The organism is Halomonas heilongjiangensis (assembly GCF_002879645.1).
Lineage (GTDB): Bacteria > Pseudomonadota > Gammaproteobacteria > Pseudomonadales > Halomonadaceae > Halomonas > Halomonas heilongjiangensis.
On the sequence record NZ_PNRE01000035.1, the window covers coordinates 4,755 to 51,581 of the forward strand.

Sequence of the window (46,827 nt, forward strand, 5' to 3'; positions counted from 1 at the left end):
ATTCGCCTCATCAGATCGATAAACTTGTCTCGAAATCCGTTTTTCTCGTGACGATCGGTCAAATCCGACAGGCTGCTAGCCGGGAGAAGCGCCATGCGTCAGACCGGAATTCCCCATCCACGCCTGCCGTTGCCGGCCCCCGGCCGGGAGGACGACCCGGCCCGCTTCCTGGCCTGGCTCGCCGAGGCGATCCCCATGGTCGAGCACCTGGGCATCCGCTCGATGCGGCGCGAGGAGGAGCAGTTGATCTGGGCGCTCGACCTGACACCCAGCCTCAACGACAAGGGCACCGGCTTCGGTGGAGCCCTGGCCGCCCAGACCGCGCTCCTCGGCTGGTGCTGGGCCACGCTCTGGCTGCGTCGCCACAGCATGGCCCGCGACGTGGTGGTGGCCGAGGCCAGCCAGCGCTTCCTGGCCCCGGTCACCGGCGACTATCGACTGGTGTGCCTGCCCGAGAGTGACGACGGGCCAGTGGCATTGGCCGAGCAGATCGCCGACCGGGGCAGGGGGCGTATCGCCCTTGTCCAGCAGCTCTGGTGCGGCCACACCCTGTGCCTCGAGGCCCGCGGCAACTATGTGGTGCTGCCCGCGGGCTGAGGGCTCGTTACGGAAAAAGCGGCTTGCAATCGCGCACTTAAGACGTTAGCATATGCGCCGTTCTAGAGGAGATGACGGCGGGCCAGGATAGGGGCCAACCAGTATTTCGACTCGAGAATGACAATGCGGAGGGGTGTCCGAGTGGTCGAAGGAGCACGCCTGGAAAGTGTGTAAGTCGAAAGGCTTCGAGGGTTCGAATCCCTCCCCCTCCGCCACAGAATATAGATAAGCCGCTGACTTCAGCGGCTTTTTCTTTGCCTGGAAGTTATTGGCTTACGCCGCAGTTGCTGGAGGGCACATATCCAGGAATTTTCGGTGGCAAGGGTCATCAGCCATCGATTTTCATGCGGTTTTTTCGCTGCCGAGCTGAATCTCGACTTGGTGCTCCCGGCCATCATCGCATAGCGTAATGATCGGACCGGGCTGGCTGCTCCCGTCGAGGAGAGTGGCCGATGGGTGATGCCCGGCATCTGCGGTCTGTCGGATCGTGATGCAGTAGGTGGTGGAGTGAAAGCGGTAACGCAGCCTGATAGGCGGCCAGGCCGCGGGCAGGCAGGGCGTTATCGTCAGGGTGTTGCCTGCCTGGTGCAGGCCGAGCAGCGACTCGCTGATGAGGCGATACATCCATCCCGCCGCGCCGGTATACCAGCTCCAGCCGCCGCGCCCCACGTGGGGCGGCATGGCATAGATGTCGGCAGCCATCACGTAGGGTTCCAGCCGGTATCTGGCCATGCCGGTTGGAGATTGCGAATGATGGATGGGATTGAGCATATCCATCAGCAGCCAGGCACGCTCGCGCTGGCCGAGGCGGGCATAGGCCATCGCCGCCCATATCGCTGCATGGGTGTACTGCCCGCCGTTCTCCCGCACGCCTGGTACATAGCCGCGAATATAGCCGGGGGTTGGGGTGGCCTTGTCGAAGGGCGGGGAGAGCAATTGGATCAGCTGCTGCTCGGGGTGCACCAGGTGGGTGAAGACGGCCTCCATCGCCTGCTCTACGCGATAGGCGTCGCCGGCGCCCGAGAGCACCGCCCAGCTCTGCGAGATCGAGTCGATGCGGCATTCGCTGCCCGTGGCCGTGCCCAGCGGGGTGCCATCATCGAAGTACGCGCGGCGATACCAGCCGCCGTCCCAGCCGTGCTGGTCCAGGCTGTCGCGCAGTGTGCCCAGGGTGATCCGGCAGTTCTCGACCGTGTCGAGATCCCCGTGGCGCTGCGCCAGCTGACCGAACTCCTCGAGGACCTGGCACAGGAAGAATCCCAGCCAGACGCTTTCGCCACGGCCCTTGATGCCGACCAGGTTCATGCCGTCGTTCCAGTCCCCCGAGCCCATCAGCGGCAGGCCGTGTTCACCGAACCGCAGGCCGTGGCGCAGCGCCAGCAGGGCATGCTGGTAGAGGCTGGCCTCGCCGGGGGCCAGGCTAGGCAGGTCGTAGTAGGCCTCATCGTCATCGCCGACGGCGCGCCCCTCGAGGAATGGGGCCGGTGCGTCGAGGATGTCGATGTCATCGGTGAATCGCACATAGCGACATAGCGCCAGCGGTAGCCACAAGTAGTCGTCGGAACAGCGTGTCCGCACGCCGCGGCCCTGTGGTGGGTGCCACCAGTGCTGCACGTCCCCTTCGCGGAACTGGCGACTGGCACACAGCAGCAACTGGTCGCGCAGGCGCTCTGGCATGGCATGCGCCAGTGCCATGCTGTCCTGCAACTGATCGCGAAAGCCGAAGGCGCCGCCGGATTGATAGTAGCCACTGCGCGCCCACAGTCGACAGGCCAGGGTCTGGTAGAGCAACCAGCCGTTGGTCATCACATCCAGCGCCGGGTCGGGGGTCTCGATCTGCAGCGCGCCGAGGGTATGCCGCCAGTGCGCCTGTACGTCGGCGAGTGCCTGGTTGGCCGTCCCCACGACGCGATAGTGCTGGATCAGTGCATTGGCATGCTCGCGATCACTGCCCACCCCGAGCCTGAATATCACCTGCCGGCTTTCGTCTGGCGCCAGGGAGAGCTTGACCTGCAGCGCGGCGCACGGGTCGAGGCCGGCTCCGACCGTGCCGGAGAGATGGGTGCGCTGCAGGGCGGCAGGCTGCTGCAGGCTACCGTTACGACCGATAAATTCCTGGCGGTCACCACTCAGCGTGCGCGTGGGATCGTCGACATCGAAGAAGGCCACCTGCTCGCTCAATTCGTGATGAAACACGTTGCGTGCCAGCAAGGCGCCACTCGCCGCGGCGACCTCGGTGCTCACATGCATGGCTGTCTTGGCAGGCAGGTCGCCGAGGACCCATTCGACATAGCCGGTCACCGACAGGTGGCGCACCCGCGCCGACAGGTTGCGCACCTTGAGCACTGAAAACTTGATGTTGGCGTCAAGCGCAACGTAGACCCACAGTTGCGTGCTGATACCGTCCTGCTCGGACTCGAACACGCTGTAGCCAAAGCCGTGGCGGACGAGGTAGTGGGCGTCGCTGTGCATCGGGAGAGGCGTGGGAGACCAGACATGGCCGCTCTCTTCGTCGCGCAGATAGAGTGCTTCGCCACTGGGGTCGCTGACCGGGTCGTTGTGCCAGGTCGTCAGGCGGTTTTCGTGTGCATTGACTCGCCAGGTGTAGCTGCCACCGCTCTCCGATATCACGCAGCCGAAGTCGGGGTTGGCGATCACGTTGACCCAGGGCGCGGGGGTGTGCTGGTCGGGTCCGAGCTGAATCACATACTCCTGGCCGTTGGCACTGAATCCCCCCAGCGGGTTGTTCAGGATCAGTCCCTCAGGGGCGACCGGGATGGCGCTGGGCGCGGGCGGGCGGGTGTCCGTCACGCTCAACAGCGGTGGCCTGGCATCCTGGCGCTGGCGCTGGTCGAGCTGCTCTTCCAGGCTGCCGTGGCTGTCGAGGATGATGGCGCGGGCCACCGCCTGAAACAGCAGGCGATCTTCGCCTGCGATCTGCTCCAGTGGGCGCACGAAGATACCGCCGGGGCGGTCGAGATGGCTGGCGCCGCTACCCGAGGCAATCAGTCCCAGGATCTGTTCCTGCAGCTGTTGGCGGTAGACCGCGTACTCTTCGTTCCAGATCACCAGGTCGACGGCGAGACCCTGCAGGCGCCAGTGAGCATGCGCTTGTATGAGTTGGCGCACCAGCGCGAGGCTGCTGCTGCTGCCGACCCGCAGCAGCACGATGGGCAGATCGCCGGAGATGGCATAGCTCCACAACGCTGATTGACCGCGGCGGTTGGCGGCGATGATCGCGGGTTCGGCGCGCAGTGCGGGGTGCGCATAGACGACGGCACTGGCCAGTCGCGCATGTAGCTGGGCGTCGGCTTCGCTGGCATCGAGCTGCTCGAGGACCACCTGGCGATGGGTCCAGGTGAGCTCGAAGACGCGGTCGGCCAGATGGCGATCCTGATACTTGGCGATCAGGCACTCGGCGTCGGCACGCGAGCCCGCTATCCCCGTCACCAGGTCCAGCGTCACGGCGTGGTGAGGTTCGACGCTGAAGCATCGGCGGATGGCGGCGATCGGATCGAGCACCGCGCCGGCATGGCCGGACAGTTCGCCGGGCTGGTCCATGGCCAGGGGGGCTGCGGTGTCCCGGCAGCGCCCGATGAAACCGAGCCGATCCGTTTCGTATGAGGCCGCGGGGCTTGGCGCGTCACGCACGATCAGCAGTTGGAACATCCATGCCGAGAGGTCTTCCGGGGCTCGCGAGCGACGGTGGCAGAGGATCGCGCTGTGGGGGGCGATGATCTCGGTCTGCACGAACAGATTGCTGAAGGCGGGATGCAGTGCATCTGCGGCGGCGGGGGCGATGACCACCTCCGCATAGCTGGTGACCTCGAGTTCGCGACGCTGCGAGGTGTGGTTGGTCAGGCGTAGCCGGCGCAGTTCGATGTCATCCTCGGGCGAAACGGCGATCTCGGTATAGGTCTCCATCTCGCCGCTGCCCACGCTGTCACGGCGCCGGTACTCGGCGCGCCCCTCGGCAAAGATCGCCTGATAGTGACTGCTGGCGGAGCACGTTGGCTGATGGGCGTTTGACCAGACATGGCCGCTTTCGAGGTCACGCAGAAAGCAGAAGATGCCATGGTGATCGCGCGTCGGGTCCTCACGCCAGCGCGTCACGGCGAGGTCGCGCCAGCGGCTGTAGCCACCGCCGGCATTGGTGACCATGACGTGATAGCGCCCGTTCGACAGCAGCTGCACCGCCGGGGTCGCGGTATCGGCGCTGTCGAAGACACGTATCGGCGGGTCGCTGCGGTTGGTTGCGGTATGCACTTCCGCCAATCGCGCAATGTGCGTGAACATGGCGCTGGCGCGGGGGATACGCTCCTGCAGCAGCAGCAGCACGGCCTGTACGTGGCGATCGGCGCTGAAACGGCGCTGCATCGGCTGCTCCAGCAGCAGGTAGGCCAGGGCCAGCAGGCTCATCCCCTGATGGTGTGCCATGAACGAGCGCACCAGCGTCCTGTGCGAGCCACGGCGCTGGCGCGAGGGGCTGTAGTCGACCGCCTCGAACAGCCCGAATTTTCCCATGACCCCCTCTCGTGCCAGGCGCTGCAGGTTGTGGCAGGCCGCGACCGGCGCCACCATCAGCGCCATCACCGAGGCGTAGGGGGCGACGACCAGGTCCTCTGCCAGGCCGCGCTTCAGCCCCAGGCCGGGGGCGCCGAAGGCGCGATACTGATAGTTGAGCTTGGCATCGACGGTGTTGTAGGCAGACTCGGAATTCCCCCAGGGCACGCCGCGTTGCTTGCCATAGTCGATCTGGCGGGCCACGGCCGCGCGACAGGTCTGGTCGAGCAGCGTATTGGGGTAGGTCGGCATCACCAGCATCGGCATCAGATATTCGAACATCGAGCCGCTCCATGACAGCAGTACCGGCTCGCCCCCGGCGCGGGTCAGCAGTCGGCCGAGGCTGAACCAGCTCTCCTTGGGTAACTGTCCAAGGGCAATCCCCATGAAGCTGCTCAGCCGTGATTCCGAGGCGAGTAGATCGTAATAGCCGCTATCGAGTCGCTCCTCGGTGACGTTATAGCCGATGGCGAGCAGGTGCTTGGTACGGTCGAACAGGAAGCCATACTCGACCTGGGCGAACTCAAAGCAGTTGGCGGCGAGCCGCTCGAGAGTCGCGATACGCTGCTGGGCTCGCCCCTTGGCGTGGTGGATCGCGTCGCGCAGCGGGGTCGCCCGGGCGTCACCGATGGCGTGCTGCGGTGGCGCTGGCGTGACACTGCCGAGCAGGCTGTCGAGCGTGGCGAGATCGCGAAGCGTAGGCACGGTAAGCGTCTCGAGTGCCCTGCCGAGCGGGGAGTCGACAAGCCGTGCCCATTGCGCCAGCCAGGGAGCCAGGTCGTCGAGTTCATCGAGCATGGCATGGGTCTGCTGATGCAGGCTGAGAGCCCACTGGTGGGCGTTCTCTTCCAGCAACGGCGCCTGAGGCGAGGCGCTGGCCTCAGGCTGCGCCGCCGTGGCGAATGGGCGCATCGCTTGGGCCAGCACGGCGCTGGCTTCGCTGAGTCGGGTCAGCGCCTGATGCCAGGTCACAAGGCTGTCCTGCGGGGTCGGGCAGGTGGTATCCAGCACCTGCCGGTAGGCATCCAGCGGCACTTGTATGGTGCCGTCGCCACACTCCTCGATGAGCGCCAGGGTATCGCGCAGCCCTTGCCAGCAGCGCGGTGGCAGAATCGGCGCATCCGCCACCTCGAGTAGACCTCGGCGCAGGGTCAGCAGGCATCCTGACAGGTTGCCGCTATCGACGCTCGAGACATAGTGCGGTGGCAGGGGTTGCAGGCTCTGGGTGTCGTACCAGTTGTAGAAATGACCGCGGTAACGGGGCAGGATTTGCAGCGTCCCCAGGCTCTGTTCGCTGCGCGTCATCAGGCCCGCTGCACTGAGGTAGCCGAAATCATGGGCCGCCAGGTTGGCCAGCAACGCCATCCCGATATTGGTCGGCGAGGTACGATGGGCCAGGGAGATCTCGCGGAACGCCTGGAGGTTGTCGGGTGGCAGCCAATGGTCCTCGGCGTTGTGCGTCTGTTCGAAGAACGCCCAGGTGCGTCTGGCCAGACGTTGCAGAAACCGGGTTTGCACGGCATCCAGCTGTGATGGACGCGGCAGCTGCGGACGGCTCAGCCACCAGGCCAGACCCGGGGCAACCCCCCACAGTACCAGCCATGGGGCCGCTGCGAGCAGCGACATTGGCTGGGTGATGGCCAGCACCAGGGCCATGCTGCCGGCCAGTGATGGGGCGAGCCACATCTGCCTGAGCATGCCACGCAGGCCCTCGTCGCCGTCGCGTGGGGCGACCGCCCGGCAAGCGCTCGAAGGTACCCACTCGAGCAGACGACGGTGGCTGACATGCCGTCGCCACAGGGTTCGCAGGATGGCGTCCAGATGGATGTAGGCCTCGAACGGCAGGCAGGCAAGCTGGAAGCCGACCTGGCCAGTGCGTCCGATCAGGTCCCGTGACGTGCACGCCAGGTGCTGCCCAAGCGGGCGCTCGTCGGGTTTGCTCGAAAGCTCGCGTATGAGGTCGCCGATCACCGGTATCAGCAGCAGCGCGGCGGCACCGAGGGTCCAGACCCAGGCGGTCGCTGGCTGGGTCCATCCCACCAGCAGCAGTGCCGTCAGGGCGATGGGAAAGAGGCTGCGCCGCAGGTTGTCCAGCAGCTTCCAGCGTGACAGCAGCGACAGGGCGTTGCCGGTCTGGCGGCCCGGCTCGGTGTCACCCATGGGGGGATGCCGGCCCAGCCAGCCGGTGAGTTGCCAATCGCCGCGTATCCAACGCTGGCGGCGCTTGATGTCGTCGAGGTAGTGGCTGGGGTGATCCTCATATAGAGAGATATCGCTGACCAACCCGGAGCGCGCATGGCAGCCCTCCAGCAGGTCATGGCTGAGGATGAGGTTCTCGGGAAAACGCGTGCCGATCGCCCGCTCGAAGGCATCGACATCGTAGATGCCCTTGCCGATATACGAGCCCTCGTCGAACAGGTCCTGATAGAGGTCGGAGATGGCCCGAGTGTAAGGATCGATGCCCGCCTCACCGCCGAACAGCCGCGCATAGCGTGACCGGTTGGCGCCTTCCAGGCTGGCCGCGACGCAGGGCTGAAGAATGCCGTGGCCATCGACGACCATGCCGGTCAGAGGGTCATGACGGGGACGGTTGAGCGGATGGGCCATGGCGCTGACCAGTTGGCGGGCGGTATCGCGCGGAAGCTGGGTATCGCTGTCCAGGGTGATCACGTAGGCGACCTCCGACAGCGGCGAGATATCACCGACAATCAGCGAAAAGCGCTGTCGGCCGTGGGTCTCCGGCCTGCCGCGCAGCAGGGCGTTGAGGTCTGCGAGCTTGCCGCGCTTGCGCTCGTGGCCCATCCAGCAGCGTTCCTGGGCGTTCCAGCAGCGCGGGCGGTGAAAGAGATAGAACGGTGTCGCGTCACCGCCGAGGGTGCGCCAGTGATCTGCATAGGTGGCGTTCAACCGCGTGATACCGTCCTGTACCAGCGCCAGCAGGGCATCGTCACCGGGAAGCGTGGCCTGTTGGGCATCGCTGAAGTCGGTCAGCAGGGCACTATGTAGACGAGCATCCTGGTTGGCCAGGAAGCGCACCTCGAGTGATTCCAGCAGGGATTCGATGCCGGCGGCGTCTGTCAGCAGGGTCGGCGTGACGACCAGCGTGCGACACTGCGCGGGGATGCCGTTCTTGACCTCCATGCGCGGTAGCGTGCGCGGTGTCACCATCAGTGCCGTCAGCCGGTTGACCAGCGATACCGCGGTCTGACTGCTGACCAACAGTGACAGCGCCGCGACGCTCAACATCCAACCCAGTGGCGCCTGGTCGGTGAGTCGCGACCAGGCGGCAAACAGCAGTGCGGCGCTGATCAGCAGCGTGAAGCCAGCGATTCCGCCAAGATAGAGGGGCAGGGCTCGCCGCCGCAGGCTGATGCCCAGGCGGTGGAGCGGTGAGCGGCGCACACTGGCCTGGCGGGCCAGGTCGGCCAGGCCGGCGCCGATCAGGTAGTAGCCGACGTGTCGCGTGCGCTCGGGGTCGGCGCTCGCTTGGGGGGGCGAGGCGGCGAGCCCGACGGCGAGGCCCGCCACCTCGCTTTCGCCAAGCGGCGACCGGCTGGCAAGCGTTTCCACCACATGCCGATAGCGGTCACGGGTGGCAAAGTCCATGCGTGGATAGATACCGCTGGGGTCCTCCTGCAAGGCCTGCTCAACAGCGCTTTGCGACTCCACGAAGTCCTGCCAGTCGATGGCACCGATGATCCGGAGGCTGCCGATGCTGTTGCTCACCGATACCTGGTCGGACGCCTGCTGCTGATTGGCGATCAAGATATGCTGCTCGATACTGGCGCCCGAGTCAGTCAGTCGCTGCTCGACCCATGAGAGCGGCAGAGAGAGGGCCGGACCGCGCCCCTGCAAGCGTCGCGACAGCACGGCAACGAACTCGCTGCTCATCATCGGCTTCGAGCGGGCCATGTCGGCGACTTGCAGGATCAGATTCTTGGGGTCGCGCTCGGCGGTCGCGACCATGCGCTCTGCCCAGGCCTCGGCCAGTTGGCGTTCGCTGAGTACTGCGTCGAGACGGTCGGCAACCTGGCGCAGGTTCTCGATCAGCGCCAGGCGTAGCATGATGGGGATTGCCCACAGCTCGCCCAGCGTCAAGGTGGTGTTGCGCTGATAGGCGGCCACGAATCGGCTCAGGTTGTCGAAGGCCAGATGACCGTCACCGTGGGCGATGGCTTCCATGGCAATGTCGTAGACGCGCGGTCGTCCCGCGGAGGGGCCGGTCAACAGCCTCGGGAGTGCCTTGCTGTAGCCAGGTGGCAGGTGCCGCTTGGCGGTCAGCATTTGCTCCTCGAGCAGGTGGAAGTTGTCCAGCAACCCCTCGCCTGCAGGAGCAATGCGCTGCTGCTCGGCCACTGCCGTGGTCAACCGGTTGCAGCTCCCGACCAGGGCGTGCTCGTTGTTGCGCAGGCGGGGAAGCAGCAGGTCGGGCGCGTATCCTGTGGCGAGCTGATGGCTGTTGGCAAGCCACTTGCCATGCGCCTCCATCTGGGCGGCGCTGAACAATTCCGCACGTGGGGGGAAGGCAGTCTCGCCGTTGGACGCTGCCTGACGTCTGGCGTTTCGCCATTGTCCAAGGCGATAGCTGCGCCTGCGGTAGGCGGTGAGGATGGTCAAGGTGAGCGCCTAGCGTAAGTTCAGGATTGACAGCACTACCAGCACGATCACCACCGCCCCGATGATCCATAAGATATTCTTCATGGGGGCTCCAGTCTTCATCAGTGGCGGATATCCAGGTCGATGTCGGTAAGTCTGATCGATATTGGATACTAGGTTGTCAGTCGCTTGGCGTCGGTACGCTAGCGGACATAGCAGGCGCTGGGTCAGCAAAGGGTCGAACCCGCTGTCGCGGCCACACACGGTACGTCATGGTCGCGCGTCGCCGATTGGGCAAGGTCGCCGATTGGGGTAAGCTGTCCGGCATGCCGAAGGAGAGGCATACCATTCACCGACGGGAGACTCCCCATGCCGTTTCGTTCCCTGCTGGCCGCCGCCGTGCTGGCCCTGCCGCTGGCCGCCGTGGCCGACACCCCCAACATCGTGCCGGGGCAGTGGCAGTTCACCAGTACCACCTCGGTGAAGGGCGACATGCCGATTCCCGACCAGACCGAGACCCACCAGGAGTGCATCGTCCAGGGGGATCTGGACGACGCCGAGTTCCACCTCATCGAGGAGGAGGAGGGCTGCGAACTGCTCGAGCACAACGTCTCCGCCGATGGCGTCGACTACCGCATGGTGTGCCGTGCCGAGGGTGGCGAGGCCAACATCGACGGGCAGATGTCGTTCCTCGGCGAGCGGGTCGAGGGCGGCGTGGATATCCTGACCGAGTCGCCCATGGGCGAGCTGGAGATGCACACCGCCATCGATGGGGAACGTATCGGCGATTGCTGATCCCCGGTCCGCGATCTACGGCGACGAAGGCCACCATTCGGTGGCCTTCGTCGTTTGCGTCGCTGGTGGGGGGCGGCTCAGTGGCCGGCGGGACCATCGCCCATCTCGGCCTCCAGGCGGCGCTTCACCTCGCCGGGCGAGCCGGTGTGGCGCGCCATCAGGTCGTAGGCCACCGGCACCACGAACAGGGTGAAGAAGGTGGCGGCGGCCACCCCGGCGATGATCACGGTGCCGATCACCATGCGCGCCTCGGAACCGGCGCCGCCGGAGACGATCAGCGGGACGGCGCCGGCCATGGTGGTCACCGCGGTCATCAGGATCGGCCGCAGGCGCGTCACCGAGGCGTCGACCAGGGCGTCGTGGAAGGCCAGCCCCTGGTCGCGCAACTGGTTGGCGAACTCGACGATCAGGATGCCGTTCTTGGTCGCCAGGCCGATCAGCATCACCAGCCCCACCTGGCTGTAGATGTTGAGAGACTGGCCGGTGACCAGCAGGCCGAGCAGGGCGCCGCTCATGGCCAGCGGCACGGTGAGCATGATCACGAAGGGGTGGACGAAGCTCTCGAACTGGGCGGCCATCACCAGGAACACCACCAGGGCGCCGAGCACCAGCAGGAAGGTGGTGGCACCGCTGGCCTCGCGGTAGTCCCGCGACGGGCCGGCCACGTTGGTCTGGGCCTCGGGCGGGAGGATCTCGGCGGCGGTCTGCTCCAGGTACTCAAGCGCCTCGCCCAGCGGGTAGCCACCGGCCAGGTTGGCCTCCAGGGTGATGGCGCGGATGCGGTTGAAGCGGTTCAGCGTGCCGGGGCCGGCGAAGTCGGTGAGCCGGACCAGGCTGGCCAGGGGGATCAGCTCGCCCGAGCGCGCCGAGCGCACCTGGATGTTGTCCAGCGCGCGGGGGCTGTTCTGGCTGGCGCGGTCGCCCTCGACGATGACGTCGTACTCCTCGCCGTTGTCGACGTAGCGGGTCACGTTGCGCCCGCCGAGCAGCACCTCCAGGGTGCGGCCGATCTCGGTGACGGTGACCCCCAGGTCCGCCGCACGTGGGTAGTCGATGTCGACCCGCAGCTGTGGCTGGGTCTCGCGGTAGTCGCTGTCGAGGCCGATCAGCCGCGGGTTGTGCTCGCGGATATGCGCGAACATCCGGTCGCGCCACTCGGCGAGCTCCTCGAAGGTGCCGCCGCCGAGCACGAACTGCACCGGCTTCTGGGTGCGCTGGCCGAAGCCCGAGCGCATCACCGGGAAGGCCTGCACCCCGGGCAGGTCGGCGAGCCGATCGCGCACATCGGCCATGATCTCCCAGGCGCTGCGTCGGCTACCCCAGTCGGTCAGGCCCATGATCACGAAGCCGCCGTTGAAGGTCTCGATGTTGCCGAAGCCCCGCGGCGTGCGCACCACCACGCGCTCGGCGTCACCGGACTCGATCAGCGGCATCAGCCGCGTCTCGATCTCGTCCATGTAGTCCATCATGTAGTCGAAGGTGGCGCCCTCCGGCCCGCTGACCAGGATGAAGAAGTTGCCGCGGTCCTCCTGGGGCGTGTACTCGTTGGGTAGCTGGTCGGCCATCCAGGCGGTGGCGGCGATCAGCGCCACGAACGCCGCGAGCACCGCGAGGCGCGCCTTGAGCACGAACTCCAGCAGCGTGCGGTAGAGGCGCTGGGAGAGCACGAGCAGCCACTGCACGGCGCGGGCGGCGGCGCTGTCGTAGATCGCCGGCTTGAGGATCTTGGAGGCCATCATCGGCGTCAGCGTCAGCGCCAGCAGGCTGGAGATGGCCACGGCGGCCGCCATGGTCAGCGCGAACTCCGAGAACAGCCGGCCCACATTGCCCTGCAGGAAGCTCAGCGGCACGAACACCGCGATCAGCACCAGGGTGGTGGCGACCACCGCGAAGGCGATCTGGCGGGTACCGCGAAAGGCGGCGACCAGCGGCGTCTCGCCGTAGTCGTGCATCCGCCGGTTGATGTTTTCCAGCACCACGATGGCGTCGTCGACGATCAGGCCGATGGCCAGTACCAGCGCCAGCAGGGTGAGCAGGTTGATCGAGAATCCCATGGCCGCCAGGGCGGTGAAGGAACCGATCACCGCGATGGGCACCGTCACCGCCGGCACCAGGGTGGTGCGCACGTTGCCGAGGAACATGAAGATCACCACCACCACCAGGCCCATGGCGATGAACAGGGTGATGACCACCTGCTGGATGGCCCCGGCGACGAACACCGAGGCATCGAAGTTCAGGCTCAGCTCCATGTCCTCGGGCAGCGAACCCTGCAGGCGCGCCATCTCGGCCTGCACCCCTTCGGAGAGCTCCAGCACGTTGGCGGTGGACTGCATCATCATGCCCAGGCCCACCATGGGCACGCCGTTGGCGCGGAACAACGAACGGTCGTCCACCGAGCCGACCTCGACGCGTGCCACGTCGCCCAGGCGGATCAGATAGCCGTCGCTGCCCCGGCCCAGTGCCAGGCCCCGGAAGTCCTCGGGTTCGGCGAAGCCGCGGGGCAGGCGCACGATGAACTGGCGCTCCCGGGACTCGATGGAGCCGGCGGGCAGTTCCACGTTCTCGGCACGCAGGGCGCTCTCCACGTCGCTCACGGTGAGGTTGCGTGCCGCCAGTGCATTGCGGTCGAGCCACACGCGCATGGCGTAGTCGCTGCCGCCGCCCACCCGTACCCGGGCCACGCCGGGCTGCACCGAGAGGCGGTCGACCAGGTAGCGGTTGGCGTAGTCGGTGAGCTCGGGAATGCTGTAGCCCTCGCCGGAAAGGCTCAGCCACACCACGATCTCCTCGCTGGAGTCGGCCTTCTGCACCTCCGGCGGATCGGCGTCGTCGGGCAGGTTGCGCTGGGCGCCGGCGATACGGTCGCGGACGTCGTTGGCCGCGGCGTCGATGTCCATGTCGAGTCGGAATTCGATGTCGATCCGCGAGCGACCGTCCTCGCTCGACGACGTGACCACCTCGATGCCCTCGATGCCGGCGATGCGGTCCTCCAGCACCTGGGTGATGCGCGACTCCACCACGGAGGCGGCGGCCCCGGGGTAGCGGGTGTCGATGCTGACCACCGGCGGATCGATCGATGGGTACTCCTGCAGCGCCAGGCGCTGCAGCGAGAGCAGGCCGAAGGCGACGATCAGCAGCGCCAGCACCGTGGCCAGTACCGGGCGTTGTACCGAGATGTCGGAGAGGCGCATCAGGCGTCTCCCTCGTCGCGTTGCGCCTCGAGGATCTCGCGGATCGAGGCCTCGTCGCTGGCGATGCCCAGCAGGCGCACGCGGTCACCCTCGCGGGCCCGCTGCACGCCGTGGGACACCACCAGCTCATCGGGCGCGAGCCCCTCGAGGATCTCGGCCTGGCCGAGGCGTCGCTCGCCGACCCGCACCTCGCGGCGCTCGAGGCGATACTCGTCGGTCTCGTCGATCACCAGCACGTACTGGCGGTCGCCACTGGGGATCAGCACCGATTCCGGCACCACCACCGCCTCGCGGGGGCTGCGGCGGAGCACCACCACCATCAGCATGCCGGGGCGCAGGCGCAGCTCGGGGTTCTGCAACTCGGCACGCACCGCGACGCTGCGACTGACCGGGTCGATCCGCGAGCCGACGCTGGCCACCTCGCCCTCGAAGGTCTCGTCGGGGAAGGCCACGCTGCGGGCGGTCAGGCCGAGGCCCGGTTCGAGCAGCGCCAGGTAGACCTCCGGCACGCTGAAGTCGAGCTTCATCACGTCGAGCTTGTCCAGGGTCACCAGCTCGGTGCCCGGGGTGACCAGGGCGCCGATGCTGACGTTGCGAAAGCCCACCATGCCATCGAAGGGGGCGCGCAGCCGGTAGTTGGTCAGCCGCGCCTCGAGCGCCTGGATCTCGGCCTGCACCTGGCGCAGCCGCGCCTGGGCGTCCTCCACGTCGGCCCGCGGCGCCATGTTGCGGTTCTGCAGCTGGGTCAGGCGCTCGACGGCGCTGCGGCGCTCGTCACGCAGCGCCTGGGTGACCCGCAGCTGGGCCTGCTCCTCGCCATCCTCCAGCCGCACCAGCAGCTGGCCGGCCTCGACCACCTCGCCGTCGCGGAAATTCACCTCGGCGACGATCTCGGTGACGGTGGCCGACAGCGTCACGCTCTCGTCGGCGCGCAGGGTGCCCAGCGCCTCCAGGGGGTCGGACCAGGGCTCGAGGAGGGCCCGGGCGCCGATCACCGCGGTGCGCTCCTGGGCGGCCAGTGGCAGGCTCAGGGCCAGGCAGAGCAGGAGTGTCAGGGCCGGTAACCGCCGGGCCGGCGGAGAGGGGAGGGGGCGCGATGTCAGGGTCATGGGGGCTCTTGGTGGGATGCGGGAAAACGATGGTGCGAGACGATTTGTGCTAGGCGACGCTGCTTAGAACCAAGGGGCTGGCCGCCCATCCCTGGGGGGCAGCCTTGGGGGTCTGACTTGGGTGCATGAGAGTAGCCTAGCCATCCGGGCCGTACACAGTGTGACAACAATGCACAAGTTGCCGGCGGCCCCCACCGGCCAATGTACAAGAGTTGTACATGGATGGGCAATCACCGCCGCCAGGGGCCCTCGGCGACCCATCGGCGGGGCGACGCAAGATACTCCTAGGGCGCTGCAAGATACTCCAAGCGTAACTGGACTGTAACGGCGATGCTCAGTCACGTGAGCCGGGGCCAGAGGCGCCGGTTCCCGACAACAGCAGGCTTGAAACACCAACAAAGTGGAGAAGCAACCATGAGCAAGCTGATGCAGGGTATCGAGCGCTTCTGGCGCGAGGAAGAGGGCACCGAGGTCGTGGAATGGGCCCTGGTGGGTGGACTGATCGTGGCTGTTGGGGCAGCGATTTTTGTAGCAATTGGAGATCTTGCTGCACAGTACCTTCAAGATATCCAAGATGCACTTGAAGAAGGTGGTAAAACACCCTCTGCATAATCATTTTTTTGCACCGTATGCGCTGATATGGATGTTGGCGCAATTTTAACAAATGATTATTTATAGGGTGTGTTATGGAGAATTTTCTGCTGATTTTTCCGTGCATATTTCTGATCTTGGGCGCCACAGTTTCGGATCTACGGGAGCATCGTATTCCAAATCTCCTCGTTATGGCCGGGGCCGCCATGGGAATCCTGCTGCAGGCTGTGTTGGCAGGTTTCGGCGGTGTCCTGGCCGCCATCACGGGCCTGCTGGTGGGTATGGCAGTTCTCCTTCCGGGCTATCTGCTTGGTTTTACCGGAGCCGGTGATGCCAAGCTGATGGCCGCGGTGGGCACCTTTCTTGGCCCATGGGGCGTCTTCCAGGCGGCGCTCGCCAGTATCGTTATCGGTGGAGTGATCGCCCTGGGCTTCGCTTTCAGTGCGCTGATTTCCCGCCAGTCGATCTCGCCATGGCACCGCTATGGCCTGATGTTCAAGACGCTGGCCGTGACCGGTAGGCCGATTTATATCGCGCCGGAGGAAGGGGAGGTGATGGGAAGGAAATTCCCCTTCGCCGTTTCCATTGCCCTGGGCACCACCGCCTGGATCGCCTGGCAGTGGCCGCTGGCCTAGGCAAGGTTTCGCACCGTTATTTCATCGGAGGAGCAGCAGTGATGGCAGACGATCTCTTTCCCCAGGTGGCAGGTGAGCCTTCGCACGACGCCGCCAGAAACGCCGACGAGGCCATGGTCCTGCCGGCGCGCCCCGGCTGCGTGGCGGAGACCGGGCTCTCGGTGCTCTACCTGGGCGACCTGCTGGTCAAGCAGCTCTTCGAGCAGGGCGTGCTCGACCTGCACCAGCTGAGCCGCGGCACGGCGCTGGCCGGCAGCGTGGTGGAAGAGATCTGTCGCTTCCTGCGCGACGAAGGGCGGGTGGAGGTGCGCGGCCAGGGCAGCGGCGGGGTGCTGCGTTTCGGGCTGACCGACCGCGGCCGCGCCTCGGCGCTGGAGGCCCTCAACCGCGACGGCTACAGCGGAGAGGCACCGGTCACCCTGGAGGCCTACAGCGCCCGTGTGCGCAGCCAGGCGCTGAGCGACGTGGCCATTCGCCGCGACACGGTGATGGCCGCCTTCGCCGATACGGTGATCGCCCCCGCGCTGCTCGACCAGCTGGGGCCGGGGCTGCACTCCGGCCGCGCCATGTTCATCCACGGCGAGGCGGGCACCGGCAAGAGCTATATCGCGCGGCGCCTGGTGCGGCTGCTGGAGGGCGAGGTGCTCATCCCCCACGCCATCCTGGTGGGGGGCAAGGCGGTGCGCTGCTTCGACCCCGCCGTGCACCAGGCGCTGGATGACCCCGGGGCGACCCCCGCCTCGCAGCTCTACCTCGGCCGGGGCCACGACCCGCGCTATGTGCGCTGCCGGCGCCCCTGCGTGGTCACCGGCGGCGAGCTGACCATGGAGCGGCTCGAGATCCAGTACGACGCCGCCACCCATATCCATCAGGCGCCGGTTCAGCTGCTGGCCAACAACGGCATGCTGGTGATCGACGACCTGGGGCGCCAGCGCATGACCCCCACCGAGCTGTTCAACCGCTGGATCGTGCCCCTGGAGGAGCGCCGCGACTTCCTGGCGCTGAGTAACGGCTACCACTTCAGCGTGCCCTTCGACGTGGCCCTGGTGTTCTCCACCAACCTGGACCCGCTCACCCTGGCCGATGCCGCCTTCCTGCGCCGCATCGGCTACAAGATCCGCTTTTCACCGCTGTCACACGACGCCTACCTGGCGATCTGGCAGCAGCAGTGTGAGGTCCAGGGGCTGCCCTTCGAGCCGGCACTCGCCGAGTTCGTGATCGACGAGCTGCACGGGCGCTTCGGCGTGCCGCTGCTCGCCTGTCACCCCCGCGACCTGTTGAGCCTCGCCGGGGACCAGCTGGACTACCGGGGCGGCAGGGCCCCGGATCGCGAGACCCTGGCCTGGGCCTGGCAGACCTACTTCGGCGACTTCTCTGATTCATCGCACGGCGACGTCGCCGCCAACCGGAGGGATGCATCATGAAACGCAAGGGGATCTTCGCCATGTTCGCGATCTCGCTGATGATGGCGCTGGGGGCGGCCGTGGTGGCCATGAACTGGATGCAGGAGCAGGGGGGCGAGGGCGACGCCCTGGCCGACGCCAGCCAGGTGGTGGTGGCGGCCCTGCAGGTGCCCTTCGGCACCACCGTGCAGGCCTCCGACCTCAAGGTCGTGCATATGCCCAGGGACGTGGTGCCGCCCAACAGCTTCAACGATGTCGAGAGCGTGGTGGGGCGGGTCAGCAACCAGGTGATCTACCCCGGCGAGGTGGTACTCGAGGGGCGGGTCTCCGAGCACCTGGGCGGCAGCGCCCTGGCGGCACTGCTCGACCCCGGCAAGCGGGCCATGAGCGTGCGGGTCGACGACGTGGTGGGGGTGGCGGGCTTCCTGCTGCCGGGCAACCGGGTCGATGTGCTCTCCACCAAGCGCAGCGGCAGCCGCGACAACGTCGAGTCGAAGACCGTGCTGCACAACCTCAAGGTGCTGGCGGTGGACCAGATCGCCAGCCAGGAGCGCGATGGCCCGGTGATCGTGCGCGCGGTGACCCTGGAGGTAACCACCCAGGAGGCCGAGACCCTGGTCAAGGCCACCCAGGAGGGCAAGGTGCAGCTCACCCTGCGCAACCCCCTGGAGAAGGAAGACGACTCCGGCCTGTTGGCGGCCCAGCGCTCGGTACTGAACGTCGACGAGCCCGAGCCACCGCGCGCCTCGCCGCCACCGCGTCGCGTGGCACCGGTCCAGCACCAGGTGCAGGTGATCCGCGGCACCCAGAGCAGCACGGTCAACGTACGTAACTGACAGGCAAGGGAACAGAAGGCAGACAGGGGCGAAGGCGTTGAAGAAGGGGGTCGACCGCTGGGACAGGGTCGATCACGGCAAGAGCAGGGAGAAGACAGGGTAAAAAGAACAGTGGGTTAAAGAAGAACAGGTAACAAGGGGGAGTCGACATGATCAGGCAAGGTGAATGGCTGAAATGGCTGGCACTGGCACTGCTGGCACTACTGGCGGCGAGCTGGACATCGCAGCTCTCGGCGCAGACCGGCGAGCAGCGTAGCGTCGCCATGCCCGCCGAGGGGCGGGCGGTATCGGTGGCCGTGGCGATCAACAAGGGGCAGGTGCTGCAGTTTCCCCGGGCGGTCGGGGTGGTCTCGGTGGGCAACCCCGAGGTCGCCGACATCGTGGTGATGGGCTCTCGCCAGCTCTATGTGCTGGGCAAGTCCACCGGCACCACCAACGTGGTGCTCTGGGACCGCTCGGAGAACGTCGAGGGCACCCTCAACGTCACCGTGACCCACGACCTGGAGACGCTGAAGAGCAGCCTGCACGACCTGCTCCCCGGCGAGAACGTCCAGGTGCGCTCGGCCCAGGAGGGCATCGTGCTCAGCGGCGAGGTCTCCAGCGCCGAGCGGCTCGAGACCGCGCTGCGCCTGGCCAACCGCTTCGCCGGGGGCGGCGAGGGAACCGTGCTCAACCTGATGCAGGTGGGCGGCGCCCAGCAGGTGATGCTCGACGTCAAGGTGGCGGAGGTGTCGCGCTCGCTGGTCAAGCGACTGGAGGCCAACTTCAACGTCTTCAACGTCGGCTCCTCGGCGCTGCGTATCGGCGGCGTCAGCGGCGGAGCCAGTTTCCCCGATGCCGAGTTCTCGGGCTTCGGGGGCGATGGTCGCTTCCCGGCGCTGCCCTTCACCATGGGGCAGACTCCCGTCGGCCCGGTGGTGACCGAATTCTCGCCGGCCACCGCCACCATCGAGGATACCGGCATCTTCGCCAGCTACCAGCGCAGCGACTACCTGCTCAACCTGGTGCTGGATGCGGCCAGCCGCGAGGGGGTGGCCAAGATCCTCGCCGAGCCCAACCTCACCACCCTGACCGGGCAGCCGGCCCAGTTCCTCGCCGGGGGCGAGTTCCCCATTCCGGTGCCCCAGGGCAACGGCCAGGTGGCCATCGAGCACAAGGAGTTCGGCGTCGGGCTCGGCTTCCTGCCGGTGGTGCTCGACTCCGGCACCATCAACCTCAAGGTGGATGTCTCGGTCTCCGACCTGGTGCCGGCCAACAGCCTGCGGGTCGGGGTGGGCGACCAGGTGGGGGCCCAGTTCTTCGTGCCGGCGCTGGTCAAGCGCAGCGCCAGCTCCACCGTGGAACTGGCCACCGGCCAGACCATCGCCATCGCCGGCATGCTCAACGAGAGCCTGCGCGAGAACGTCTCCAAGCTGCCGGGCCTGGGCGAGGTGCCGGTGCTGGGGGCGCTGTTCCGTAGCCAGGAATTCATCAAGGAGCAGACCGAGCTGGTGATCTTCGTCACCCCGCGGCTCGCCCGCTCCTTCGCGCCGGAACAGGTGCGGCTGCCCACCGGCTCCTTCGTGCCGCCCAACGACCTGGAGTTCTACCTGCTGGGCAGCTTCAAGTCTCTCGCGGAGCGCGACGACCCCCGGCCGCGACCCACCAGCTTCGACCTGGAGCTGATGTCGAGCCGCCCGGAGGGCGGGACCGAAGGCCGATTCGGCCATGACCTCTGATCGCCGTCGCTGCAACCATTCGGGAGAGTTCACCATGTTTCGTTCACCTACCGTCCTGTCGTTCCGCCTGCCGCGACACATCTGGCTAGCGGCCATCGTCGTCACCCTGTTGCTGGCCGGTTGCGTGGCGCCGAAGCCCGGCGCCGACCTGCCGCCCTTCGGCGACAGCGTACGCCACACCAAGGCACTGCAGACCTACGAGCCCGGCGACGAGGTGCCGCCGCTGCACGGCGCCAAGGCGGCGGAGGCCATGCAGGGCTATCGCCAGCCGACGGGTGGCGGGCAGGCACCGACGAGTTCGCTGCCCTGAAATCGCGCCGGTTCCGACAACTTCGCTGACAAGCAGGTGATGCAATGCGTAAACGGCTCGAGATACTACTGGCGGGAAGGGCCCGGGAGGAGTTGCAGGCCCTGGAGTCGCTGCTGCGCAGCCAGGGAGATCTCCAGGTGAGTTCCCGGCTGATGGTCAATGGCAGCGTCGATCCCCTGGAGGGCGTCACGCCGATGCCCGATGCCCTGATATTGCTGGCCGGCGAACGCTGGGAAGCCGAGCTGACGACGCTGTGCGAGCGGCCGGCCGGCGAGCGCCCGCCATTGCTGGTGGTGGGGCCTCGGGGCAACGTGGAGCTGATCCGCCTGGCCATGCGCGCCGGCGCCCGGGACTTCTTCTCGCCGCCCATCGACGATGCCGAGATCCTGCAGTTCCTGAAGGAGCTCGCCCGGGACCGGCGGCAGGAGCCCGGCCGGGCGGCGCGCACCATCGCGGTGATCAACGCCAAGGGGGGCTCGGGGGCCAGCCTGGTGGCGGCCAACCTGGCACACCGCCTGGTGAAGCAGGGGCGCAGTACCGTGCTGGTGGACATGGACGTGCAGTTCGGCTCGCTGCCGCTCTACTTCAACCTGGTGCCGGACCACGGCCTGGTGAGGGCGCTGGAATCGGCCGACAGCCTCGATGCCCTGGCGCTGGAGGCCTACCTGCGGCGTCACGAGAGCGGCCTGGGGCTGCTCGCCTCCCAGCCGGGGGATCGCCTTAGCCTCGGCGAGGTACCCGAGGGCCGCGTCGAGCAGCTGCTGCAGGTGCTCGCCCAGGCCCACGACGAGGTGGTGGTCGACCTGCCGCGCTGGATCAACGGCGCCACCGCCTGCGTGCTGGAGCGCGCCGACCACATCCTGGTGGTGATGCAGCAGGGGGTGGCGCACCTGCACGATGCCCAGCGCCTGCGCGACATCCTCCTCCACGAGCTCGGCCTGCTGTCGTCGCGGGTCAGCGTGGTGGTCAATCGCTACGACAAGCGCAGCGACATCGACCTCGAGGCCATCGGCGATGCCCTGCCGGGCCTGGTGCTGCACACCCTGCCCAATGACTTCAAGCAGGCCTGCCACAGCATCAACGTGGGCAGTCCGCTGCGCGAGATCGCCCCCAGGTCGCCCCTGACCCGCCAGCTCAAGGCGCTGGCCGAGGCACTGGACGCGCCGCCGCCCGGCTCCGGCGCGCCCCGCAAGCGCTCGCTGCTGGGCTGGGCCCTGCCGGGACGGCATTGAGCGACGGACAGGGCAAGGCCTGGGTAATGGCTACCGGATATGGAACCAGGCGGACATAGAGCCAGGTGGAAATAGAACAAGGCAGATATAGCGAAAGGCGGACATCAAGGAGAATGGCGATGAACCTGCGTGAACGCATGACCTCTACCGGAGACGCCGAGCCTCGTTCGAGCTGGGGGGGGCGTGGGCCCGGCCGGCTCTCCCAGTCCGAACAGGAGTACAAGCAACGGCTGTTCCGCCAACTGGTCAAGGTGATGGACCTGACCCTGCTCAGCACCCTGGATGAGCGCGAGGCCCGGTCCCAGGTACAGCAGGTGTGCGAGTCGCTGATGAGCAAGGAGACGCTGCCGTTCAACGCCGCCTTGCGCCAGCGCATCGTCACCGAGCTGCAGGACGAGGTCCTGGGGCTCGGGCCGCTGGAGACGCTGCTGGCCGACAAGACGGTATCGGACATCCTGGTCAACGGCACCACGCCCATCTACGTGGAGCGCCGCGGCAAGCTGGAGCAGACCGAGCTGCGCTTCGACAGCGACGCCCACCTGATGACCATCATCGACCGCATCGTCTCCAGCGTCGGGCGGCGCATCGACGAATCCTCGCCGATGGTGGATGCGCGACTCAAGGACGGCTCGCGGGTCAACGCGGTGATTGCGCCGCTGGCCATCGACGGCCCCATGCTGTCGATCCGCCGCTTCGCGGTCGAGCGCCTGGGGGTGGAGAGCCTGGTCGAATACGGCAGCCTCTCGCCGGAGATCGCCCGGCTGATGGAGAAGGTGGTCAAGGCGCGGCTCAACGTGCTGGTCTCCGGCGGCACCGGCGCCGGCAAGACCACCCTGCTCAACGTGCTGTCGGGCTTCATCCCCCCCGATGAGCGCATCGTCACCATCGAGGACTCGGCGGAACTGCAGCTCCAGCAGCCCCACGTGGGGCGGCTGGAGACCCGCCCACCCAACATCGAGGGCAGGGGCGAGGTGAGCCAGCGCGACCTGGTGCGCAACAGCCTGCGCATGCGCCCCGACCGCATCGTGGTCGGCGAGGTGCGCGGCGGCGAGGCCTTCGACATGCTGCAGGCCATGAACACCGGCCACGACGGCTCGCTGACCACCATCCACGCCAACACCCCCCGCGACGCCCTGACGCGTATCGAGAACATGGTGGCCATGAGCGGCTACCAGCTGCCGGCCCAGGCGCTGCGCTCGCAGATCGCCTCGGCCATCGACGTGGTGGTGCAGATCGAGCGCCAGGAGGATGGCGTGCGTCGGCTGGTCAGCGTGCAGGAGGTCAACGGCCAGGAGGGCGAGATCATCACCATGTCGGAGATCTTTCGCTTCGAGCGCGAGGGCATGGATGCCGAGGGCAGGGTGGTCGGCCGTTACCTGGCCACCGGGGTGGTGCCCGGCTTCCATGACCACCTCAAGCGCCGCGGGCTCGACCCGGGCCTGGAGATCTTCCAGAACACCGGGGGGCAGCGGCCATGGAGCTGATCAGCCTGGACATCCAGCTCTCCGATCGGACGATCGTCATCGGCATGGTCTTCATCGCCGCCTTCCTGCTGGTGCAGAGCTTCCTGGTGCCCGCCTTCGGCGAGAACCGCCAGGCCCAGAAGCGCCTCAAGAAGCGCCTGCGGGCGATCTCCGCAGAGGCGGAGCGCAGCGAGATCTCCCTGGTGCGGCGCAAGTACCTGCGCGAGCTATCGCCCCTGGAGCGGGCCCTGGAAGCCCTGCCCGGGATGGAGCGGGTGGAGCAACTGGTCGAGCAGGCCGGCCGCGAGACGCCTGCCTATCGGGTGGTGCTGCTGGCGCTCTTCCTGGGTGGCGGCGCCGGTATGGCGGGGGTCCTGCTGCTGCCGCTGCCCCTGGCGATATTGCTGGGGCTGGGGGCGGGGGCCTTGCCCTTCCTGCGCCTGTCCCGTGCCCGCAGCCGTCGCCTGGCCCGCTTCGAGGAGCAACTGCCGGACGCCCTGATCGTCATGGCCCGGGCGCTGCGCGCCGGGCACCCCTTCAGCGATGCCATGCACCTGGTGGCCGAGGAGATGGCCGAGCCCATCGCCGGAGAGTTTCGCACCACCTTCATGGAGATCAACTACGGCGGCGACGTGCGAAACGCCATGCTCGGCCTGCTGCGACGGGTACAGAGCGTGACGGTGATGATCTTCGTCACCTCGGTGCTGATCCAGAAGGAGACCGGCGGCAACCTCGCCGAGCTGCTCGACGGCCTGGCCGCCGTGGTACGCGACCGCTTCCGCTTCCACCGCAAGGTGCGCACCCTGTCGGCCCAGGGGCGCATGGCGGCCTGGATCCTCTCGCTGCTGCCCTTCGTGCTGGCGGGCGTATTGACCCTGTTCTCGCCGAAGTTCCTGCCCATGCTGACCCAGGATCCGATCGGGCGGCAGATGGTGGTTGGGGCCTTCGTGATGATCGTCATCGGGATCCTGTGGATGCGCAAGATCGTGCGCATCGAGGTGTGAGGAGGGCGCGACATGGAAAGCGTGATGCAGTGGTTCGAGCCGTTGAGTGAACTGCTCGATGACCCCCAGGCGATACAGTTGGGCTTTGCCGCCATGCTGGGCCTGGCGATCTTCGCCCTGATGATAGCCGTGATGCTGGTGGTGATGGGCATCTCAGACCCGCTGCGCCGGCGCCTGCGCCACCTGGAGGCCAGTGCCGCCACGGGCACCGCCGGGGAGTCGGGGCTGGGCCAGTGGCTGGGCCCCATGGGCGAGCGCCTGGTGCCCACCGAGGAGGAGGCAAGGAGCCGCATCGCCCGGGACCTGCGCCGTGCCGGCAAGCGCTCGCCGGGGGCGGTCAACCTCTTCTTCGGGGTGCGGCTGCTGTTCACCGTGGTGCCGCCGCTGCTGCTGTTGATCCTGGTGGTCCCCTTCGTGCGCATCGCCCCGGCGATCAGCGTGATCCTGGTGGTGCTCAGCGCCGTCGCCGGCTACCTGCTGCCGCGCTTCTGGCTGGAGCGGACCATCAAGCGCCGCGGCCTGCTGCTGCGCCGCGGGCTGCCCGATGCCCTCGACCTGCTGGTGGTGTGCAGCGAGGCGGGGCTGGGCCTGGGGGCGGCCATCCAGCGGGTCGCCCGCGACCTGGAGGTGAGCCACCCGGAGCTGGCCGAGGAGCTGCACCTTTTCGGCCTGCAGACCCGGGCCGGCATGGACAACAAGGCCGCCCTGCGCGACCTGGAGGAGCGCACCGGGGTCGACGACATTCGCGGCCTGGTCACCACCCTGCTGCAGAGCATGCGCTTCGGCACCAGCATCGCCATGACCCTGCGCATCTATGCCGTGGAATTGCGCGACAAGCGCACCCAGGAGGCCGAGGAGAAGGCCGCCAAGGTCAGCACCAAGATGCTCTTCCCGCTGATCTTCTGTGTCTTTCCCAGTTTCTTCGTGGTGGCCCTGGGGCCGCCGATGTTGGGGGCCATGGCGGCCCTCGCCGGGCGCTGAGCCGGTATACCTCAATAACGACGATAACCAGTCTTCGGGGGAACCTGTCATGACAACCAAACATCATCTTCGCATCGCCTGTGTGGCGCTCGCCCTGGCCCTGAGTGGCTGCGCCAGCACCGCCCAGCAACAATCCGGCGCGGACCCCTATGCGTCACTGGGCAGCGGTGGCTCTTCGGTCGAGTACAGCACGGCCTTCCCGGTCGCCTCGCCGGAGGAGGCCTATCGCAACGGCAATGCCGCCCTGCGCGCCGGCGACCCGGACCGGGCGCTGTTCGAGTACCTGCGTGGGCTGCGCATGGAGAAGCGACCCAAGGCCGACCCGCTCTATAGCGTCGGCATCATCCACCATGGCCGCGGCAACCACGACTTGGCCGAGAAGGCCTATCGCTGGGCACTGGAGATCGATGCCAATCACCTGGGGGCGAGCACCGCCCTGGGGGTCGCCCTGCTCGAGCAGCGCGACTTCGAAGGGGCCCGGCAGCACCTCGAGCCGCTGGTCGCCCGGCGCCATGTGCCGTGGCAGGCGTACAACGCCCTGGGGGTGATCGCCGACATGAGCGGCGAGCATGGCCAGGCCCAGGGGCACTTCGAGAAGGCACTGGAGATCGCCCCCGGCACGCCGCGGGTGCTCAACAACCTGGGCTACTCGCGCTACCTGGCCGGCGACTGGCCGGGGGCGCGCCAGGCGCTGCGCCGTGCCGTGAATGCCAACCCCAACTATGAGCTGGCCTGGCGCAACCTGGGGCTGGTCTACGCCCGGGAAGGCGACCACGAGACGGCTATCGAGGCCGTGGCCCGCAACGGCGACCGCGCCAAGGCCTACAACGACATCGGCTATATCTCGATGCTCGAGGGGCGCTACCAGGATGCCATGGGCTTCTTCCACGAAGCCATGCGGTTGTCGCCGGCCTATTACCTCACCGCCAGCCAGAATGCCCGCAACCTCGACAGCCTGTTGCGGCGCAGTGGCGCCGACAGAATCGAAGAGTGAGGGCATGGGGCCCGTTCGCGGATAGCCAGGTAGGGGAGGAGTGAAACATGACAGGTCGGAAACGGCAGCGGGCATCGCTGCGCAGACAGCAGGGGAGCGAGACCGTCGAGTTCGCCATCTCGGCCACCCTGCTCTTCATCCTGCTGTTCGGCATCATCGAGTTCAGCGTCGCGCTGTTCGACAAGGCCACCCTGACCAATGCCAGCCGCGAAGGGGCGAGGACGGGGATCCTGTTCAAGCAATCACCTCGTGACCTTGTAGCCGAGGATGCCGCCATCGAACAGGCGATCCGTGACTATGCCGAGCAGTACCTGATATCCCTGGGGGGGCCGGCGGAAATGGACATCAGCATCACGCGCTCCGATCCCAACATGCTGCCCGGCAGCGATGTGGTCGTCACGGTCGACTACCCCTACCAGTTCCTGGTGCTGCCCGGCTTTATCGGCACCCTGGGCGGGATCCTGGAACTCTCTGCCACCACCACCATGCGAGCGGAATAGCCATGATGAAACTGCATAGATCTCGACGCTCCGGCTGGCGCCATGGCGCCCCCGGCCGGCAGGGCGGCGTCTCCATCGTGCTGATGGCCCTGGCGCTGTTCATGCTGCTGGCCTTCACCGCCCTCTCGGTCGACGGCGGCAACCTCTTCGTGGCGAAAAACGAGCTGCACAATGCCGCCGATGCCGGCTCCCTGGCCGGTGCCAGGATGCTCTATACGGCGGATGGCAGTTCGGTCAATCCCGGCGCCAACCAGATCGCCACCGATGCGGCCCAGGCCAACAACAGCCAGAACACTCCGTCGGAGGTGATCAGTGCGCTGCGTGGCCACTGGAGCTTCGCCAACCGCACCTTTACCCCCGACGACTCCCTGGAGCCGGTGAACCTGACGACCAAGACCACCGAAGAGCTGGATCAATATGATCCCTTCGACCCCTTCATCAATGCCGTGGAGGTGGTGACCGCCAGGGAGCAGACCCAGGTGGAGGCCTTCTTCGGCCGGGTGCTGGGCTTCGAGGGCTATGATGTCACCGCCCGCTCGGTGGCCTATATCGGCTTCGCCGGCACGCTGCGGCCCGAAGACGTGGATCAGCCGATCGCCTTGTGCCGGCAGGCGCTGGAGAATCCGGATGGCAACTACTCCTGCAATGTGGGTCGTTTTATCCCCGAGGGCGACCAGACCGGCGGCTGGACCAACTTCGAGCATGGCCAGAGCGGCGCCACCAACGCCAACGAACTCAGGAACCTGGTGTGTGGTGACGGCAACCCCAACGAGATGCACTACGGCGAGGATATCGCCACCAACAACGGCCAGGTGCAGTCGGCCTTCAGTGACCTCTACGACTGCTGGGTGGAGGCGACGGATCGGGAGGTCGTCTGGACCCTGACCCTGCCGGTGATCGACTGCGAGGATGGTGTCGCGCCCAGCAATCCCCTGGTCGGGGCGGTCACCGTGAATATCGTCTGGATGGTCAGCAATGCCCAGGAGAACAAGATCGATGAGTTTGCCCCTCAGCAGATGGGGCTGGGGCCCGACGCCGAGGACGTCGAATGGCCGGGTGACTGGGAGAACACCAGTACCGATGGTGAGGCGCGCTGGGACGACTTCGTCGATCACTTTTCGCTGCAGAACCAGAACGGCGGCCCGGCCGACTGGCGCAAGATGAGTATCTACTTCCTGCCGAGTTGCGACTATCACGAACCCAAGGGCCAGACGGGAGGGGAGAACTTCGGCATCCTGGCGCGAATACCCGTCCTGGTGGACTAGCCACCCGAGCCCCCTTGGCGCTGGCGACTGCCTTGCAGCCAGCGCCCTTTTTATTCTTCGTTTTATTCTTCGTGCCCGGTGATGTCCGGGTCCTGTGCTGAACTTCCACTGAGAGGTAACGTCAGGAAGGGCTCGATGGGCCCTGTGGGGTCAGATCCTGAGGAACCCCCAAAAGCCTTACTGTAAAATCAGCATGTTGAGAGCATTTTGGCGGCGGACTGCCAGCGCTGGGAGGCCCTAGGGGGTCAGACCCCGGCGGTGTCGAATTCGCTCGCCACGTGCACCAAGACAAGCCTGGCAACTTGGCTGGGGTCTGACCCCATAGGGGCGGGCCTCGGCGCCTTTATTCGGCGAACATGCCGCCATCATCGAGAAATTCGTGGGGACCCCGCAGGGGCGGCCTCGGCGCCTTTTTCGCCGAACATGCCGCCATCGTCGAGATATTCGCGGGCAGAACCAGGAGCCACCATTTACCGTGCCAGGCAGGGGGCGTGTTGCCGCATCATCGCCATATGATTGTCGAGACTCTCGATCTGGTGGTGGGGGCCATGGTCGGTGATGGGCTGAAGCTGGCCATACTGGACGGTCAGCGTCTGGCGATAGGCGGTCGGCGTCTGGCCGACGTGCTTCTGGAAGGTGCGTGTGAAGTAGGAGAGATCGCGAAAGCCGACGCTGAAGCAGACATCGGTGACCGATACCCTGGGGTTGGCCAGCAGGCGCTGCGCCTCGTTGATGCGGCGCCGTAGCAGGAACTCCTGGAAGGTGGTGCCGGTGAGCTTCCTGAACAGCCGGCTGAGCTGGAAGGCGCTGAGGCCGCAGCGCTCCGCCACGTCGGCCTGGGCGATCTTCTGGTGCAGGTGCTGCTCGATGAAGGTGATGGCGAGGTCGAGCCGCGCGTGCTGGTCGCCGGGCGCCGGGAAGCGGATGCGTGCCTCTGCGGGGATCTGGTTGCTCACCTCCGTGGCTTTCCGGGTACTGCCTGCGGTGCGCTCGGGCAGCCTCAGGTCGCGGAGGGTGTCCACGACCTCCATGAACCTGGCCAGGTCCACGGGTTGCACGAAGTAGTCCCACACACGGGTGCGGAAGGCCCAGACCGCCAGGCTTTCCGAATGAGCCTGGGTCACCATCAGCAGCGGAACCGAAGCGATACGCTGCTTGGCCTGACGCAGGTCCGCCAGCCCCTGGAGATCGGGGTAATCGAACTGGAAGCAGGCCGCAATGGGCGGCCGGTTCGTCATGATCGGGATCGGGTCCTGGCCTGCGTCGACGAGTCTGACGTCATACCCCCTTTGCACCAGGGCCTGATGGTAGTCCTTCTCGTGAGTTTCCTGAAGATCGCGAACCACAACTAACACGTAGTCATGAGCCTGCATGACGAAGGTCCCCCTTGTGCCCCTACCTGCCGTTACATCCGGTGCTCTTGTTATCACCAAGGCACCCGTTCTTATAACGTTATGTGCTGCGTGCGCTCTGTATACCCTGTTTTCGTCTCATTGTAGCTTTGTGTATCGAGTTGTGTGCTTTTATTTCTAAATGTCGAGGAGTAAATAACTGGGTCTCGAAGTATGAGATACCTCATGCTGATGGGGGAGACGCACCCGATATCATGCCTGGGGCAATGACCCCGAGATCGCCGTCGGGGCCGTCCGGTGGGCTCAGGCCAGCGACCGAGAACGCTTGCCACAGGCACCACACCATTCTGGTAGAATCGCCGGCCTTTGTGCCGATAGCGATGGTGATGCCCTATGCGCCCCCAACCCGATGTCGTGGTGATCGGTGCCGGTGCCGCCGGCCTGATGTGCGCGCTGACCGCCGGCTTTGCCGGGCGGCGCGTGCTGGTGCTGGATCACGCCAACAAGGCCGGCAAGAAGATCCTGATGTCCGGCGGCGGGCGCTGCAACTTCACCAACCTGGCCACCGGCCCCGCCAATTTCTTCTCCGCCAACCCCCATTTCTGCATCTCGGCGCTGAAGCGCTATCGTCCCGAGCACTTCGTCGAGCTGGTCGAGCGCCACGGCGTCGAGTACGTGGAGAAGGCACCGGGCCAGCTGTTCTGTGCCCACTCGGCCAAGGAGCTGCTCGGCGTGCTGCTCACCGAGTGCGACTGGGCCGGGGTGGATATCCGCCTCGAGACCGCGGTCGAGAACATCGAGAGGGTGGGGGAGGGCATGCGGCTCGAGACCTCGATCGGGCGTATCGACACCGGCGCCGTGGTGGTGGCCACCGGGGGCCTGTCGGTTCCCACCATGGGGGCCTCCGGCTTCGGCTACGATGTGGCCCGCCGATTCGGCCTCGCGGTCACCGAGACGCGCCCGGCCCTGGTGCCCTTCACCCTCACCTCGCACTGGAAGGAGAGGGCCTCCGCCCTGGCCGGCGTCTCATGCGAGGTGGGCGTACGGACCCTGCGCGACGGCGAACCGCGGGGGCACTATGCCGAGCCGATGCTGTTCACCCACCGCGGCCTCTCGGGGCCGGCCATGCTGCAGATCTCGAGCTTCTGGGAGCCCGGTGACGAGCTGGTCATCGACCTGCTGCCCGGCGTCGATGCCTTCGAGGCGCTGACGGCGGCGCGCCGCGACACCCCCAGGCGGCAGCTCTCCAGCTGGCTCGCCGAACGGTTTTCCAGGCGGCTGGCCCAGGCGCTCGTCGAGTGGCATGGCGGCGACGGCCTTCTCGCCGAACGCTCCAATGCCGAGCTTGCCGCCTGGGCCGCGCGCCTCGGCGACTGGCGTCTCAAGCCCGCCGGTACCGAGGGCTGGCGCACCGCCGAGGTGACCCTGGGCGGGGTCGATACCCGGGCGATCTCGTCGAAGACCTTCGCCGTCGACGGCCTGTCGCCGCTTCGCTTCATCGGCGAAGTGCTCGACGTCACCGGCGAACTCGGCGGCTACAACTTCCAGTGGGCCTGGGCTAGCGGTGTCGCCTGCGGCAATTCCCTCTAGGCTTTCCGAAAACTGCCTGCGCTCGTCGACTTTACGGACAACGCCTAGGCTCGGCTCGCGCTACAGCCACCTCCGCGCTCCGGGTCTATGCTGCTCTCAGGTAGGAGACAAGTTGAGAGGGCAGAGATGAGCATGATTTCCGTCCATCACGAGCCGGGGGTCGACGAGACCCCGTTCGCCGAGCGCGTCGTGGAGGAAGCGGTACGCCAGGCCGAGGTCCTCGGCTGGGAGGCGGTACGCCTGACCGAGGTGGCGGCCCGCCTCGAGGTGCCGGTGAGCCGCGTGCTGGCCGAGTACCGGGATCTCGATGCGGTAGCCAATGCCTGGTTCCGGCGTGGCTGGCTGGCGATGCTGGCCGAGAAGCCCGAGGGCTTTGCCCAGTGGCCGGAGCGGGCACGCCTGGAGCACTGCCTGCTGGCCTGGTTCGGGGCCTTCGCCGGCCACCGCCGGGTCACCGTGGAGATGCTGCGCACCAAGGCACACCCACCCCACCTGCATACCTGGGTGCCGATGGTCTTCGACCTCTCGCGCACCATCCAGTGGTTGCGCGAGGCGGCAGGCCTCGAGGCTCGCTACGGTACCCGCCGCGCCCAGCTCGAGGAGATGGCCCTGACGGCCCTGTTCATGGCCACCCTGGCGGTGTGGTCCCGCGATCACAGCGACAACCAGACCCGGACCCGGCACTTCCTCGAGAAACGGCTGAGCCGAGGCGATGGCTGGATGAAGTGGGTGCCGGGGGGCGGGCACGGCAGGGCAACGGCTGCCGCGACACTCTAGTTACCATCGCTCGCCGACTTTTCAGACAGTGCCTGGCGGCATGACCCGGGTGGTGGTTCAGAGGAAGCGGCCGCCGGACGCGATGGCCACGGTGACGAGCCCCAGGATCAGGTTGAGGCCGATCAGGCGACGGGAGTCAGTGCAGCAGGCGCCGCACGCGCTTGAACAGCAGGACCCCGGCCGCCAGGCGCCGGGCCACCCGCAGCACCGAGTTGGGATGGCGAGAGCCCTTCAGCAGCAGCATGCCACCCACCGTATAGAGCGGTACCTTGAAGCGCATCAGGGCGCGCCAGCCGTCGTCGATGGGGCGGCTGGCCTCGCGCCAGCGGCTGGCCTCGACCAGGATGTCGATGCGCTGCTGCTCGATGGTGGCTTCGAGATGCGCCTTGCGTTCGACACGGCCGGGGGCGGTATCGGTCGGTCGAACCGGGAGACGGGACCCGTGGGTGTCAGTCATGGCGGGAGCGCTCCACCAGCTCGCGATCGGTGGCCAGGTGCTTGAGCGTGCTCACGAGCAGGGTTCGGCGGCGGGCCAATTGGCGCACCCACAGCGCGAGCGCGGTACCGCTGCCGAGCAGTACCAGCGCACTGACGCCGATGGCGACCAGTCGGTGGCTGTCCCAGAACATCACCACCACCAGCAGCGTCAGCACGGCGAGACCGAGCAGCAGCAGCAGCAGGCTCAGCCCGGCGAGCAGCAGCAGGGTGACGAGCCGGGCGCGCTCCTCCTCGAGTTCCAGGACGGCGAGACGCAGCCGCGTCTCGCCGGTGGCCAGCAGGCTACCCAGCAGGCGCTTGCCGGCGGTGAACAGTCGCTGTGCCGGTCCCTGGCTCTCCGCCATCAGCGACGCCCGATCAGCATGCCGATGACGACTCCCATCGCGGCGCCGATGCCGATGCTGGTCCAGGGGTTGTCATGCACATAGCGATCGCAGGCATCGGCCTGGTGGGTGAGGGTGTCGCGGGTCTCACCGTACAACCGTTCGCCGCGGGCCTCGAGACGGTCGCGGGTATCCCTGAGGCGCTTCTCGGCACGTTCGCGCAGCTCCTTGATGTTGCTGCGGGAGTCGTCGGCGGTGGCGTTGACCAGCTCCTCGATGGTCTGGGTCAGGTGATGCAGGTCTTCCTTGAGCTGCTGGGCAGACTCATGAGTATGGGAGGTTCGGCTTGCCATCTGGGTCTTCCTCTGACGGTGAATGACAGGCTCAGCATAGCAGTCGACGGGGCGACTTCAATACATCCGGTCATGTTCGGCAGGTCGTCGCCACCGATTCACCTGCCAGTATCAGCGGCTCATGCCGCTGCCGGAGAACAGTGGGTTGAGGCTGAAGCCGATGCCGAGGCGATGAGAGCGCTCGTCGTAGTCGATCATGCTCTCGCCGAAGCCGTAGTAATACTGGACGTGGCCCCGGATGTTGCCGAACAGCGGCCAGGAGTAATCGAGCTGGGTACCCATGTGTCCGGCGCTGGGGTTGCCGCGCCACAGCAGGCTGAGCTCCTGGTCGCCGAAGCGGTGGGCGAGGGTCACATCGCCGTAGCCCATGTAGCGCTCGATATCGGGGTTGTCGTCGTCGCCGTCGGATTCCGGGACTCGCCAATGGGGCGCCAGGCTGAAGGCCCAGTCGCCGTTGATGAAGGTCGATTCCAGGATCACCCGGTTCCAACTGCGAGAGTGGGCATTGGAGCGACCGTTGGACTGGTGGTTGAAGGCCACCCGGTTGTTGATGTTGGTCCAGCCGAGCAGCGACCAGCGGTTGTCGAAGTCCAGATAGACCTCGGGTTCGTAGTTGGTCTCGCGGAAGGGCGAAGAGGAGTCGGCATTGTAGGCCTGCCACCAGCTGCGCTGGGTGTAGGCGAAGTAGAGGTCGCCGTTGTCAACGAACAGGTCCTCGACCAGGTTGAACTTGGCACTGAACTGGAACTTCACCTCGGCGCGATCCGGAGCGCTGCCGCCGCTGTCGAAGCCCTCGCTGTCGGGGTTGCGGTTGTAGCTCAGTGGCAGCAGGTAGTTGCGTCGGTGCGTGGTGATGGCGAAGGGGTTGAGTGAGGACTCCCGCTCGAGCTGGCGACGCTCCTCCACCACTTCGAGGTCGTGTTCGATCTCGGCGGCGAGCCGCGCTTCCGGGGCGGATGCCTCGTCCCGGGCCTGCCGCTCATCCTCGGCCAGTTGCTGGCTCAGCGACTCGAGTTCGTTGTTCAGGGCGTCGATGCGCGATTCGATGGCAGTCCGCTCGTCGACGGTGAGACGTGCTTCCTCGGCCAGGGCTAGAGTGGCTGACCCCAGCAGCAGAGGCAGGGCGAGCAGCGAAGCTGAACGAGGAGGAATCATGACGTCGTCGACCGTGTATGACATGTGACCGTCGTTCTACCATGCCGGGGGGGCAAGTCAACCGTGGCGATGCGGCGACGTTGCTGTATCCACCTGGCGACGGCATTGCCTTGCCGCGCCGGGAGGTCGAGAATTGCCCCCAGCGGCCGGCTCGGCCAGGATTCTGCCCAAGGGAGTCAGTGATCAGGATGCGACGTGAACGAGGCTCCCGGGGGTGGGAGCATATCAGGCGGGCCATGGCCGGCTGGGTGATCCTGCTGCTGCTGGGCCTGGTGCTCGAGGTACACGCCAACGAGGCGCTGCCGGAACGAGCCGAGGTGGAAGAGCGGCTCGCGGCGTTGCAGCCCGAGGAGGGCGAGACGCCCAGCGATGCCGACCAGCGCCGCACCGAGATGCTCGAGGCGGTCCTGGAGGGGCTGGAACAGCTGGCCGAGACGGAGGAACGACTGCAGGCCCTGGAGGAGCGGGTGGAGCAGGCGCCGGCCGAGCTGCTGCGCCTGCAGCGTGAGCTGCTGGAGGAGGAGGAGGCAGCTGCATCCCTTTCCGCCACCGACCTGGACGATGAGCCCCTGGATGAACTCGAGTATCGCCAGCAGGAGGCGGTGTTCGATCTGCAACAACTGCAGGATCGCCTCGCCGAGGTCAATTCCCAGCTGCTCTCCGCCCAGACCCTGCCCGAGCGGGCCCAGCAGGCCATCGCCGAGGCGATGCAGGCCGTCGAGGAGTCCCGCCGCTCGCTGGACGAGCTGGAGGCAAGGGGGCTGGCCGAGGATGATCCCAGGCTCTGGCAGCAGCAGGTCGAGCGGCAGCTGGCGGAGCAGACCCTGCGGCTGCACCAGCGTTCACTGGGCACCAACACCCGACTGCGCGAGATCGCCCAGCAGCGCCGCGACCTCTTGTCGCAGCAGATCACCCGCCAGGAGACCGAGCTGTCGTTGCTGCAGAGCGTCATCGAGCGCCAGCGCCGGCTCGCTTCGGAGCAGGCGATCGCCGATGCCGCGCGGGACGATCCGCTGCTCGAGGCCGGGCATCCGGTGCTGGAGCGGGCCCAGCAGATCAACCAGGACCTGAGTCTGGAGCTGCTGCGCGCCAACGACCGTAACAACAGCCTGGTGCGTGACAGCCTGGCGGTCCGCAGCCAGCTCGATCATGTGCGCCAGTTGCAGCGTAGCCTCAACGAGCAGATCGAGGCGATCCGGGGCAGCCTGCTGCTGTCGCGGATCCTGCGCGAGCAGCGTCGTTCGCTGCCCCAGGTGGATGCCCGCCGCGACCTCCAGGACGAGATCGCCGACCTGCGCCTGCGCCAGTTCGACCTGGTTCGCCAGCGCGATGCCTTGCGCCAGAGTGAGCGATTGGCCAATCAGCGCCTGGAGGAGGCGGGCGTCGAGGTCAGCCCCGCCCTGGTCGAGTCATTGCAGGGCCTCTATCAGTCGCGCCGCGAACTGGTCGATCAGCTCGAGCAGACCTACGGCAACCTCTTGAGTGCGGCCATCGAGCTGCAACTCAACCAGCAGCAGCTGCTTGAGACCTCCCGGGAGTTGCGCACCACCATCGACGAGCAGCTGTTCTGGATCGCCAACACACGGCCGCTGGATCTGTCATGGCTACGCCAGCTGCCGTCGCACCTGCTCACCGAGTGGGCGGAGGGTGAATGGCGCGAGGTGCTGCCGGTGCACTGGCGCATGCCCGGCCCGGAGGCCCTGCTCGGCGTGCCCTTGCTGCTGGCGGTGGCCGTGTTGCTGTGGTGTCGCCGGCGCATCAAGGCCCGGCTCGCCGTGCTGCACGAGCAGATCGGACGGTTGCGCAGCGACAGCCAGGGGCACACGCCGCAGGCGGTGGCGCTCAACGCCCTGCTGGCACTTCCCGGCCCACTGGCACTGGCCGGTGCAGGGGTGGCCCTGGTGGCGGGTGGCCACGGTATCGCCGTGGGCCTCGGCCAGGCCTTCTGGCACCTCTCGCTGGCCTGGGGCGTGATCGCCTGGTCGCGACGCCTGCTGGTGAGGGACGGCGTGGCCACCAAGCACTTCTACTGGCCGGCAGGCTACGTCGCCCGGTTGCGCTGGCTGCTGCTGTGGTTGGGGGTGGCGCTGGTGCCGGTGCTGCTGATCTCGACCCTGGCACGGGACGGCGATATCAGCCTGACGCTGCGCCCCCTGGCACTGGGGCTGCTGCTCGGCGGCCTGGTGGCCATGAGCGTGCTGGCGGCGCGGCTGATCCTGGCCCATGCGCCCTTCTTCGGGGTCAAGCTGTTCCGCTTGATCCTCGGCCTGGCCATGGCCGCGGTCCCGTTGGTCTTCATCGGCCTGATCGTCGCCGGCTACGAGTACACGGCGCTGAGCCTGGTGGGACGCTTCGTGATCACCCTCTACCTGCTGGGTTTGTGGATACTGGTCGAGGCCACCGTGGTGCGAGGGTTGGCGGTGGCGGCGCGTCGTCTCGCCTTCCGGCGTGCGCTGATGCGGCGCCGTGCCCAGGTGCAGGAGGGGGCCGAGGGCGGCCTCGAGGTGGTGGAGGAGCCGCCACTGGACATGGAGCAGATCAACCAGCAGTCGTTGCGACTGTCCAAGCTGATCCTGCTGATCGGTTTCGTGTTGCTGCTCTACCTGGTGTGGTCGGACCTGCTGACGGTGCTGGGTTACCTGGACGAGGTGGCGATCTGGGAGACCACCGACGGCGAGGGGGCCGACCTGGTCGCCAGCACGCTCTCGGTGGCCGACATCTTCACCGCGCTGCTGATCTTCGCCCTGACCCTGATGATGGCCCGCAACCTGCCGGGGCTGCTCGAGGTGATGGTGCTGTCGCGGTTGGTACTCAAGCAGGGCAGTGCCTATGCCATCACCTCGCTGCTCTCCTACGCCATCATCGGCACCGGCCTGGTGATGTCCCTGGCCACCCTGGGCGTGGCCTGGAGCCAATTGCAATGGCTGGTGGCGGCGCTGGGTGTGGGGCTGGGCTTCGGTCTCCAGGAGATCTTCGCCAACTTCGTCTCGGGGTTGATCATCCTCTTCGAGCGACCGGTGCGGATCGGCGACACCATCACCCTGGGCAACCTCACCGGCACGGTGAGCAAGATTCGGATCCGGGCCACCACGGTCACCGACTTCGACCGCAAGGAGATCATCATCCCCAACAAGACCTTCGTCACCGACCAGCTGATCAACTGGTCGCTGTCGGATACGGTCACCCGGGTGGTGCTCACCTACGGGATCGCCTACGGCTCGGACCATCGCCTGGTGCATCGCCTGCTGCGACAGGCCGCCGACGAGAACCCGCGGGTGCTGGCCGACCCCGAGCCCCAGGTGTTCTTCATGGATTACGGCGAGAGCACCCTCAATTTCGAGCTGCGTATCTTCGTCAACACCCTCGGCGACCGGCTCTATGCCACCGACGAGATCAACTGCCGGGTGGGCGAGCTGTTCGCCGAGCACGAGGTCGACATCGCCTTCAACCAGCTCGATGTGTGGCTGCATCGTGCCGATGGGGCGGTGAAGAAGGTGCAGACCTCCTCGCCCGGCCAGGTGACCGATCCGGCCTTCCCGCCGCCCGGGGCCAGGGGCGACCCGGGTGATTTCGACGACGGGGACGCCGATGGCGGGCGCTGAGGTGCGTGAGCGTCGCCGTCAGTCCGCGGCTCCCCGCCGAACGGCGTGGAGCAGGAACTCCCGGTTGCCGTCGCCGCCAAGCAGCGGGCTCTCCTGCCAGTGCAGGATGTGGAACCCCTGCTCGAAGCAGCAGCGGCGGATCGCCGCTTCCACTTCGCCATAGCGGGCCGGATCGCTGACGATGCCGCGAGCATTGACGCCGCCTGGCCCCACCTCGAACTGCGGCTTGACCAGGCTGAGCAGCTCGCCGTCCCGGGCGAGCAGGGCGGCGAGCTCGGGCAGGATCAGCGTCTGGGAGATGAAGGAGACGTCCAACACCGCGAGCTCCGGCGCCTCGCCCCCCTGAGCGGCCAGTGCCTCGTGTAGCCGGGCATCGCCGGCCATGGCGCGAGCATTCAGTCCCTCCAGACAGGTCACTCGGGGGTCGCCGCGCAGTTCGGGGTCGAGCTGGTCGTGGCCCACCTCCACGCCGATCACGTGACGGGCCCCGAAGCGCAGGGCGCAGTCGGTGAAGCCCCCGGTGGACTGGCCCACGTCCAGCATCAGCTTGCCCGTCAGGTCGAGCCCCAGGGCCTCGATCAGCGCCTCCAGCTTGAGTCCGGCCCGCGACACGTAGCGCTCCTCCGGGTCCTCCTCGACCCGCAATCGCACATCGTCGGGCAGCTTCTCGCCGGGCTTGGTCAGCACGCGGCCATCGCCGATCAGGCTGACGCGGCCATGACGGATCAGTCGCTGGGCGCGGGTGCGGGAACGGGCCAGGCCCTGGGTGACGAGCAGTTGGTCGAGGCGCGGCATGGTCTCTCCGGCGGCGAGCGTGAAGGCGGGGCAGGGTCGGGGCATAGTATGGCATACTGGCTTTATTAGCCGGGTAACGAAAAGGAGCGAGCTTGGAGCGAGCGACGGGATTGGCCCTGGCCAGGTCACTGGCGATCGGTGCCGTCGGTGGACTGATCTTCCAACTGGTCGGGCTGCCGCTGGCCTGGATGCTGGGCCCCCTGGTGGCCAACCTGCTCGTCTCCGCTCGCGGCGTCGATGTGCGGGTGCCGGAGCGGCTGCGCGAGGCCTTCCTCGGGGTGCTGGGGTTGGTGCTGGGCAGCCAGGTGACCCCCGAGCTCGCGGCACGGGTACTGGAGTGGCCGCTGTCGATGGCCCTGTTGCTCGTGGGGGTGGCGGCGTCCACCGCGGCGGCGGCGGCCTGGTATCGGCGCTGCGGGTTCGACTCGGTCAGCGCCTGGTTCGCCTCGGCCCCGGGAGCGATGACGGCGATGATCCTGATGGGCGAGAAGTGCGGCGGTGAGCCGCGGCGGATCGCCATCGCCCAGTCCCTGCGGGTGGTGCTGGTGGTGCTGATCCTGCCACCGCTGTTCTGGGCCTATGAGGGCGCAGCCGCAAACGGCGAGGCGGCGGTGCGGACGTTGCGGGATCCGTGGCTGTTGCTGGCGTTGCCGGCGTTGATTCCCCTGGGGCACTCGCTCAAGCTGCCGAGTCCGACCCTGCTGGCACCGCTGGTCTTCACGGCGCTGCTCTCGGGATTCGATATCGCCAGCCTGCAGCTGCCCGACTGGGGCATGAACCTGATGCTGTGGGTATTGGGCAGTGCCATCGGCTCGCGCTTTCGGGGCCTCTCTTCGGCGCGCCTGGGACGCTACCTGTTCGAGGCCTTCGTCGCCACCCTGGTGGCGCTGGCGGTGCTGGCGCTGTTCGCCGAGCTGATCCACCACCTGGTGGGGGTGCCGCGGGACGTGGCCCTGCTGGCGCTGGCCCCGGGCGGTATCGGCGAGATGGCGATCCTGGCCGTGGCGTTGGACCTCGACCCGGTATTCGTCGCCTTCCACCACCTGCTGCGGATGGTGGCACTGATGCTCTTCGCGCCCTTCTGGGCGCGATTCCTGCAGCGCCGCCCGTGATCAGTTCCCGTTGGGTTCCTGGCCGGCATCGGCCTGCAGGCCCATGGGCGGGATCCGGTCGGCCCCCCAACTGCGGTGGACGTAGCCGGTGACCCGGTCGAGTTCCTCCTGGGTGATCTGGGCCAGCTCGCCGCGCTCCAGCGGATCGTAGTGGAAGATGTAGAGGCGCGAGGCGAACTGCTCGAAGGGCAGCGACGACTCGCCGAACCGCTCCCCCTTGCCGGCGGTGCTCACCTTGATGCCGTCGCCCCAGTCCTGGCCGCTGTCGTTGTTGGGGTTGAAGAAGTAGGCCCGCATGACGTCGTTCGGATCCAGCGAGACTCGCAGCACCGTGATGGCGTGCCAGCCGATGAAGCGGGCGGCGCTGTCGGTCACGGCGATGCCCGCCGGTTGCGGGTGGATCAGCGGCTGGTTGCCGTTGTAGTAGGGGTGGTAGCTGGCATAGAAGTGACGCAGGAAGGTGTCCAGGTCCTGCAGCTGCCCGGTGGCCACGTCGACATTGATGCGAAAGCCCCGGCCCGACCACCAGCCGTGGAATTCCGGGTTCACCCAGCGGTGGGGGTCGCCCTCGCGACCGATGCAGCGCCGCCCCATCTCGGCATAGATGCGGTCCAGATGCGGCACCACGATCAGCGACACCGGGTCCAGGTCCATGGGCAGGGTCTGGGCCACGCCGGAGAGGCTCGCCATGGAGGAGAGCGGCATGCCCTCGAAGTGCATGATGATCTCGTCGTCGCGGGCCGCCCAGGCCACCATCTGCAGCAGGTAGTCGGGGTCGTTGTAGGCCCACATCGAGAGCGCCCTGGCCGACTGGCAGGTGGGGTTGTTGCCCTGGCCGACGCCCAGCGGCTGCCCGAGCATGCACAGCACGCCTTCCAGCAGCCGCGCCCGCGGCGAGATGGCGTCGCCGAAGGTCAGGTTCAAGCGCTGTTGGGACCATTCCGAGAGGGAGAGCCCCAGTTGGCGCCACATGGCCGGGGCCACCGGTGGCTGGTAGAGGATGCCGCGCTCGAGCATCAGCGCCAGGCCGTAGGCCGCCTGGGGGGTGGCCGGATGGACCCCGCCGCGGATCAGGGCGTGGACCAGCTCGCGGTAGCAGAGCAGGCAGTCGCGGCCGGTGGAGGAGAGCCCCAGCGCCTCGGCGAGCAGATGGTCGCCATGGTCGAGCAGGTGGCGCAGCAGCACCGGATGGTAGGCAGACACCAGGCCGGTATCGTGCATGGCGCGGGCGAAACCGGTGGCCTCGCCCTGCAGGGCGGCGCTGTCCATGCTCGAGAGCCGTCCGCGGTAGACGTCCACCCCCGGATCCTCGCGACACGCCTGGGTGGGGCCGAACAGCGAGCTCACCAGGCGGTCGGCGCCCTGGCCGCTGGTGCCCAGGTCGATCGCCGGGTTGGCCTGGCAGATGGCGATCTGGGTGACCATCTGCTTGACCGGTTCGACCTGGATCGGACGCTGCTGCAGGATCCGCCAGATCTCCTCGATCAGCTTGTCGATGATGTGCTCGTAGCCGATGCGCTCGGCCAGATGGTGAAACAGATGGCGCGGGATCTGCGCCAGTCGCCCCTGGGTCTCGCGCTCGGCTTCGCTGGGCGCTCCGAACAGCAGCCAGAGATTGAGCGCCATCACCTGGGTCAGGTAGTGGTGGGCCTGTTCCGCCGAGACCAGGGGGTGCAGGTACTCACCCTTGGCCACGGCCAGCAGCCGCAGTTCGCTCAGGGCCTCGATCACCACGGTGTGGGGATCGGCGCTCTTCAGCGCATGGGTGGTGAGCGAAGGCACCAGGTACTGCGGGGTCTCCCAGTCGGAACCGAGGAAGACCCCGGCCTCCTCCAGTGCTCTGGCACGCGCCTCCACGGCGGCGGCGCCACCCTCCTGGAGCAGCACGCGACGCGCGGTATCCAGCACCCGGGGCAGCTTCCCTGGCTTGGCGAAGTCGAGTGAATCGGTGAGCAGGGTGATCGCTGCATCGAGTTTCGCCAGCAGGCCGGCGAGCTTGTCGTCGCCTGCCGGCTCGCTTGTGTCTTGCGTAGGTCGGTGCGTCGTCACGCCGACTCCTTGTCGTCAGGCTGTCATCATCCCCATGACGCCTCGATCAGACATAGAAATCAAGCTCTTCCATATGCTTGAGCAGTTCCTTCATGCGCGCCGCCTCGTCGCCCTTGAAGTAGATCAGCCCCCAGTGGGTGCCGAAGGCGGTGCGCTTGGTGACGGTCTCCTCGAGGGGCGGCGTCAGCTCGTGGGACTCGAAGTAGGGGTCGTCCTCGACCTCCTCGGGTATCTCCAGCTTGCTGACCACCCGGCGGCGGGGGTAGACGCCGAAGCAGCCGGCGTAGCCGTCGGCATCGACCACTTCCTTCGGGAAGTAGGCGCTGACCTCTTCCGGGGTGGTCTTGGGATCGAACACCAGCATGCTGGCCTGGTAGGCGTTGAAGCCGTAGACCCGCTCGAGCAGTTCGAAGACCTTGAACCCCGGCGGACGGTAGGCGACCTCGCCGAAGTACATCTCGCCGTCGCTGGTGACGAAGTACTCGGGGTGGATCAGGCCGAACTCGATGTCGAAGGCCTTGATCAGCTTCTCGATCTGGGCGGTGATCTGCGGGCGATACTTCTCGAGTTCCGGCGAGGCGGGCACGAACACCGAGTAGCCCAGGGTCACGTATTCCGAGATGTTGAGGAAGGCGATCTTGCCGTTGTGGATCCAGGCTTCCACGGCAAATTCCCAGCCGTCCAGGTGCGATTCCATCAGCACCGGGAACTCCTCGTCGGGAATGGTATCGACCTCGTCCGGGGTACGGATCACCCGGTGGCCCAGGCAGCCGGCCTTGTCGAAGGCCTTGAGGTGGATGGGATCGTTGGGGTCGCCGTCGAGCTTGAGCAGGGTCTGGTTGACCCGCTTGAGGAAGCGGATGACGTCTGCCTTGTCGTGGGCCTCCTCGAAGATGCCCACCCGGATGCCGCCCAACTGGGCGCGGCGCTTCATCAGCGCCTTGTCACGCAGCAGCAGCGACTGGCCGTAGAGCCGCGGGCTGTCGAGCAGCAGCGAGTTGATGGCACCGGCCCACTCCACGGTTTCCTCGAACAACGGGATGGCCACGTCGACGCCCATCTCCTTGAGCGTCTCGGCGATCTCCAGGGAGCGGTCGTTGAGGCGCTCGAAATTCCAGGAAACGTGGGGAATGTCGTGCTTCTGGCAGTACTCCTCGGCCCAGTCCGGGGCGACCACCACATAGCGTCTGTCGAAGTTCTCGGCGGCTTCGATGGCATTCAGGCTCCAGCCCAGCAGGGCGATGTAGCCCTTGTTCGGATCCTTCTTCATGGGGCGCCTCCAGATGTCGACAATGAATGATTCCTCCCTGACGGGGAGCGACTGGGACAGGGAGGGAATACCCCTCACCATACACCAGGGGACGAGGGGTGACATCCTCACGCCACCCCGCGGGCGGCTGCCCCTTGCCGCCATGGCGGGCCGCTGTTATAGTGCCCGCGCACTCGACAAGCCCTTGATGCCGCGTCGAGTTTGATGCCCCGAGCCAGGCTCGGTACGCATCCGCTGTGGTGGCCCCGTCGGTCCTCTCGCAACGCTAAACCGCAAACCCCGCCAGGCCCGGAAGGGAGCAACGGTAGTGGTGGCCGCGTGTGCCGGGATGTGGCTGTCGGGGCCGCCTCCATTTCGGGCCTCGGCTCCTCCCCTTCGTTCCTTCTTCCCCCTCTGCGTCACGCTCTGCTGTTGTCCGATTCCCTCTGTGCTGTGCAGCGGCTGATGAATGGTGCATCGGTGGCGAGCGCACCGGCGTTCATCACTTCATCCGAAGTCATCGGGGGCAGGAGGCTGTCGCCGGAGTATGGCGACGACTGAGAAAGAATCCCCCCCTTCGGCGCAGGGCATTCATCCAGGGAAGCCGATACACTGTAACCAGGGGGGGTCGTGACAGTCGTGGGGCGATCCCATCGGCCGGGGAGTACGCGAGGAGATGGGAGGCGGGACGAGGCGGGCGCAGCGACGCATCGTGACACTGGCCATGATGGGGATCCTGGCCACGGGCGCCCTGGTGGGGGCGAGCACCGCCGTGCCGCTCTTTCACGTCACCCGCGACAGGCTGGAAACCACCACGCTGGCCAGCGTCCAGGCCCAGGCGGATGCCGTGGACCATCGGCTGCGCCACTTCGAGGATCTGGCTCGACAGTTGGCCGGCGACGACGAGATCCGTCGGCGTCTGGTGTCCCATGCCGACGGCGGACTCAGTCGCTCCTCGCTGGTCGCCTACAGTGCCCCACGGCTGCGCGATGCCATGGCCCAGTCCGAGGAGATCATCGGCCTGGTGCGTCTGGATTCGGCAGGCGAGGCGCTGCTGACCCTTGGGCGCACGCCGCCGGGGCAGCAGCAAGCACTGCGTGACGACGGGAAGGCGAGTTCGACAGCTCGGCTGGTGCCGGTGGATGAGGCGCCGGCGCTGGAAGTGACGGCGCCGATCCTCGCCGACAGCGGGGCGCCCATCGGCACCGATCTGCTCTATTTTCGGCTGGATGACCTGACCGCGCTGCTGGCCGACGACGACCGGTTCGGTGCCGCGGCACACCAGTACCTGGTGGCGCCGGATGGCGGGGTTCTGTTGACCGGCGGGGAGGGGGGCGAGCCCTTGGCCAGGGCGCCGGACGAGGTGGAAGGGCCCCGTGTGCAGGCCCTGGGCGAGGGGTGGTCCGGCCTTCACCGGACCGGCATGGGGAGTCATGAGCAGGTGCTGATCGGTGTGCCGACGGTGACGCCCGGCTGGGGGATGCTGGTGAAACTGCCGGCCGGCAGTTTCTACGCCGAGGTCTTTCGCGTGCTGGCCTGGCCGCTGCTGGTGACCCTGGCCATGATGCTGCTGGGGGCGCTGGTCACCGCCCGGGCGCTCAGGCCGCTGCTGTCGCGTATCGACGAGCAGGCCCGGCGCCTCGAGGAGTCGGCCCATTACGATGCCCTGACCCGTCTGCCCAATCGCTACCATCTCGGCCAGCGCCTCGAGGCGGCGCTGGAGGCCGCGATGTCGGCGCGGTCTCGGCTCGCCGTGCTGTTCCTCGACCTGGACCATTTCAAGGGCGTCAACGACAGCCTCGGCCACCCGCTGGGCGATCGCCTGCTGCGGGCGGTGGGCCGGCGGTTGTCGCTGGCTCTGCGCGGCAGGGGGCAGTTGGGACGGCTGGGCGGCGACGAGTTCCTGGTGGTGATCGAGCACCTGTCGCGCCCCGAGGCTGCCGAAGAGGTGGCGTGCCAGTTGATCGACGCGCTGGCGGAGCCCTTTCGCGTCGGGGGTCACGAGATCTTCCTCGGGGCGTCCATCGGCATCAGCCTGTTTCCCGAGGACGGTACGACCAGCGAGGCGCTGATCCGCAACGCCGATACCGCCATGTACCGGGCCAAGGCCCTCAAGCGCAACACCTGGCAGCGCTACACCGCGGCGCTGGGGGAGGAGAGCCGCGAGCGTTTCGACCTCGAGGTGGGGTTGCGCCGGGCGCTCGAGCGGGGCGAGCTGCAGCTCTACTTCCAGCCGCAGGCCTTTGTCGACGGAGGCCGGGTATTCGGCGCCGAGGCGTTGATTCGCTGGGTCTCGCCGGAGGGCGAGACGATCATGCCGGAGCGCTTCATCCCGTTGGCCGAGGAGTCGGGACTGAGCCATGCCCTGGGGCGCTGGGTACTCGGCGAGGCGTGCCGTCGTGCGCGACAGTGGGAGTTGCGCGGGCTGGACCTGCAGGTGGCCGTCAACCTCTCCGGTGCCCAGGTGGTCCACGGCGATGTCGTCGGCGACGTGCACCGAGTGTTGCAGGAGAGCGGCCTGTCACCGGAGCGGCTGGAGCTCGAGATCACCGAGGGGTTCCTGATCAGCCACACCGACGAGGGCATCGGCGTACTCCACGAACTGCGTGGGCTGGGCGTGATGCTGGCGGTGGACGACTTCGGTACCGGCTACTCGTCGCTGGCCTATCTCAAGCGGTTGCCCGTGCAGCGGCTGAAGATCGACCAGTCCTTCGTGCGTGACGTGCCCGGCGACGTGGACGACGAGATCATCCTGGCCGCCATCCTGTCGATGGCCGGGCGGCTCGGGCTCGAGGTGGTCGCCGAGGGGGTCGAGCTCCCGGTGCAGCTCGACTTCCTGGCGGGCCTGGGTTGCGAGCGCTACCAGGGGTTCCTGTTGAGCCGGCCGGTACCCGCCGACGTGTTCGATCGTCGCTGGGGCGGCGGAGCCGAGCTTTGCGCCCCCGTCCCCAGCCGGTAGAATGGGAGCTTCGATGTCCACGATCGGCGTGGCCTGCGGGATTCGCGGGCGGCGTCGATCCCGAGTCCGGCTGCCAGCCAGCCCAGCTGCAAGGATCCCGCGCTGCATGAGCTATCAGGTTCTGGCCCGCAAGTGGCGGCCGCGTACCTTCCATGAACTGGTCGGCCAGGAGCATGTCCAGCGGGCGCTGGTCAATGCCCTGGACCAGGGACGCCTGCACCACGCCTACCTGTTCACCGGCACCCGTGGGGTGGGCAAGACCACCCTCGCGCGCATCCTCGCCAAGTGCCTCAACTGCACGGCGCAGGGGCATGGCGACGAGGGCATCACCTCGACGCCCTGTGGCGTGTGTGACAGCTGCCGGGCCATCGACGAGGGGCGCTTCGTCGACCTGATCGAGGTCGACGCCGCCTCGCGCACCAAGGTGGAGGATACCCGCGAGCTGCTCGACAACGTGCAGTACGCGCCGACCCAGGGGCGCTACAAGGTGTACCTCATCGACGAGGTGCACATGCTCTCCACCCATAGCTTCAACGCGCTGCTCAAGACCCTGGAAGAGCCGCCGCCCCACGTGAAGTTCCTGCTCGCCACCACCGACCCGCAGAAGTTGCCGGTCACGGTGCTGTCGCGCTGCCTGCAGTTCACCCTCAAGAACATGGCGCCGGAGCGCATCGTCGAGCACCTCACCCGCGTCCTCGAGGCCGAGTCGGTGCCCTGCGACGAGAGCGCCCTGTGGCTGCTGGGCAAGGCCGCCGATGGCTCGATGCGCGATGCCCTCAGCCTCACCGACCAGGCCATCGCCTTCGGCCAGGGGCAGGTGCGCCACGCCGACGTGGCGGCCATGCTGGGTACCCTGGATCACCGTCATGTGCTGGCCCTGCTCGAGGCCCTGGCCGAGGTGGACGCGGCGCGCGTGCTCGCCGAGGTCGCGGCCCTGGCCGAGCAGGGCCCCGACTTCGCCGCGGTGCTCGACGACGTCACCGGGGTGCTGCACCGCCTGGCCATCGCCCAGATGGTGCCGGAGGCGCTGGACAACGGCCATGGTGACCGCGAGGCACTGCTGCAGCTCGCCGCCCGCTTCACCGCCGAGGACGTACAGCTCTACTACCAGATCGGCATCCAGGGACGCGGCGACATGGAGCACGCCCCCGATCTGCGCATGGCGCTGGAGATGACCCTGCTGCGCATGCTGGCCTTCCGTCCCCAGGGCGTGCCCCGGCCGGCGAAGAC

At 67.1% G+C, this 46,827-nt stretch carries 32 protein-coding genes, 1 tRNA gene and 1 other RNA gene; 23 read left to right on the forward strand and 11 right to left on the reverse strand.

What is annotated here, in order from left to right:
* Positions 1-93: 93 nt before the first annotated feature.
* Positions 94-597: a YiiD C-terminal domain-containing protein gene (locus C1H66_RS07530; protein ID WP_102627286.1), complete on the forward strand. Its 504-nt coding sequence runs from the start codon at positions 94-96 to the stop codon at positions 595-597.
* A 127-nt stretch (positions 598-724) separates the two neighbouring features.
* Positions 725-812 (forward strand) — tRNA-Ser (locus C1H66_RS07535).
* Positions 813-939: 127 nt separating this feature from the next.
* Here C1H66_RS07535 and C1H66_RS07540 read toward each other — a convergent pair.
* Entirely contained in the window at positions 940-9,777 is an 8,838-nt protein-coding gene (locus C1H66_RS07540) for a glycoside hydrolase family 94 protein (RefSeq protein ID WP_205738639.1), read from the reverse strand.
* A gap of 348 nt (positions 9,778-10,125) precedes the next feature.
* Here C1H66_RS07540 and C1H66_RS07545 point away from each other — a divergent pair, with 348 nt between their 5' ends.
* The gene (locus tag C1H66_RS07545; RefSeq protein WP_102627287.1) at positions 10,126-10,551 is read left to right on the forward strand and encodes a DUF3617 domain-containing protein; all 426 of its coding nucleotides are present in this window, start codon (positions 10,126-10,128) and stop codon (positions 10,549-10,551) included.
* A gap of 77 nt (positions 10,552-10,628) precedes the next feature.
* Here the strand turns inward: C1H66_RS07545 and C1H66_RS07550 are convergent, their stop codons facing one another.
* Together C1H66_RS07550 and C1H66_RS07555 are read right to left on the reverse strand one after the other, a co-directional pair.
* Positions 10,629-13,742: an efflux RND transporter permease subunit gene (locus tag C1H66_RS07550; protein ID WP_102627288.1), complete on the reverse strand. Its 3,114-nt coding sequence runs from the start codon at positions 13,740-13,742 to the stop codon at positions 10,629-10,631.
* On the reverse strand, positions 13,742-14,851 hold the full coding sequence (locus tag C1H66_RS07555; RefSeq protein WP_102627289.1) for an efflux RND transporter periplasmic adaptor subunit: 1,110 nt from the start codon (positions 14,849-14,851) through the stop codon (positions 13,742-13,744). Before C1H66_RS07555 ends, C1H66_RS07550 begins: the two co-directional genes overlap by 1 nt.
* Before the next feature lie 414 nt (positions 14,852-15,265).
* Between C1H66_RS07555 and C1H66_RS07560 the strand changes: the two genes are divergently transcribed.
* The 13 genes from C1H66_RS07560 (at position 15,266) to C1H66_RS07620 (ending at position 27,783) form a co-directional block, all read left to right on the forward strand.
* Entirely contained in the window at positions 15,266-15,463 is a 198-nt protein-coding gene (locus tag C1H66_RS07560; RefSeq protein ID WP_102627290.1) for a Flp family type IVb pilin, read from the forward strand.
* A 74-nt stretch (positions 15,464-15,537) separates the two neighbouring features.
* Positions 15,538-16,077 carry an A24 family peptidase gene (locus C1H66_RS07565; protein WP_102627291.1) on the forward strand — a complete coding sequence of 180 codons (540 nt, stop codon included), beginning with the start codon at positions 15,538-15,540 and terminating at the stop codon, positions 16,075-16,077.
* 41 nt (positions 16,078-16,118) lie between these two features.
* Positions 16,119-17,501: an AAA family ATPase gene (locus C1H66_RS07570; RefSeq protein ID WP_181423465.1), complete on the forward strand. Its 1,383-nt coding sequence runs from the start codon at positions 16,119-16,121 to the stop codon at positions 17,499-17,501.
* Positions 17,498-18,316: a Flp pilus assembly protein CpaB gene (gene cpaB, locus C1H66_RS07575; RefSeq protein ID WP_102627292.1), complete on the forward strand. Its 819-nt coding sequence runs from the start codon at positions 17,498-17,500 to the stop codon at positions 18,314-18,316. Before C1H66_RS07570 ends, cpaB begins: the two co-directional genes overlap by 4 nt.
* Before the next feature lie 149 nt (positions 18,317-18,465).
* Entirely contained in the window at positions 18,466-20,034 is a 1,569-nt protein-coding gene (locus tag C1H66_RS07580) for a type II and III secretion system protein family protein (protein ID WP_102627293.1), read from the forward strand.
* A gap of 34 nt (positions 20,035-20,068) precedes the next feature.
* Positions 20,069-20,344, forward strand: a complete 276-nt coding sequence (locus tag C1H66_RS07585; protein ID WP_102627294.1) for a hypothetical protein — start codon at positions 20,069-20,071, stop codon at positions 20,342-20,344.
* Positions 20,345-20,388: 44 nt separating this feature from the next.
* Positions 20,389-21,576, forward strand: a complete 1,188-nt coding sequence (locus C1H66_RS07590; RefSeq protein ID WP_102627295.1) for a CpaE/TadZ family protein — start codon at positions 20,389-20,391, stop codon at positions 21,574-21,576.
* Positions 21,577-21,695: 119 nt separating this feature from the next.
* Complete coding sequence (locus C1H66_RS07595) at positions 21,696-23,060, forward strand: TadA family conjugal transfer-associated ATPase (protein WP_102627296.1); 1,365 nt, start codon at positions 21,696-21,698, stop codon at positions 23,058-23,060.
* On the forward strand, positions 23,051-24,043 hold the full coding sequence (locus tag C1H66_RS07600; RefSeq protein WP_102627297.1) for a type II secretion system F family protein: 993 nt from the start codon (positions 23,051-23,053) through the stop codon (positions 24,041-24,043). Before C1H66_RS07595 ends, C1H66_RS07600 begins: the two co-directional genes overlap by 10 nt.
* A 12-nt stretch (positions 24,044-24,055) precedes the next feature.
* Positions 24,056-25,024 carry a type II secretion system F family protein gene (locus C1H66_RS07605; protein WP_102627298.1) on the forward strand — a complete coding sequence of 323 codons (969 nt, stop codon included), beginning with the start codon at positions 24,056-24,058 and terminating at the stop codon, positions 25,022-25,024.
* A 49-nt stretch (positions 25,025-25,073) separates the two neighbouring features.
* Positions 25,074-26,018, forward strand: a complete 945-nt coding sequence (locus C1H66_RS07610) for a tetratricopeptide repeat protein (protein ID WP_102627299.1) — start codon at positions 25,074-25,076, stop codon at positions 26,016-26,018.
* Positions 26,019-26,065: 47 nt separating this feature from the next.
* A complete protein-coding gene (locus C1H66_RS07615) occupies positions 26,066-26,518 on the forward strand; it encodes a TadE/TadG family type IV pilus assembly protein (protein ID WP_102627300.1) in 453 nt (150 codons plus the stop codon).
* Positions 26,519-26,520: 2 nt separating this feature from the next.
* Entirely contained in the window at positions 26,521-27,783 is a 1,263-nt protein-coding gene (locus C1H66_RS07620) for a pilus assembly protein TadG-related protein (RefSeq protein ID WP_240618245.1), read from the forward strand.
* Between the two features lie 470 nt (positions 27,784-28,253).
* Here C1H66_RS07620 and C1H66_RS07625 read toward each other — a convergent pair whose 3' ends face one another.
* Entirely contained in the window at positions 28,254-29,021 is a 768-nt protein-coding gene (locus tag C1H66_RS07625) for a helix-turn-helix transcriptional regulator (protein ID WP_170064115.1), read from the reverse strand.
* A 507-nt stretch (positions 29,022-29,528) separates the two neighbouring features.
* On the opposite strand from C1H66_RS07625, the gene C1H66_RS07630 reads away from it, so the two are divergent.
* Both C1H66_RS07630 and C1H66_RS23400 read left to right on the forward strand, forming a co-directional pair.
* Positions 29,529-30,725 carry a BaiN/RdsA family NAD(P)/FAD-dependent oxidoreductase gene (locus C1H66_RS07630; RefSeq protein WP_102627302.1) on the forward strand — a complete coding sequence of 399 codons (1,197 nt, stop codon included), beginning with the start codon at positions 29,529-29,531 and terminating at the stop codon, positions 30,723-30,725.
* A gap of 126 nt (positions 30,726-30,851) precedes the next feature.
* A complete protein-coding gene (locus C1H66_RS23400) occupies positions 30,852-31,502 on the forward strand; it encodes a TetR family transcriptional regulator (protein ID WP_102627303.1) in 651 nt (216 codons plus the stop codon).
* Positions 31,503-31,638: 136 nt separating this feature from the next.
* On the opposite strand, the gene C1H66_RS07640 is transcribed toward C1H66_RS23400, so the two are convergent.
* The 4 genes from C1H66_RS07640 to C1H66_RS07655 all read right to left on the reverse strand — a co-directional run bounded on the left by C1H66_RS07640 (position 31,639) and on the right by C1H66_RS07655 (position 33,855).
* Positions 31,639-31,959 (reverse strand): YqjK-like family protein, encoded by a 321-nt coding sequence (locus tag C1H66_RS07640; RefSeq protein ID WP_102627304.1) that lies wholly within the window; start codon positions 31,957-31,959, stop codon positions 31,639-31,641.
* Complete coding sequence (locus tag C1H66_RS07645) at positions 31,952-32,344, reverse strand: phage holin family protein (protein ID WP_102627305.1); 393 nt, start codon at positions 32,342-32,344, stop codon at positions 31,952-31,954. The genes C1H66_RS07640 and C1H66_RS07645 overlap by 8 nt, the downstream gene beginning before the upstream one ends.
* The gene (locus tag C1H66_RS07650; protein ID WP_102627306.1) at positions 32,344-32,676 is read right to left on the reverse strand and encodes an ElaB/YgaM/YqjD family protein; all 333 of its coding nucleotides are present in this window, start codon (positions 32,674-32,676) and stop codon (positions 32,344-32,346) included. The genes C1H66_RS07645 and C1H66_RS07650 overlap by 1 nt, the downstream gene beginning before the upstream one ends.
* Positions 32,677-32,787: 111 nt before the next feature.
* Positions 32,788-33,855, reverse strand: coding sequence for a phospholipase A (locus C1H66_RS07655; protein ID WP_240618246.1), 1,068 nt, complete (start codon positions 33,853-33,855; stop codon positions 32,788-32,790).
* Between the two features lie 164 nt (positions 33,856-34,019).
* Between C1H66_RS07655 and mscK the strand changes: the two genes are divergently transcribed.
* A complete protein-coding gene (mscK, locus tag C1H66_RS07660; RefSeq protein WP_102627307.1) occupies positions 34,020-37,433 on the forward strand; it encodes a mechanosensitive channel MscK in 3,414 nt (1,137 codons plus the stop codon).
* 18 nt (positions 37,434-37,451) lie between these two features.
* On the opposite strand, the gene C1H66_RS07665 is transcribed toward mscK, so the two are convergent.
* Positions 37,452-38,228 carry a TlyA family RNA methyltransferase gene (locus C1H66_RS07665; protein ID WP_102627308.1) on the reverse strand — a complete coding sequence of 259 codons (777 nt, stop codon included), beginning with the start codon at positions 38,226-38,228 and terminating at the stop codon, positions 37,452-37,454.
* Positions 38,229-38,320: 92 nt separating this feature from the next.
* On the opposite strand from C1H66_RS07665, the gene C1H66_RS07670 reads away from it, so the two are divergent.
* The gene (locus tag C1H66_RS07670) at positions 38,321-39,340 is read left to right on the forward strand and encodes an AbrB family transcriptional regulator (RefSeq protein ID WP_102627309.1); all 1,020 of its coding nucleotides are present in this window, start codon (positions 38,321-38,323) and stop codon (positions 39,338-39,340) included.
* Here the strand turns inward: C1H66_RS07670 and C1H66_RS07675 are convergent, their stop codons facing one another.
* The gene (locus C1H66_RS07675; RefSeq protein WP_102627310.1) at positions 39,341-41,389 is read right to left on the reverse strand and encodes a hypothetical protein; all 2,049 of its coding nucleotides are present in this window, start codon (positions 41,387-41,389) and stop codon (positions 39,341-39,343) included.
* Positions 41,390-41,435: 46 nt separating this feature from the next.
* A complete protein-coding gene (locus C1H66_RS07680; RefSeq protein WP_102627311.1) occupies positions 41,436-42,659 on the reverse strand; it encodes an ATP-grasp domain-containing protein in 1,224 nt (407 codons plus the stop codon).
* A gap of 246 nt (positions 42,660-42,905) precedes the next feature.
* On the opposite strand from C1H66_RS07680, the gene ffs reads away from it, so the two are divergent.
* The 3 genes from ffs to dnaX form a co-directional block, all read left to right on the forward strand.
* Positions 42,906-43,002: signal recognition particle sRNA small type (ffs, locus tag C1H66_RS07685), an RNA gene on the forward strand.
* Positions 43,003-43,362: 360 nt separating this feature from the next.
* The gene (locus C1H66_RS07690) at positions 43,363-45,597 is read left to right on the forward strand and encodes a putative bifunctional diguanylate cyclase/phosphodiesterase (RefSeq protein ID WP_205738640.1); all 2,235 of its coding nucleotides are present in this window, start codon (positions 43,363-43,365) and stop codon (positions 45,595-45,597) included.
* A 106-nt stretch (positions 45,598-45,703) separates the two neighbouring features.
* Positions 45,704-46,827, forward strand: a 1,124-nt coding sequence (gene dnaX, locus C1H66_RS07695) for a DNA polymerase III subunit gamma/tau (RefSeq protein WP_146010697.1), incomplete at its 3' end; no start/stop codon positions are given.

Bases quoted from the DNA above. Each gene is read 5' to 3' on its own strand.
- C1H66_RS07530 (WP_102627286.1), top strand. From the start codon at position 94: ATGCGTCAGACCGGAATTCCCCATCCACGCCTGCCGTTGCCGGCCCCC.
- C1H66_RS07545 (WP_102627287.1), top strand. From the start codon at position 10,126: ATGCCGTTTCGTTCCCTGCTGGCCGCCGCCGTGCTGGCCCTGCCGCTG.
- C1H66_RS07550 (WP_102627288.1), bottom strand. From the start codon at position 13,742: ATGCGCCTCTCCGACATCTCGGTACAACGCCCGGTACTGGCCACGGTG.
- C1H66_RS07555 (WP_102627289.1), bottom strand. From the start codon at position 14,851: ATGACCCTGACATCGCGCCCCCTCCCCTCTCCGCCGGCCCGGCGGTTA.
- C1H66_RS07560 (WP_102627290.1), top strand. From the start codon at position 15,266: ATGAGCAAGCTGATGCAGGGTATCGAGCGCTTCTGGCGCGAGGAAGAG.
- C1H66_RS07565 (WP_102627291.1), top strand. From the start codon at position 15,538: ATGGAGAATTTTCTGCTGATTTTTCCGTGCATATTTCTGATCTTGGGC.
- C1H66_RS07570 (WP_181423465.1), top strand. From the start codon at position 16,119: ATGGCAGACGATCTCTTTCCCCAGGTGGCAGGTGAGCCTTCGCACGAC.
- cpaB (WP_102627292.1), top strand. From the start codon at position 17,498: ATGAAACGCAAGGGGATCTTCGCCATGTTCGCGATCTCGCTGATGATG.
- C1H66_RS07580 (WP_102627293.1), top strand. From the start codon at position 18,466: ATGATCAGGCAAGGTGAATGGCTGAAATGGCTGGCACTGGCACTGCTG.
- C1H66_RS07585 (WP_102627294.1), top strand. From the start codon at position 20,069: ATGTTTCGTTCACCTACCGTCCTGTCGTTCCGCCTGCCGCGACACATC.
- C1H66_RS07590 (WP_102627295.1), top strand. From the start codon at position 20,389: ATGCGTAAACGGCTCGAGATACTACTGGCGGGAAGGGCCCGGGAGGAG.
- C1H66_RS07595 (WP_102627296.1), top strand. From the start codon at position 21,696: ATGAACCTGCGTGAACGCATGACCTCTACCGGAGACGCCGAGCCTCGT.
- C1H66_RS07600 (WP_102627297.1), top strand. From the start codon at position 23,051: ATGGAGCTGATCAGCCTGGACATCCAGCTCTCCGATCGGACGATCGTC.
- C1H66_RS07605 (WP_102627298.1), top strand. From the start codon at position 24,056: ATGGAAAGCGTGATGCAGTGGTTCGAGCCGTTGAGTGAACTGCTCGAT.
- C1H66_RS07610 (WP_102627299.1), top strand. From the start codon at position 25,074: ATGACAACCAAACATCATCTTCGCATCGCCTGTGTGGCGCTCGCCCTG.
- C1H66_RS07615 (WP_102627300.1), top strand. From the start codon at position 26,066: ATGACAGGTCGGAAACGGCAGCGGGCATCGCTGCGCAGACAGCAGGGG.
- C1H66_RS07620 (WP_240618245.1), top strand. From the start codon at position 26,521: ATGATGAAACTGCATAGATCTCGACGCTCCGGCTGGCGCCATGGCGCC.
- C1H66_RS07625 (WP_170064115.1), bottom strand. From the start codon at position 29,021: ATGACGAACCGGCCGCCCATTGCGGCCTGCTTCCAGTTCGATTACCCC.
- C1H66_RS07630 (WP_102627302.1), top strand. From the start codon at position 29,529: ATGCGCCCCCAACCCGATGTCGTGGTGATCGGTGCCGGTGCCGCCGGC.
- C1H66_RS23400 (WP_102627303.1), top strand. From the start codon at position 30,852: ATGAGCATGATTTCCGTCCATCACGAGCCGGGGGTCGACGAGACCCCG.
- C1H66_RS07640 (WP_102627304.1), bottom strand. From the start codon at position 31,959: ATGACTGACACCCACGGGTCCCGTCTCCCGGTTCGACCGACCGATACC.
- C1H66_RS07645 (WP_102627305.1), bottom strand. From the start codon at position 32,344: ATGGCGGAGAGCCAGGGACCGGCACAGCGACTGTTCACCGCCGGCAAG.
- C1H66_RS07650 (WP_102627306.1), bottom strand. From the start codon at position 32,676: ATGGCAAGCCGAACCTCCCATACTCATGAGTCTGCCCAGCAGCTCAAG.
- C1H66_RS07655 (WP_240618246.1), bottom strand. From the start codon at position 33,855: ATGTCATACACGGTCGACGACGTCATGATTCCTCCTCGTTCAGCTTCG.
- mscK (WP_102627307.1), top strand. From the start codon at position 34,020: ATGCGACGTGAACGAGGCTCCCGGGGGTGGGAGCATATCAGGCGGGCC.
- C1H66_RS07665 (WP_102627308.1), bottom strand. From the start codon at position 38,228: ATGCCGCGCCTCGACCAACTGCTCGTCACCCAGGGCCTGGCCCGTTCC.
- C1H66_RS07680 (WP_102627311.1), bottom strand. From the start codon at position 42,659: ATGAAGAAGGATCCGAACAAGGGCTACATCGCCCTGCTGGGCTGGAGC.
- C1H66_RS07690 (WP_205738640.1), top strand. From the start codon at position 43,363: ATGATGGGGATCCTGGCCACGGGCGCCCTGGTGGGGGCGAGCACCGCC.